Origin of the sequence: Pseudoalteromonas piratica, from assembly GCF_000788395.1 — a bacterium.
Taxonomy (GTDB): Bacteria; Pseudomonadota; Gammaproteobacteria; order Enterobacterales; family Alteromonadaceae; genus Pseudoalteromonas; species Pseudoalteromonas piratica.
The window spans coordinates 950,001-1,007,671 of record NZ_CP009888.1 but is presented as its reverse complement, the minus strand read 5'-3'; the positions used below and the strand labels follow the sequence as shown (position 1 = coordinate 1,007,671).

58 protein-coding genes and 2 rRNA genes (1 of these 60 only partly in view) are annotated in these 57,671 nt (G+C 40.6%); 9 read left to right on the top strand and 51 right to left on the bottom strand.

From position 1 onward, the window contains the following. Positions 1-220 precede the first annotated feature (220 nt). From OM33_RS04635 to OM33_RS04615, 4 genes are all read right to left on the bottom strand, one after another. Complete coding sequence (locus tag OM33_RS04635; RefSeq protein WP_038639313.1) at positions 221-1,012, bottom strand: CLCA_X family protein; 792 nt, start codon at positions 1,010-1,012, stop codon at positions 221-223. Positions 1,013-1,104: 92 nt separating this feature from the next. Beyond that, the gene (locus OM33_RS04630) at positions 1,105-2,340 is read right to left on the bottom strand and encodes a cysteine desulfurase-like protein (protein ID WP_038639311.1); all 1,236 of its coding nucleotides are present in this window, start codon (positions 2,338-2,340) and stop codon (positions 1,105-1,107) included. Positions 2,341-2,349: 9 nt separating this feature from the next. Further along, positions 2,350-2,982, bottom strand: a complete 633-nt coding sequence (locus OM33_RS04625) for a 2OG-Fe dioxygenase family protein (protein WP_010561220.1) — start codon at positions 2,980-2,982, stop codon at positions 2,350-2,352. 508 nt (positions 2,983-3,490) lie between these two features. Then, on the bottom strand, positions 3,491-4,606 hold the full coding sequence (locus tag OM33_RS04615; RefSeq protein WP_081991113.1) for a CNNM domain-containing protein: 1,116 nt from the start codon (positions 4,604-4,606) through the stop codon (positions 3,491-3,493). A gap of 255 nt (positions 4,607-4,861) precedes the next feature. Here OM33_RS04615 and OM33_RS04610 point away from each other — a divergent pair, with 255 nt between their 5' ends. Further along, positions 4,862-7,327 (top strand): alpha/beta hydrolase family protein, encoded by a 2,466-nt coding sequence (locus OM33_RS04610; protein WP_052140895.1) that lies wholly within the window; start codon positions 4,862-4,864, stop codon positions 7,325-7,327. Between the two features lie 144 nt (positions 7,328-7,471). Beyond that, positions 7,472-8,158, top strand: a complete 687-nt coding sequence (locus tag OM33_RS04605; RefSeq protein ID WP_038639303.1) for a response regulator transcription factor — start codon at positions 7,472-7,474, stop codon at positions 8,156-8,158. A 56-nt stretch (positions 8,159-8,214) separates the two neighbouring features. On the opposite strand, the gene OM33_RS04600 is transcribed toward OM33_RS04605, so the two are convergent. From OM33_RS04600 to ccoG, 13 genes are all read right to left on the bottom strand, one after another. Continuing rightward, positions 8,215-9,927, bottom strand: coding sequence for an energy transducer TonB (locus OM33_RS04600; protein ID WP_038639298.1), 1,713 nt, complete (start codon positions 9,925-9,927; stop codon positions 8,215-8,217). Positions 9,928-10,026: 99 nt separating this feature from the next. After that, positions 10,027-11,541 carry a YifB family Mg chelatase-like AAA ATPase gene (locus OM33_RS04595; RefSeq protein ID WP_038639296.1) on the bottom strand — a complete coding sequence of 505 codons (1,515 nt, stop codon included), beginning with the start codon at positions 11,539-11,541 and terminating at the stop codon, positions 10,027-10,029. 55 nt (positions 11,542-11,596) lie between these two features. After that, the gene (locus OM33_RS04590) at positions 11,597-12,220 is read right to left on the bottom strand and encodes a trimeric intracellular cation channel family protein (RefSeq protein WP_038639292.1); all 624 of its coding nucleotides are present in this window, start codon (positions 12,218-12,220) and stop codon (positions 11,597-11,599) included. Positions 12,221-12,222: 2 nt separating this feature from the next. Continuing rightward, a complete protein-coding gene (locus OM33_RS04585) occupies positions 12,223-12,624 on the bottom strand; it encodes an ACT domain-containing protein (RefSeq protein ID WP_038639289.1) in 402 nt (133 codons plus the stop codon). A 69-nt stretch (positions 12,625-12,693) separates the two neighbouring features. Continuing rightward, on the bottom strand, positions 12,694-13,293 hold the full coding sequence (gene leuD / locus OM33_RS04580) for a 3-isopropylmalate dehydratase small subunit (RefSeq protein ID WP_038639286.1): 600 nt from the start codon (positions 13,291-13,293) through the stop codon (positions 12,694-12,696). Then, positions 13,293-14,693, bottom strand: coding sequence for a 3-isopropylmalate dehydratase large subunit (gene leuC / locus OM33_RS04575; RefSeq protein ID WP_038639283.1), 1,401 nt, complete (start codon positions 14,691-14,693; stop codon positions 13,293-13,295). Before leuC ends, leuD begins: the two co-directional genes overlap by 1 nt. A 56-nt stretch (positions 14,694-14,749) precedes the next feature. Further along, complete coding sequence (leuB, locus tag OM33_RS04570; RefSeq protein WP_038639281.1) at positions 14,750-15,829, bottom strand: 3-isopropylmalate dehydrogenase; 1,080 nt, start codon at positions 15,827-15,829, stop codon at positions 14,750-14,752. Further along, on the bottom strand, positions 15,826-17,373 hold the full coding sequence (gene leuA / locus OM33_RS04565; protein ID WP_038639278.1) for a 2-isopropylmalate synthase: 1,548 nt from the start codon (positions 17,371-17,373) through the stop codon (positions 15,826-15,828). Before leuA ends, leuB begins: the two co-directional genes overlap by 4 nt. A gap of 361 nt (positions 17,374-17,734) precedes the next feature. Beyond that, complete coding sequence (locus OM33_RS04560) at positions 17,735-18,844, bottom strand: EAL domain-containing protein (protein ID WP_199922504.1); 1,110 nt, start codon at positions 18,842-18,844, stop codon at positions 17,735-17,737. Between the two features lie 306 nt (positions 18,845-19,150). Beyond that, on the bottom strand, positions 19,151-19,783 hold the full coding sequence (locus OM33_RS04555; protein ID WP_038639274.1) for a thiol:disulfide interchange protein DsbA/DsbL: 633 nt from the start codon (positions 19,781-19,783) through the stop codon (positions 19,151-19,153). Positions 19,784-19,794: 11 nt separating this feature from the next. After that, entirely contained in the window at positions 19,795-20,421 is a 627-nt protein-coding gene (locus OM33_RS04550) for a thiol:disulfide interchange protein DsbA/DsbL (protein ID WP_038639272.1), read from the bottom strand. A gap of 9 nt (positions 20,422-20,430) precedes the next feature. Further along, positions 20,431-21,405 carry a serine/threonine protein kinase gene (locus OM33_RS04545; protein WP_038639267.1) on the bottom strand — a complete coding sequence of 325 codons (975 nt, stop codon included), beginning with the start codon at positions 21,403-21,405 and terminating at the stop codon, positions 20,431-20,433. Further along, on the bottom strand, positions 21,406-22,830 hold the full coding sequence (gene ccoG / locus OM33_RS04540) for a cytochrome c oxidase accessory protein CcoG (RefSeq protein ID WP_038639265.1): 1,425 nt from the start codon (positions 22,828-22,830) through the stop codon (positions 21,406-21,408). Between the two features lie 127 nt (positions 22,831-22,957). Between ccoG and OM33_RS04535 the strand changes: the two genes are divergently transcribed. Together OM33_RS04535 and OM33_RS04530 are read left to right on the top strand one after the other, a co-directional pair. Continuing rightward, positions 22,958-23,305 (top strand): hypothetical protein, encoded by a 348-nt coding sequence (locus OM33_RS04535; protein WP_038639263.1) that lies wholly within the window; start codon positions 22,958-22,960, stop codon positions 23,303-23,305. Then, positions 23,305-23,508, top strand: coding sequence for a hypothetical protein (locus OM33_RS04530; protein ID WP_234402723.1), 204 nt, complete (start codon positions 23,305-23,307; stop codon positions 23,506-23,508). Before OM33_RS04535 ends, OM33_RS04530 begins: the two co-directional genes overlap by 1 nt. A 48-nt stretch (positions 23,509-23,556) precedes the next feature. Here OM33_RS04530 and OM33_RS04525 read toward each other — a convergent pair whose 3' ends face one another. Genes OM33_RS04525 through gspC form a run of 13 tightly spaced genes read right to left on the bottom strand, consistent with a single transcriptional unit; the run spans position 23,557 to position 35,356 of the window. Continuing rightward, complete coding sequence (locus OM33_RS04525) at positions 23,557-24,150, bottom strand: UPF0149 family protein (RefSeq protein WP_038639260.1); 594 nt, start codon at positions 24,148-24,150, stop codon at positions 23,557-23,559. An 8-nt stretch (positions 24,151-24,158) separates the two neighbouring features. Continuing rightward, entirely contained in the window at positions 24,159-24,926 is a 768-nt protein-coding gene (locus OM33_RS04520; RefSeq protein ID WP_038639257.1) for a type II secretion system protein N, read from the bottom strand. A gap of 1 nt (position 24,927) precedes the next feature. Next, a complete protein-coding gene (gspM, locus tag OM33_RS04515) occupies positions 24,928-25,398 on the bottom strand; it encodes a type II secretion system protein GspM (protein WP_038639254.1) in 471 nt (156 codons plus the stop codon). After that, positions 25,395-26,591, bottom strand: coding sequence for a type II secretion system protein GspL (gene gspL, locus OM33_RS04510; RefSeq protein ID WP_038639251.1), 1,197 nt, complete (start codon positions 26,589-26,591; stop codon positions 25,395-25,397). Before gspL ends, gspM begins: the two co-directional genes overlap by 4 nt. Continuing rightward, positions 26,588-27,571 carry a type II secretion system minor pseudopilin GspK gene (gspK, locus tag OM33_RS04505; protein WP_081991006.1) on the bottom strand — a complete coding sequence of 328 codons (984 nt, stop codon included), beginning with the start codon at positions 27,569-27,571 and terminating at the stop codon, positions 26,588-26,590. The genes gspL and gspK overlap by 4 nt, the downstream gene beginning before the upstream one ends. After that, complete coding sequence (gene gspJ / locus OM33_RS04500; RefSeq protein ID WP_052140894.1) at positions 27,568-28,191, bottom strand: type II secretion system minor pseudopilin GspJ; 624 nt, start codon at positions 28,189-28,191, stop codon at positions 27,568-27,570. Before gspJ ends, gspK begins: the two co-directional genes overlap by 4 nt. Then, complete coding sequence (gene gspI, locus OM33_RS04495; protein ID WP_038639248.1) at positions 28,192-28,566, bottom strand: type II secretion system minor pseudopilin GspI; 375 nt, start codon at positions 28,564-28,566, stop codon at positions 28,192-28,194. Then, positions 28,559-29,143, bottom strand: coding sequence for a type II secretion system minor pseudopilin GspH (gene gspH / locus OM33_RS04490; protein ID WP_038639244.1), 585 nt, complete (start codon positions 29,141-29,143; stop codon positions 28,559-28,561). The genes gspI and gspH overlap by 8 nt, the downstream gene beginning before the upstream one ends. Before the next feature lie 22 nt (positions 29,144-29,165). After that, positions 29,166-29,591, bottom strand: coding sequence for a type II secretion system major pseudopilin GspG (gene gspG, locus OM33_RS04485; RefSeq protein WP_038639241.1), 426 nt, complete (start codon positions 29,589-29,591; stop codon positions 29,166-29,168). 25 nt (positions 29,592-29,616) lie between these two features. Continuing rightward, positions 29,617-30,837: a type II secretion system inner membrane protein GspF gene (gspF, locus tag OM33_RS04480; RefSeq protein WP_038639237.1), complete on the bottom strand. Its 1,221-nt coding sequence runs from the start codon at positions 30,835-30,837 to the stop codon at positions 29,617-29,619. Continuing rightward, a complete protein-coding gene (gspE, locus tag OM33_RS04475) occupies positions 30,837-32,345 on the bottom strand; it encodes a type II secretion system ATPase GspE (RefSeq protein ID WP_052140893.1) in 1,509 nt (502 codons plus the stop codon). Before gspE ends, gspF begins: the two co-directional genes overlap by 1 nt. Further along, complete coding sequence (gene gspD, locus OM33_RS04470; RefSeq protein ID WP_038639234.1) at positions 32,338-34,404, bottom strand: type II secretion system secretin GspD; 2,067 nt, start codon at positions 34,402-34,404, stop codon at positions 32,338-32,340. The genes gspE and gspD overlap by 8 nt, the downstream gene beginning before the upstream one ends. Positions 34,405-34,426: 22 nt before the next feature. After that, entirely contained in the window at positions 34,427-35,356 is a 930-nt protein-coding gene (gene gspC / locus OM33_RS04465) for a type II secretion system protein GspC (protein WP_038639230.1), read from the bottom strand. Positions 35,357-35,588: 232 nt separating this feature from the next. Between gspC and hslR the strand changes: the two genes are divergently transcribed. The 3 genes from hslR to pckA all read left to right on the top strand — a co-directional run bounded on the left by hslR (position 35,589) and on the right by pckA (position 38,844). Next, positions 35,589-36,011, top strand: coding sequence for a ribosome-associated heat shock protein Hsp15 (gene hslR, locus OM33_RS04460; protein WP_038639227.1), 423 nt, complete (start codon positions 35,589-35,591; stop codon positions 36,009-36,011). 40 nt (positions 36,012-36,051) lie between these two features. Beyond that, complete coding sequence (gene hslO / locus OM33_RS04455) at positions 36,052-36,888, top strand: Hsp33 family molecular chaperone HslO (RefSeq protein ID WP_038639224.1); 837 nt, start codon at positions 36,052-36,054, stop codon at positions 36,886-36,888. A gap of 345 nt (positions 36,889-37,233) precedes the next feature. Further along, complete coding sequence (pckA, locus tag OM33_RS04450; protein ID WP_038639221.1) at positions 37,234-38,844, top strand: phosphoenolpyruvate carboxykinase (ATP); 1,611 nt, start codon at positions 37,234-37,236, stop codon at positions 38,842-38,844. A gap of 147 nt (positions 38,845-38,991) precedes the next feature. Here pckA and OM33_RS04445 read toward each other — a convergent pair whose 3' ends face one another. The 19 genes from OM33_RS04445 to OM33_RS04355 all read right to left on the bottom strand — a co-directional run bounded on the left by OM33_RS04445 (position 38,992) and on the right by OM33_RS04355 (position 54,382). Continuing rightward, positions 38,992-39,372 (bottom strand): DUF6768 family protein, encoded by a 381-nt coding sequence (locus tag OM33_RS04445; RefSeq protein ID WP_038639216.1) that lies wholly within the window; start codon positions 39,370-39,372, stop codon positions 38,992-38,994. A 1-nt stretch (position 39,373) separates the two neighbouring features. Next, on the bottom strand, positions 39,374-39,895 hold the full coding sequence (locus OM33_RS04440; RefSeq protein WP_038639213.1) for an RNA polymerase sigma factor: 522 nt from the start codon (positions 39,893-39,895) through the stop codon (positions 39,374-39,376). 507 nt (positions 39,896-40,402) lie between these two features. Continuing rightward, a complete protein-coding gene (locus OM33_RS04435) occupies positions 40,403-40,657 on the bottom strand; it encodes a hypothetical protein (RefSeq protein WP_038639209.1) in 255 nt (84 codons plus the stop codon). Positions 40,658-40,668: 11 nt separating this feature from the next. Then, positions 40,669-41,376 (bottom strand): hypothetical protein, encoded by a 708-nt coding sequence (locus OM33_RS04430; protein ID WP_199922503.1) that lies wholly within the window; start codon positions 41,374-41,376, stop codon positions 40,669-40,671. A gap of 426 nt (positions 41,377-41,802) precedes the next feature. Further along, complete coding sequence (gene rpsQ, locus OM33_RS04425; protein WP_038639203.1) at positions 41,803-42,048, bottom strand: 30S ribosomal protein S17; 246 nt, start codon at positions 42,046-42,048, stop codon at positions 41,803-41,805. Next, a complete protein-coding gene (gene rpmC / locus OM33_RS04420) occupies positions 42,048-42,239 on the bottom strand; it encodes a 50S ribosomal protein L29 (RefSeq protein WP_010561265.1) in 192 nt (63 codons plus the stop codon). Before rpmC ends, rpsQ begins: the two co-directional genes overlap by 1 nt. After that, positions 42,239-42,652: a 50S ribosomal protein L16 gene (gene rplP / locus OM33_RS04415; RefSeq protein WP_010561266.1), complete on the bottom strand. Its 414-nt coding sequence runs from the start codon at positions 42,650-42,652 to the stop codon at positions 42,239-42,241. The genes rpmC and rplP overlap by 1 nt, the downstream gene beginning before the upstream one ends. 13 nt (positions 42,653-42,665) lie before the next feature. Next, on the bottom strand, positions 42,666-43,364 hold the full coding sequence (rpsC, locus tag OM33_RS04410) for a 30S ribosomal protein S3 (RefSeq protein ID WP_038639200.1): 699 nt from the start codon (positions 43,362-43,364) through the stop codon (positions 42,666-42,668). Positions 43,365-43,375: 11 nt separating this feature from the next. Continuing rightward, positions 43,376-43,708, bottom strand: a complete 333-nt coding sequence (rplV, locus tag OM33_RS04405) for a 50S ribosomal protein L22 (protein WP_010561268.1) — start codon at positions 43,706-43,708, stop codon at positions 43,376-43,378. 12 nt (positions 43,709-43,720) lie between these two features. After that, positions 43,721-43,999, bottom strand: coding sequence for a 30S ribosomal protein S19 (rpsS, locus tag OM33_RS04400; protein ID WP_010561269.1), 279 nt, complete (start codon positions 43,997-43,999; stop codon positions 43,721-43,723). A 16-nt stretch (positions 44,000-44,015) separates the two neighbouring features. Continuing rightward, a complete protein-coding gene (gene rplB / locus OM33_RS04395) occupies positions 44,016-44,840 on the bottom strand; it encodes a 50S ribosomal protein L2 (protein ID WP_038639195.1) in 825 nt (274 codons plus the stop codon). Between the two features lie 17 nt (positions 44,841-44,857). Next, positions 44,858-45,160, bottom strand: a complete 303-nt coding sequence (gene rplW / locus OM33_RS04390) for a 50S ribosomal protein L23 (RefSeq protein ID WP_010561271.1) — start codon at positions 45,158-45,160, stop codon at positions 44,858-44,860. Further along, positions 45,157-45,762 carry a 50S ribosomal protein L4 gene (rplD, locus tag OM33_RS04385; protein WP_010561272.1) on the bottom strand — a complete coding sequence of 202 codons (606 nt, stop codon included), beginning with the start codon at positions 45,760-45,762 and terminating at the stop codon, positions 45,157-45,159. Before rplD ends, rplW begins: the two co-directional genes overlap by 4 nt. 17 nt (positions 45,763-45,779) lie before the next feature. Further along, positions 45,780-46,415 carry a 50S ribosomal protein L3 gene (rplC, locus tag OM33_RS04380; RefSeq protein ID WP_038639192.1) on the bottom strand — a complete coding sequence of 212 codons (636 nt, stop codon included), beginning with the start codon at positions 46,413-46,415 and terminating at the stop codon, positions 45,780-45,782. 27 nt (positions 46,416-46,442) lie between these two features. After that, complete coding sequence (rpsJ, locus tag OM33_RS04375) at positions 46,443-46,754, bottom strand: 30S ribosomal protein S10 (RefSeq protein WP_010561274.1); 312 nt, start codon at positions 46,752-46,754, stop codon at positions 46,443-46,445. A 703-nt stretch (positions 46,755-47,457) separates the two neighbouring features. After that, on the bottom strand, positions 47,458-47,778 hold the full coding sequence (locus OM33_RS04370; protein WP_038639189.1) for a hypothetical protein: 321 nt from the start codon (positions 47,776-47,778) through the stop codon (positions 47,458-47,460). Between the two features lie 199 nt (positions 47,779-47,977). Beyond that, on the bottom strand, positions 47,978-50,887 hold the full coding sequence (locus OM33_RS04365) for a TonB-dependent receptor plug domain-containing protein (protein ID WP_038639186.1): 2,910 nt from the start codon (positions 50,885-50,887) through the stop codon (positions 47,978-47,980). 235 nt (positions 50,888-51,122) lie between these two features. Next, complete coding sequence (locus tag OM33_RS04360; protein WP_038639183.1) at positions 51,123-51,398, bottom strand: hypothetical protein; 276 nt, start codon at positions 51,396-51,398, stop codon at positions 51,123-51,125. Between the two features lie 53 nt (positions 51,399-51,451). Next, the gene (locus tag OM33_RS04355) at positions 51,452-54,382 is read right to left on the bottom strand and encodes a TonB-dependent receptor plug domain-containing protein (RefSeq protein WP_038639180.1); all 2,931 of its coding nucleotides are present in this window, start codon (positions 54,380-54,382) and stop codon (positions 51,452-51,454) included. Positions 54,383-54,668: 286 nt separating this feature from the next. Here OM33_RS04355 and OM33_RS04350 point away from each other — a divergent pair, with 286 nt between their 5' ends. Beyond that, positions 54,669-55,421, top strand: coding sequence for a LytR/AlgR family response regulator transcription factor (locus OM33_RS04350; protein WP_038639177.1), 753 nt, complete (start codon positions 54,669-54,671; stop codon positions 55,419-55,421). Positions 55,422-55,530: 109 nt separating this feature from the next. Next, complete coding sequence (locus OM33_RS04345; RefSeq protein WP_038643006.1) at positions 55,531-55,926, top strand: hypothetical protein; 396 nt, start codon at positions 55,531-55,533, stop codon at positions 55,924-55,926. Positions 55,927-56,428: 502 nt separating this feature from the next. Here OM33_RS04345 and rrf read toward each other — a convergent pair. After that, a 5S ribosomal RNA gene (gene rrf / locus OM33_RS04340) occupies positions 56,429-56,543 on the bottom strand. A gap of 136 nt (positions 56,544-56,679) precedes the next feature. After that, positions 56,680-57,671 (bottom strand): 23S ribosomal RNA (locus OM33_RS04335); it runs 1,889 nt beyond the window's last position.

The following is a 57,671-nucleotide window of genomic DNA, read 5'->3' as shown; positions in this document are numbered from 1 at the left end:
GAGACAGGGAGCGAAGCGGTCGAGTAAGCTATGTAGCGACATGGATGTTGCTTGATGGCGTTTATGTTCACATTTAAAAATACGTTTGAAGATTAGTTTGATTTCGGGGCGGCTTTTTCTTGGTTCGTTCTTTTTGACCGTTTTAAAAAGAATGAACGAGTGCGCCATGGATGTCGCAAGATAAATGCAGGGAGGCGAAGCTAAAAAAGTAAAAACCAACTCACTTACTCAATGCCATTCCAAGCGGCTTAAAATACGCTAATAACGCTTCATAAATTCTTTGCCTATGCGTTAAGTCAGGAAACACTGGCATTACATCAGGGTTGGTTGTGCCCGCAACTAAATAGCTGTTTTCAATATCAGGGCAAGTCTCTACTGCCGCTTCAAAAGCCCTCGCCATCATTTCGGTGGGTAGTGAAAAGTAGTTTCTCGATAAGGCTAAGTCGGCTTTTACACTGCGGGTAACAAAGTCGTTTTTATCTTGGCCATCGTCACTTAATAGCATGGCGCTAAAAATATTTATTAGGCGATCATTTAACGGGTGAGCAATTTGTGTTTTGTTTTTCAACCAGCAGTCGCTGGCGAATAGAATGCGGTTTGGCAAGAGTTCTGTATCATTAATATCAAAAGCTTTGTCGGCGATGTAATGATCAAAGGCATGCCAAAATTCATGAGCAAGTGCTCCTGCTCCCGCATTTTTAGCCAGTGCCAGTTCGCGATAATGAGGCGCATAATGCGCTTGCACGCCCTTTCGCCCGCCACTCCCAAAGGTAAGGTTTAAGTTGCCACGCAACCCCATTGCTTGTGGCGGTAATGCCAAGATGTAGGCTAAATCTGCCAGCGCATCGAATACTAAATTAGCGGCAAGATCTTTTTCTTCACGCGTTACCCAGCTACCCACACGAATATTCCCCATGCCAAAGGTATGTTTTATATCTAAAAACGACACCTGTTCGCCATGACGATAGTCTGGCCCTTTGCGGGTTTTGTATTTAAAGCTGGTTAACTTCAAGTTGGCTCAGTTAGGTTTAGTTGATGCTGTCATTATCCAATAAAAAAGGGTAACTCAGTTACCCTTTTTCACGTTTATGTATTGTTGCGAGCTTATGCAAGTAGCGGCTCTAATACATCAAAGAAGCGTTCTAGTTCTTCGATTGTGTTGTAGTGCATACAACCAATGCGAATCACACCACCGTTGTCTAACACGTTAAGCTGTTGGCATAAGCCTTTAGCGTAGAAGTTACCATCCCACACACAGATATGCTCTTTACCTAAGTGCTCAGACACTTGGCGTGGTGTTACACCCGCAATAGTAATCGCGAACGTAGGTGTACGCTCGGCTAAACGCGACAGATCAGAAATACCGTATAAGGTTACTGATTTATACTTTGCGATGCGTTCAAGGAAGTACTTAGAAAGTGCATCTTCATGTTGTTTAGCATTGGCAAAAGCCACTTCTAAACGTTTGCGCAGTGGCTCGCTTTCATCAAGTTCGCTTAAGCTTGCAATGTATTCAACGGCTTGAATAAAACCTGCCATAGCTTCAAAGCTTTGCGTACCCGTTTCCCAACGACCAGGAATTAAATCGGTGGCAGGTTCTACTTTGTATGGTGTAAAACCTTCTAGGTGTTCACGTTTACCGTAAACCATGCCTAAGTGTGGGCCAAAGAATTTATATGCAGAGCACGCTAAAAAGTCACAATCAAGTTCTTTTACATCCACCAGCATGTGCGGCGCATAATGCACGGCATCTACATACACTAGCGCACCTACTTGGTGTGCCATATCAACAATCGCTTTAATATCGTTGATAGTACCTGTGGTATTTGATGCGTAAGTGACTGCAACAAGCTTTGTGTTTTCATTGAGTAATGATTTTAACTGTACTAAATCAAGGCTACAGTCTGCGGTATCCACTTCTAATGCGTGAACTTTTACGCCTTTATCGTCTGCCGCTTGCTGCCAACTAGACACGTTTGAGAAATGATCTGCATTGGTTACGATAATTTCGTCACCCGCTTGCCAATCACGGCTAATCGCACGGCTAAAGCTAAAGGTTAGGCTGGTCATATTCGGACCAAACACAATTTGCTCTTTGCTTGGTGCATTTAACAATGTTGCCGCACTTTCACGTGCTTTGTTTACTAGGTCAACCGTTTGGTGGCTTGAGAAAAATGCGCCACCTAAGTTTGAATTATAACGACCTAAATAAGCTGACATGGCAGTTAAAACACTTTGCGGTACTTGTGAGCCACCAGGCCCATCTAAAAATACCGGTGATTTACCTGCTACTTCCTGCATTAACGCTGGAAACTGCTTACGGATTTTAGTTAATTGCATTATCAGTTCCTACGCTGTTAATACAAAGCAGTCTAGGTAGCCTACTTTATCGTTATCGATTTTGTTCATTGGTGTCGCGTTGTGCCATACCTGACGGTCGTTTACCATCGCAAACATACCGTCTTTAATTTCCATTTTGAAACATGGCTCTGCATCGCGTGATTCGTAAACCAGTAGCTCACCACCTTCAATATTGCTGTGTGACACACCCGCAACACAAACATGGTCAAAACCATCTTGGTGCACACCTTCAGGTGCTGGCGGTGTATCTGCATCAATCGCTAACATGCGGAACTGGTGAATTTCGATATCAGTATCGCTGGCAATGCCTGACATTTCGATAAATTGGTTAACTAAATGCTGCATACCGTCAGTCGCTAAGAGCGATTCTTCAAGATTTTCGTAAGTGCGCTCGATGTTGCCTTGGAATTGGTTAATTGAGTCATCTTGAACAAATGCTTTAGTTGGTTGCAGACTTAATTTGCCATCAACAAGTTTAATTACAGAATAACGGCGTAAACGAAATGCACCGTCGGCATATGGGTTTGCCGGTAAGTTATCAAAAGAAGGCTTTAGCTGCTCGATAAATGCTTGCTCAATAAAACGCAATTGCAGCAGATTCTGGTTGTTTACTTTCGTCATAACACGCTCGCAGATGATGAATTATAAATCGCGGAGATCTTAGACGGTTTTTATGGGTTTTTTGTGGTTTAAATGCTAACAATATTGGCAACAAAAGATTAAAAAATGCAATTTAATGTTAAAAATTAAATATTACATCCAATAAAATTTTCAAGCTCCAAATACACTAATTAAACGAAGCGTTAAATAAAGCGTGGTAGCGAGCATAACGATAAAAATTAGAGTAAAAATTCTAATAATTATATTAGCTAATTTATGCTTAATGCGCATAAACCATGATGCATCTACAGGCAGACTTTGATTGAACAAAGCAAAACACGCTATAAAGAAATACCCCAATAAACTCCAACTAAGTAGTAACAATAGCCCTACCTGTAACGAGTTTAGAAATGGGGTATTCAAAATAAGCGATACAATCAATACTGCGAAGGCGACTAATGCAAGTAAAATTAATATACCTCGCCAAGCGTTAAGACGCTTAGCGAGAGCAATAAAATAATGATGCAGCTTAGTTGCACTCATCATTAAGCGACTTTTTTGATGGTTCTGAGGTTTTATTCTCTAACTCATCTTCGTCGTTTTTGATAAGATTTTCATGATTTTCCACACGCTGTTGCCATTTTTCTTTGGCCATTAATTGCATGTTAAAGGTTTGGTCGCGTTCATCCACAATCTCCATACCCATTAGGCTTTCAATCATGTCTTCCAGCGTTACAATACCTTGTACATCGCCATATTCGTCAACAATCAAACAAATATGAATGCGTTTTTCTAACAGCGTTTGAAATAGCGTGTGCACATGAAGAGTCTCAGGCACGGTATAAATCGGCTTTACTAACTTGGCAATTTTGTAATCTTCACCAAGGCGGTGATATGCCAGCATAATGTCGTTTTTATGCACAAAACCAATGATGTCGTCAGAGTCTTGATCAAACACCAACACACGAGAAAAGGCCACACTGCCATGCTGTTTTAAATATTCGTCTACAGTGAGATCTTTATGTACTTTAAACAGCACAGTGCGCGGAGTTAATAAGGTATCAAGTTTGAGATGGCGAAATTTTAAAAGACTGCGAATAAGCTCACTTTCTTCTTGATGCAGCGCGCCCGCCTCACTGCCCATTTCAGCCATTGCTTCAATTTCAGCACGAATAAAGTGGCTTTCACTTTGTTTGCTACCAAGCATACGAGTAATGATATCCGACAGCCAAATAAACGGCTTTAACACGCGAACCATTACTACCAATGAAGCAGATACTATAGGTGTTAGCTGACGCCAATAGTTTGCACCTAAAGTCTTTGGAATAATCTCTGATAATACAAGAACTAACAAGGTCATTACTGCTGATGCAATGCCAATTGCAGCATCACCAAACACAGCTGCAGCTTGGGCACCAACACCTGCAGCTCCCGCTGTATGAGCGACAGTATTAAGCGTTAAAATTGCCGCTAATGGCTGATCTACTTTTTCTTTTAATGAGTTAATGCGCTCAGCCAATTTTGGCTTTTGCTTTTTTAAACTTGCAACATAGCTTGGGGTAATACTCAGTAATACCGCTTCCATTATTGAACATATAAATGAAATGCCTATAGCCAAAAGCATATAGGTAAATAACAAAGCCACAGTAACCTCTCGAATCATGGCATAAATTTTCAAGTGCTAGTGTACCTAATAAACACAGCGCTGCGTATAACAACCGTCGTAAAATTGTATTAATTTTTAAACAGCTGAACTAAAACCAAACTTAAAGCACTTACAGAGTGCATTCACACTTGTTTTCGTTATTCACCATAATTGGGCTGCAACTCAACGAGTTCAAGCATACATAGGCGTTTTTTTTAGTTATGATTCTGTCATCTATTTTCATAAGGACACATAATGAAAAAGTCATTTTTAGCTGCGATACTTGGCGCTTATTTTATTTCCCCTCTCGCCAATGCAGAATCCATTGATACTAGTAAAATTAACTACTTAGGCCCTATCGCACCACAAAATGCGCTCAAGCCATTTGAAACCAATCGTAAAAATGCCATTTTAAACAACCTAAAACAGAGTTTAGCGGCAGAGCAAGCTTCAGTAAGCTTGTTTGGTAATACAGTTAAATGGCAGAGCCTAAATAAATTAAACGCACTCACCGAACCTGGCTTACAAGCATTAAAGTTCACCCTCGGCACAACACGCTTTACACCTGCAACACTAAAATTAGAAGGTGTTAAAGAGGCCAGTTTTTATCTAAATGGTGAATTAGTTTCTAAAAGTGGGGATGCTTATAAGTTACCGCTGACTACAGGTCAACACCAAGTAATTATCATTACAGAAAGCGTTGAAGATTGGGGCAAGGTTGCGCTTGATTTAACTAGCGACCTTGAAGGTGCCAAGATTAGCGTTTCAAAAGAGGCACCAAATACACTAAGCGCCAAACAATTATTTGATAGTAAAACCGTTAGTAACTTAAGCATTTCGCCAAACGCTAAACTCTTAATATGGCAAACACGCAGTTACAACGATAAAAATAGCAATAAAGCGCTTAAAGAAACATATATTAAGTCGGTAAAAGACAACGAGATTGTTTTCTCATTACCGGCTAACGCCAGTAATTTCGCTTGGTCAGACGATAACACTCATCTTGTATACAAAAGTAGTAAGGTGCTTTACAAGCTTAATCTGAAAACGCTAACTACTAGCGCATTAAGTGAAGATTTATCAGGTATCAGCAATGTTGATTTTTACGATAACAACACACTTATTTTTACTTGGGTTAAACGCCCAGAAAAGTCGACATCGCTAACTAAGTATTATCAAGGCCTAGAAGATCGTTGGTCGTATGCACGCAATAAAACCAGTGTTTACTTATACGATTTAAATTCAGGCTTAATGCGCCAAGTAAGCCCTGCTGAATTTAGTGTTAGCTTACAGGACTTTGATAACGAGCGTGGTACGCTGTTATTAAGCCGTTCGATTTCTGATTATGCTGCGCCGCCACATATGTTAACAGAACTACTGGAATATAACTTAAAAGACAATAGCCAAACTACTATTGGCAAGTACCGTACTTTTAATAGTGCGCAGTATTCTAGTGATGGTTTATACATTACCGCGGGCCCTGAGTTCGGTGAAAAAGCAGGTAAAACAGTTGCTGACTCTCAGCTTAGTAACAATTACGACACGCAACTGTATTCAGTAAGCTACGATGGTAAAATCATCACCCCACTGTCAAAAACATTTAACCCAAGTATTGGCCAATTTAGCGTATTAAAAAATGACGATGTGATTTTAAATGTCGGTGAAGAAGACAGACGCCAACTATATGTATTTGATGAAAGTAAAAAACGCTTTAATAAAGTAAAAACGAATCTTGACGTAATTGAACGCTTTAGTGTGTCAAACGAGAAGTCACCTACCCTAGTTTTCGCTGGGACTGGCGCACAATTGCCACAACAAGTGCAGTTAAAAACTAAACTCTCTAATGCTAAGTCAAAAACCTTATTTAATAGCAAAAAAGCATTCTACGCTAATACCCAATTGCCAAGTTTGGAAGAATTTAATTTCACTAACGATCAAGGCACTGAAATTAAGGGCCGAGTTTACTTGCCTAGCAACCTTGATAAAGAAAAGAAATACCCTGCGTTAGTTTACTACTATGGCGGTACTTCACCTGTAAATCGCGCATTTACTGGCCGCTACCCATTTAATTTATGGGCAGAAAATGGCTATGTGGTTTATGTATTACAACCTACAGGTGCAACCGGCTTTGGCCAAGATTTCTCAGCTAAACACGTAAATGCATGGGGTGAATACACAGCAAATGACATTATTAAAGGTACGAATGCGTTCTTAAATAAATACAGCTTTGTTGATAAAACTAAAGTAGGTAATTTAGGTGCCTCTTACGGTGGCTTTATGACTATGTTGTTGGCAACCAAAACAGATATGTTTAGCGCGTCGATTTCCCATGCAGGTATTTCAAATATTACCTCTTACTGGGGCCAAGGTTGGTGGGGTTATTTATATTCGGGCGAGGCCTCTAAAAACAGCTTCCCTTGGAATAACGCTAAGCTTTATTCAGAGCACAGCCCTGTATTTAACGCTGATAAGGTAAAAACACCGTTATTACTTATTCATGGTGATGCTGATACCAATGTGCCTGTAGGCGAGAGCCACACTATGTACACTGCTTTAAAGCTACTAGGTCAAGATGTAGAATTAGTTGAATATAAAGGCGCAGACCACCAAATTTTTGCGCGCGATAAACGCTTCCATTGGTGGAATACCATGCTTGCTTACTTCGACAAACACCTAAAAGATCAACCACAATGGTGGCATGATTTATATCCAAATAAGTAGCAACTCACATCGAAAAAATAACGGCTTTTATGAGCCGTTATTTTTTTTGTACACCTTTATATATCCACTAATTTGTTCTAATTTTCATAAAGTGCAAAATTGGTGATAATATTGCATCGGGCAGATAACATATTAACGAGCATTATGACAATACAAGTACTTCTGGTTGAAGACGATTCCTTGCTAGTAAGGCGTATTCAATCACATTTTAACAATAGTGAGTTTAGTTTTATTGTTGACGAAACTGGCGCTAATGCCCTTGATATTGTTCGCACAAATCATGAGATAAAGCTCGCTGTCGTTGATATTGTTCTACCAAGTGTCGATGGTTTAGTGCTCGCCAAAGAGATTAATTTAATCTCAGATATTGGTGTGGTGGTATTGTCGAGCCGTGATTCTCAAGCAGACAGAATATTAGGCTTAGCACAAGGTGCTGATGACTACATATGTAAGCCTGTTGATTTACTGGAGCTTGAACTTAGGCTTAAAGCGCTGGCTAAACGACTAAACTTATACCAAAACAGTGATGAATATATTGAATATTCTGATATTAAAGTTCACCCAGAACACCGCACTTTAATCGTTTCAAATGGTGAAGAAATCCGTTTAACAGAAGCCGAGCACAAGGTACTTATTTCACTTATTGGTAATGCCGGTAAACCCACTAGCCGCGAAAAGCTCTCTGAAGAAATTGGCCAATCTGACTGGAGCCCATCAGATAGAACCGTTGATGTATTAGTCGGACGCTTGCGCAAAAAACTGGGTGATGAGAAAGAGCAAAAACGCATTGTCACCGTGCGTGGTAAAGGTTACATGATTGCACTAGGCTAAACTAAGTAGCAATATTTAAAAAGGCCGCTAATGCGGCCTTTTTAGTTTATTCTTATTTACCATGTGCCCAATTTAGAATTTTCGTAAGCTGCAAGACGGGCTTTTGCAGCATCAACAAAATAGTCTTTGTCCCAAGCTTCTTCGACTGCTTTTTCTTGCATATCAACAGCCTCTTCAAACTGACCTAACTTAGCATAGGCGGCAGCCATATATTCATATGCCCAAGGGTCATCTTTTTCGTCTACCACAAGCTTTGTTAGTTCTATCGCGTAATTTAACTCACCCTGGTTGTGCGACTCTCGCGCATACACTCCTGCTAACTCTCGCATTGCTATGTAATCCCCCTGCTCAGCAGCATCAGCCAACCATCCTCTTGCTTGGTTCAATAACTCTTTGCTCGCATTAGACTTTTGTAAAATACATTTAGCTGCCAGAGTTTGTGCAGGTGTATGACCAAGATCTGCAGCCGTTCCTAAAATATGTAAATTACAGCCTGCACCAAGTAGCATTAATGAAGCAAAATCTCCGCCTTGTGCCGCTTTTAAACGCCAATAGTTCGGCAACTCCTCACGAGGTTTAGCTTTAATCTGTTTCAACCTAACATTTTGTCGATTGATATAGTTTGAATACGTATTATTGCGTGCTTCATTGTTGTAGAAGAACTCCGCTAAAAATGGACCATATTCTTGTTGTTCACCGCCGCTGACCAACACTTGCCATTTTTGCATCGTACTAATTGCACGTTGCTCTAAAATATCAGGCGCTTTGTAATCACCGGTTGCTTCATAGCGAATCGTATTACCTTGCTTGTCTAACCACACGAGGTAATTAAAATTGTAAAAGTCTTCATTTAAAGAACTTGAAGGAGAAAAAGGCTCCGCATTACTGGCTAGTAGATTAGCTTCTCCAACCGAGTTAGCGACATCACCTTTTGCGAGATAAGCGACTTTAAGCATATCATCATCGCTCATCAGCTCTAACATATCAGCAAGCTCAGCTTGCGCTTTGGTGTTTCCACGTTTTGCTTGTGCTAATAGTTTCTTATGCTTGGTCTCAAGCTGCTTAAGCGTTTCTTCGGGAATATCGGTACGTTTGAATACCCCACCAAATTGAGCTTGACTAAACTTACGTAAGCTCCCGCCCACTTTTAGAATTTGATAGCGAGAATTTTCTAATTTTTCCAGTACACTTTCAGCAAACTCATCACTTGGATAGCTTTGTAATAGTTGCACATCACGTACAATACCATTGCGGTCAATATCAAATAAGTAGCGTGCCATTCCTGGAATACCCTTGTTAAATAAGCTACTTGGGTATTTAGCTTCAGGATTTTCAGTGCGCTTAGGGGTTGGGTTGTAATCTCTTCCAAATGGTAAGGCATAACGAATATTCTCACTGCCCGCTTTACCATATAAACCTATCAGCTCATTGGCTTTCGCCTCTGCTGTTTTCATTTGCTCGGGTGTTAAACGGCGTTCAACTGTTTTGAGTGCTTGTTTAGCCGTTAAAAAGCCATTTTCAATTGCGACAGCTAAATAGGCATAAGCAAGAATAGGATCTTGCGCAACGCCTTGACCTCGCAAGTATTGCACACCTAAATTAAATTGACTTTTGCCATGACCTAAGTGAGCTGTTTTTTGAAAAAGTTTAAAAGCTTGCGCATAATTCTGATTCAAATAGAGATCCATTGCACGGTCGGCATTTGCCGAAGCGCAAACACTCTGACTTGCTAACAATACCCCTGCTATTACACTCGCTAACTTTTTCATTTCAACTCCTGTCAATTGCACCAAACTTCATGTTAACAGTTGGTTAAAAGTGGCGCAACACAGGAAACGTCTATGCTAGCGCATTTTTTCACTCTGTGTTTAAACTCGGGTTAAGGTGTTAATCAATCGTTCAAATGCACGGTAACTTATTGCTTCCTTAATGTGTATTAATTCAACAGCTTGTTTGTCCGCTAAGTCAGCAATAGTGCGCGCAACTTTTAAAACTCGATGATATGAACGCGGTGATAAATCCAGTTTTTCTGTCACCAACGCCATAAATGCCTTGCTTTCATTATCAAGTATTACAACTTGCTCCAATTCTCGGTTTGACAAAATAGCGTTCAGTTTTCCTTGACGTTGATATTGACGCTGTTGGGCACAAACAACTCGCTCGCGGATTATTTGAGAACTTTCTCCAGGTTGGTTTGATTGCAATTCCTGTGTTTTTAATTTGGGTAGCTCAACTTGTAAGTCGATACGATCTAAAAAAGGGCCAGAAACCCGACTGAGATATTTTAAGATTTGCTCTGGCGATGCGCGATTATCTCGGTGACAACCAGTGGGACTTGGGTTAAGTGCGCAAATTAACTGAAAGTTTGCAGGAAACTCTGATTGCCGCGCAGCTCTTGAAATAATAACCTTACGGGTTTCTAACGGCTCACGAAGGCTATCTAACACCTTGCGTTCATACTCAGTAAGCTCGTCAAGAAACAACACCCCATTATGAGCAAGGCTAATCTCGCCAGGCTTTGGATTTGAAGAACCACCCACTAAGGCGACTGCAGAACAGGTATGATGTGGCGCGCGAAACGGCCTAACTCGCCACTGTTGTGTATCCACAGACTTGCCGATGATTGAGTAAAGTGTTGCAGTTTCAAGTGCTTCAGATTCTGTTAATGGCGGCATAATGGTGGCCATTCTCGCCGCTAGCATAGACTTTCCGGTGCCCGGAGGCCCTAGAAACATCACGTTATGCTTTCCTGCGGCAGCAATTTCCAGTGCTCGTTTAGCCTGCGCTTGCCCTTTCACTTCAGCCATATCAATTTGATATTGTATTGGATCTTGCACTTCATTCGATAAAGTTAAACCCAAGTTGAGTGCCTGCTGACCGGTTAAGTCTTGGCAAACTTCATTTAAGCTTGAAGCTAGTTTAATCTGACAATTAGAAATTAACGCTGCCTCATTGGCATTATGGGCTGAAATATATATCACTTTTGAACTGTTTATATTTGCAATTAAGGATGCCAGCAAGCCATGGTTCGGTCGGATCCCGCCACTTAAGGAAAGCTCACCGTAAAACTCCTGTTGCGTTAAATTCAGATTTCCCAGCTGATTTGACGCAACTAAAATGCCGACTGCAATTGCTAAATCAAAACGCCCTCCCTCTTTAGGTAAATCTGCTGGCGCTAAATTGACGGTAATGCGTTCTTGAGGAAATTTAAAGTGACTGTTGATAATCGCGCTACGAACACGATCTTTCGCTTCTTTAACAGAGGTTTCGGGCAGTCCTACGATGGTAAACTTAGGTAGCCCTGATGTAATATGGATTTCAATCGTTACCAAAGGTGCATCCATGGCTACCTGCGCACGCGAATAAACACAGGCAAAAGACATTCCATTGTCCTCAAATTATTGCTTTCTTTAAGTGTAGCTTATTTTACTATGAGAGCTATTTATCTATTTTATTGTATTTAAAGACAGGCAAACTCCAACCCCATTTTATTGCTCCTGCACGTAAACCAAGCGTACCGATCATGCCAAGCAACATTGCAATGTTTGTTGACGCTCCTAAATTAATACTTTGCGTATATAAAATTCCACCGAAAATACACGTCGTCGCATACAATTCGCTCTTCAATACCATTGGGGTTGTGCGCGCCAAAACATCACGTATCATGCCACCAAAGCAGCCTGTAATGGTACCCATAACAACTGCGGTTAGGTCAGGCATTCCAAGACTTAGGGCTTTTTGCACACCCATCACAACAAAAAATGCGAGACCAAGCGCATCCGCAATTTCTAATAGAATTTGAGGAAAACCACGCTGTTTATTTAACCAAATGATGGTGATGACACTCGCAAAAAAAATCGAAATTAAATAAGTGGGGTCTTTTAACCAAAATACAGGAACATCTAAAATCACATCTCGCGTTGTCCCGCCACCTATGGCAGTGACAGAGGCTAGTACAATGACACCAAAACCATCTAACTTCTTTTTGTAAGCAACCAACGCGCCCGATATCGCAAAGACTGCAACACCTACTAAATCGATCCAGTGGAACAATGAGTCCATTTTTACCCTTGTTGTTTGGTTAAAAATTCTAGCGTTTCAATTGCTTTCTCAGCATCTTGTTTCGCAACCAAAATATGATCATGATAAAACCCTGCAACCACATTAGCGCTAATATTATTTTTTGCCAAGGCTGTTGAAAACGCTGCGGTTAAACCAACTGCATCAAGACTTGAATGAATTTGTAAAGTGATCAAAGAAAACTCTGAACTGTAGGGTAACTGCCATTCATCTGCCTGCGCTTTGGTTAAAATAAGTGTGATACCTTCTGGTTCATTAATGCGAGCAAACACCTTATCCATATCTAAGGAATCGACCGTTTTTGTGCTTACAAACACATAGTTGTCTGGTTGTAACATGGGCTGCATATGCTTTATGAGTTGTTGTAGGTTCGTTTCACCGCTCATTTTCGTTCCTTATAAAATTAAAAAAGGCTGTAAACACAGCCTTTTTAGAATTCTAATTTCAAACAGTCATTATTGCCAAGCCCTTTGGCTTGCAAGTTGTTGTTCAAACGCATCTATTTTATCGTTTAACGTTTCAGTTACACCGATAAAATCAAGCCCTGATAACAAACGCTGTTTAATATCAGGACGAATACTAAAACCAATATCATCAAATTGCTCACTCTTAATAACTTGGTTTTCTAAATCGATCTCCACATTCACTTGCTCAATTTGCTCGGTTACCGCGAATAACTTATCGAGCGTCTCGCTTGGAAGTGCAATTGCTAACATTTGGTTATTCATGCAGTTATTGAAGAATATATCGGCAAAGCTTTCAGCTAAAATCACCGTGAAACCGTATTGCTTTAACGCCCAAGGCGCATGTTCACGGGATGAACCACAACCAAAGTTATCACGTGTAAGCAGCACACTTGCTCCTTGATAGCGCGCTTCATTTAAAATGAATTCAGGGTTGGCATCACCATTTTCCAAATAGCGCCAATCATAAAAAAGCGCTTTATCAAAACCGTCACGACTGGTTGAGGTTAGAAACTGCTTAGGAATAATTTGGTCTGTGTCGACATTATTTTTATCAAGTGGCGCCATTAATCCGCTATGAAAAACACTCATTAGATTCCTCCTCGAATATCAACAAAACGACCATGAATTGCCGCTGCGGCTGCCATTGCAGGACTAACTAAGTGGGTACGCCCACCACGACCTTGGCGACCTTCAAAATTACGGTTAGACGTTGAAGCACAACGCTTGCCCGCACCTAAACGGTCGTCATTCATTGCTAAGCACATTGAACAACCCGGCTCACGCCATTCAAAACCAGCTTGTTTGAAAATATCCGCTAACCCTTCTTCTTCCGCTTGTTGTTTAACAAGGCCAGATCCAGGTACAACTAAGGCTTCAACACCTTCAGCCACTTTTTTCCCTTTCACTAAAGAAGCTGCAGCTCGCAAATCTTCTATACGGCTATTAGTACAGCTGCCAATAAATACAGTATCAACGTCGACATCTGCAATTTTTTGACCTGGTTGTAAATCCATATAAGCCAGTGCACGTCGAATCGCATCGGCTTTAATCAAATCACTTTGCGCGTCAGGATCAGGAATTGTTTGATCAATACCAATCACCTGCTCTGGGCTCGTGCCCCATGTCACTTGCGGTTGTATCTCTTGTGCATTTAAAATAACAGTCTGGTCAAATACAGCATCATCATCGCTCTTTAAGGTTTGCCAATATGCAACCGCTTGATGCCAATCATCACCTTTAGGCGCAAATGGACGCCCTTCAAGATAGTCGTATGTAGCTTGATCCGGTGCAATTAAGCCTGCTTTAGCACCCATTTCAATGCTCATATTGCACAATGTCATGCGTGCTTCCATAGAAAGCGCACTAATTGCTTCACCACAAAATTCTGCAACATACCCTGTACCACCAGCAGTACCTAATTTACCTATCACCGCTAAAATAATGTCTTTTGCGGTTACACCTAGATTGATTTGGCCATCTATTTGGATTTTTAAGCTCTTAGCTTTTTTCTGCTGAAGGGTTTGCGTTGCTAATACATGTTCAACTTCAGAAGTACCAATACCATGAGCTAACGCACCAAAAGCACCGTGGGTAGAGGTATGGCTATCACCACACACAATGGTTGTACCGGGTAAGGTAATCCCCTGTTCCGGCCCCATTACATGCACAATACCTTGGTTAATTGAATTCAAATCGTACAGTACAATGCCAAATTCTTCGCAGTTTTCCTTTAATGCAACCAACTGATTTTTAGATACTTCACTAGCAGCATCCAAAGAGCGGCTCTTAGTTGAAACATTGTGGTCCATAGTCGCAAATGTTTTTTCTGGACAACGCACTTTACGATTTGCTTCACGTAAACCAGCAAATGCTTGTGGTGATGTTACTTCATGGACTAAGTGTCTATCGATGTATAGCAAATCGCTCTCATCGTTAATTGCAATCACTTTATGCGACTGCCAAATTTTGTCATATAAGGTCTGAGCCACGTCATTCCCCTTGCTAGTTTTGGTGACGGTGGCCTGAGTTTCAGGCCAAATAAAAATTAAATACGTGCAATGATTTCTTTTGCAACATCGCGTGTGGTGTAGCCAGCAGATGGATAAATATCTGGTGTACCTACCCCAGCAGCTACAGCTTCAGCAACGGCTTTCTCAATGGTACGCGCAGCTTCATCTTGTTTAAGCGAATAACGTAACATTAATGCTGCACTTAGAATTTGCGCAATCGGGTTGGCAATGCCTTTGCCGGCAATGTCAGGCGCAGAGCCGCCTGCAGGTTCATATAAACCAAAACCCGTTTGATTTAAGCTTGCAGAAGGCAATAAGCCCATAGATCCGGTGATCATTGCACATTCATCAGAAAGAATGTCGCCAAACAAGTTATCGCATAACAGCACATCAAATTGACTTGGCTCTTTTACCAGCTGCATTGTTGCGTTATCAATGTAGATATAATCAAGTGCTACATCGGGGTAATCTTTACTTACTTCCGTAACCACTTCTCGCCATAACACGCTTGATGCCAGCACGTTCGCTTTATCAACAGACGTTACTTTATTAGCGCGTAATTTTGCCGCTTCAAATGCAAAGCGCGCGATGCGTTCTATTTCTTTGCGCGAGTATGTTTGTGTATCGAATGCATATTCTTCAGCACCTTCTCCACTACGGCCTTTATCACCAAAATAAATACCCCCCGTTAATTCACGTACACATAAAATATCAAAGCCTTTCGAACTAATATCTGCACGTAATGGTGAAGCGGCACTTAATGCTGGTAATAACTGTGCCGGACGTAAGTTACAAAACAAGCCAAAGTGTTTGCGTAACGGTAATAACGATGCACGCTCTGGTTGCTCTGCTGGCGGTAACCCTTCCCATTTTGGTCCACCCACTGAGCCAAATAAAATTGCATCTGCTTGCTCACACGCAGCCAACGTTGTGTCAGGCAGTGCTTTGCCAAATTGATCAATGGCTGCACCACCAATTGCATGATGATTTAAGCTTAACGAGAAGTTAAATTTTTCACTTACGGCACTTAGTACATCAATAGCCGCGGTCATTACTTCCGGTCCAATACCGTCACCTGCTAATACTGCAATATCGTAACTTGCTTGACTGCTCATACTGCTTTCCTTTGTAGTTTTAAATCGGACACTTGTTGTGCACGATGAATTAAGTTGTGAACTCGAATTAAAGCCCGTACTGACGCTTCAACAATGTCTGCAGCTAAACCTGCACCATGGTATTGGCGACCATCAAATTTAGCGATAATGTCTACTTGCCCAAGAGACGCTTCCCCTTGGCCTGTTGCATCTAAATTATATTCAATAATTTCAATATCCATATTAGTCATACGTTTAATAGCTTTAAACGATGCCTCTACCGGCCCATTTCCTGTAGCTGCTTCTGTCATTTCTTTTCCACCAATTGTCATACCAACACTACTACTAGCAACTGACTGTGAATTTGATGTGGAATGGACAAAAGATAATTGATAAAAATCGCTTTCATTTGATTGATTATTGAAATAAATCATTGCTTCTAAGTCATAGTCATAGACTGTGCCTTTCTGATCTGCCAAGGCTAGAAAGCTTTCGTATAATGAATCCATATCATAATCTTCAGGCTGGTAGCCTAATTCACTTAAGCGATGCTGGATAACGTGACGACCTGAACGCGAGGTCATATTTAACTGATTGTTGGGCACACCAACGGTTTCCGGCGACATAATTTCATAGGTATTTTGTGCTTTAAGCACACCGTCTTGGTGAATACCTGAACTATGTGCAAACGCATTCTCACCAACAATCGCTTTATTCGGCTGCACAGGCATATTACAGATTTGACTAATTTGGCGTGACGCGCGGTAAATTTCTTCACTAACAATATCGGTATGTAATTTAAGGTGATCTTCACGCATTTTTAAGATCATCGATACTTCTTCAAGTGAACAGTTGCCTGCGCGCTCACCAATACCGTTCACTGTACATTCAATTTGTCGTGCACCGGCTTGTACTGCAGCAATAGAGTTTGCAACCGCTAAACCTAAATCATTATGGCAATGCACGCTTAATCGCGCTTTATCAATATTGGGCACATTATTCATTAAATGTGTAATCATCGCCGCATATTCGTCAGGCGTAACATAACCAACAGTATCTGGTAAGTTGATTGTTGATGCGCCCGCGTTTATTGCAGCTTCTACAATACGACATAAATCAGCATGTGGAGTGCGCCCTGCATCTTCACATGAAAACTCTACGTCATCAGTATAGTGTCGTGCTTGTTTAATTGAACGAACAGCCATCGCAGTTGCATCATCTAAACTCATACGTAGTTTATGTTCTAAGTGCAAAGGGCTGGTTGCAATAAAGGTATGAATACGGCTCTTTTCTGCAGGTCGCAAGGCAAGACCACAGGCTTCAATGTCCTTTTCGACGGCACGGGCTAAACCGCAAATAGCTGGCCCTTTAACTTCTCGAGCTATGCGCTCAACGGCTCTAAAATCAGCTGGGCTAGAAACTGGGAAACCCACTTCCATTACATCTACGTTGAGGCGACTAATTGCATGCGCTAACTGAATCTTGTCATCCTCTGTAAGACTCGCTTTTAAGGCTTGCTCGCCATCTCGTAACGTTGTATCAAATATCCAAATTTTATCGCTCATACCAGTACCTTTGCCCTAACATAAAAAAACCCCGCATTTAGCGGGGTTTTTGCAAACTTTTCAGTCAAACACACTAAGCCCCGCTTCTGCACTTAAGCAGTAAGAGGTTATTTAGAAGTAGGCTAATCGTGTTGTAAGACATATTTATTTGGTTTCCATCATTAACTGAGTCAATTTAACCATTAGAACCCACGCATGACAAGCATAAAAAAACCACAAAAAGCGAATTAAACGCCATTACTTGAAATTATTAAAACAACTAAACACCCAATAAAGAATAAATTAACCAAAAACAGTCAAACCAAAAATTTATTAGTTAATTACACTAAGCACCCTGCATAAAAAAAATAATTAAACTTTTTTAATTTACACAGTTATTTTTCAACATTTCAAATACCTGATTTACAGGAATAGGTGGCGCAAGGTAATACCCTTGCATAAAACTACGCGTAAAATTATTTTGTACCAATTTTTGTTGTTGATAACTTTCTATTTTTACAAATACAAAATCCACACTGTTATGATGATAAAACTTGGCCACCTTATCAGTGTCTTCTTTGTCTAGTTTTTGTAATTGCGCAACAGGCACTTTTACTTCATCGATTACCAAAGGAAGCTTTTCAAGTTTGTGCAATACATCATCATCACCATCAATTGCTAAACCAAAACCCTGTTCTTTTAAGCCTGCAAGTAAGCCGATCACTTTGCTGTTTGAGCTGTAAAATGCATCAAGTGGAAACTCAAAAATGATTTTGCTTGGATTAATACCTGCAATATTGAGGTATTGAGACATTACCTGGTACAAATCATATTGACCTAAGTCGATAAGCGATAAATTAATCGATAACCTTACACTACTGAATGCCGGCAGCACTTCTGCAATCCGTTTAAAGAAAACATCACTAAAAAGATGAATTAGCTGATGCTTTTCAATGGCATCCATGACTTCTTTTGTGCTTAGCTTAATACCATTTTCTTGAAATCTTACCAGGCACTCAAATCCAGAAAGCTTTTCATTTTGACTGCGAAACTCAGGTTGAAAATCAAGGTTGATACTGTCTCTACGCGCCAAAAGAGTTTCGAGTTTTTCCTTATCGATTATTTTTTCGGTCACGGCGCGTTGACTAAACACTTGGTTAAAATCACTCAATTTGACGGGTTTATTAATTTGTGCGATGAGCTGACAAGGTAAGAAAATTGGAACAGCATCCCCTTCAGCTAACAACAACACTAAACGCCCTTTAAAACCCGTACCCAGTAACCAGCTAGGCATATCAATATCACTAAACGAATTAATTGATATCACTAAAGTATCATCACTGGTCCCTTGAACAATTTCACCTTGTAGCCGCACAAGATCACCGGTTGTAAAAATACGACCCGCCCAGAGATACTCAATACATTTTTGTGTGGTGCTTCGTTGCTCTTCGTTATGATCAAATATAAAGACAGTTTGCTCTCTCGAATCCATTTTAACGTCCTGCTTTGTTGCATTCTTTAAGTCAAGCATAGAACGTTATAATTACCAGTGAATTAGCCCCCTTTTTATAGCAAAAATGTTGAGTATGAGATCATAACAAGCGCAGTATAAGTTAAACGTTAGCAAGGTGGAGTGTCTTATCTCATTTCTCTAAAAAGATATACTAAACGCTGTTTACATCATATCTATCCCAATAGCATATTCAGCTCTTTGAGTGAATGGGTGCAACTTTTTAAGCCTTGATTTCAGACATAAAAAAAGGCGCTTAAATCGCGCCTTTTTAAATAATGTTAAAAACTACTTCTGAGCAAGGTAGTTAATTAACTTAGCCATATCTTCTGCACTTGCGATGTCTGACTTACGACCAAAGTTAACTTTATACTTACCATTTACAATAAATGTAGGAACTGAACCTAGAGCACCTTTGCTTTTGTAAAACTCCTGCTCTTTACTCATCTTCTTTGTTTTCGTGCGAACACCAAAGCTTTTGTAGTATTTTTCAAAGGTTGCAGCATCAACGCCTTTTGCAGCAAATACATCTTTGATATCTGCCACTTCATTAAAGCTTTTACGCTCACCATGAATATGATTAAAAATACCTGCAATTAGCTGATCTTTCTCAGGAAGAACTTCTGCTGTAGCTAACGCTTGCGATAGCATTTCTTGATTTTCTTTTGATTTACCACCCATAAAATTCACGTGTGCCTTTTTGAAGGTCACGTCTTTATTTAACATTGGTTTTAAATCGTAAATTACGTTTTCCATATTATTACATGCAGGGCAATAGAATGAGAAAAACTCTGTCACTTCTGGTTTCTTAGTAGCGCGATCAGAGATCACATCATAATGCACACCTTCTTGGTACTGGTTTGCAATTGCCACAACCGGCAATGCTAAAGCTAAAAGTGCAGCTTTAAAAAATGCTTTCATTTCTTACTCCGTTATTTTTTTAATAAGTATTCAACCAGAGCCTTCAATTCATCATATGATTTGATGCTGGTAAGCTCAATGCGGTAAATGTCGTTAACGATAAAAGTTGGAACGCCAGTTAGTGCATTTAATTCTGCAAAGCGGTTTTGTTGTTCAACCATGTACTGCTCTTGTGCAGTAATTGCCATACTACCTGCTAACTGTTTAAATTTTTCTTCAGTCATCACATCGTTTAAAACAAATAAACGACGCACATCATCGATTGTTGAGAAGCTGCCGCGGTTACGGTGAATAAACGAAAAAATCGCATCGCTTGCTTCGTTCGCCTTGCCAGCTTGTTTCGCAATTAAATAAGCGGTTGAAAGCAACGATTGTGTTTCAGGTGTAATTCCTCTTAAGAAATTAACATGACTTTTTACAAACGTTCCTTCTGGTAGCTCTTTGTTTAAACGCTGAGCAATCATTTCAAAGTTATAGCAGTGTGGACAGTAGTATGAAAAGAATTCAGTTACCTGAGGCTTTTCTGATTTTTCTGTTTTAATGAGGGAAAAGTGCTCACCCTCTTCAAATTTAAACTCCGATGCAAACAGTGCAAGCGGAAAAATTAGTGCAACAATAAAAAATAACTTCTTAGTCATAGGGTTCTCTTATGGCAAAAGCTTTAACGGTGCTTCATGCAACGCAGCCAATTGCTCCTTTAAACTTAATATTTGTTGTTCCCAGTATTTGTCTGATGCAAACCATGAAAAGTTCCGTTGAAATGCTAAATCTTTCCAACGCTTAGCGAGCCATCCCATGTAATTTATCATACGAAGAGCACGTAAAGGTTCAATTAGGTGCAGTTCTTTTAAGTCGAACGAAGAGAATTCATCATACGCACACAAAAGGGTATCCATTTGTATCCGTTGTTCTTGTTCGTCACCACTTAACATCATCCATAAATCTTGCACCGCAGGTCCTTGACGTGCGTCATCTAAATCGACAAATGTCAGTTCATTACCAGTCCACAGAATATTGCCAATATGACAATCTCCATGCAAGCGGATCACGTTATTTGGCTGATATTTCTCACCAGCTAATGCTATCACCTGATCTAACACTGTAATAAAAGGCGTTTCTAAGCTCGGAGTAATTAAATTACTGTCTATTAGCGAAGTTCTTGCATCATGTAAAAATTCTTGGCTGCTAATGGTTGGTCGAACTGTGAAAGGTTTAGTGCTAGAAACATTATGCAAACGGCCTATAAAGCGTCCTAAAACCTCTAAATGATCGTAGTTATCCGCTTCAAATGTTCTGCCACCGACACTCGGGAACAAAGCAAAACGATAGCCTTGATATTCGAATAGGCTTGTGTTGTCGCGTTTAATTGGTGCAACAACGGGCACCTCACCTTCTAGTAACTCAAAGCTAAAATCATGCTCTTCTAGAATTTGCTCTGTACGCCAACGCTCTGGGCGGTAAAACTTCACAACATAGCGTTTAGAATCTTCCGCAACAAACTGATAGACACGATTTTCATAGCTGTTGAGTGCTAATAATCCTGATGTTGGATACACACCAATACTTTCAATCGCATCTAAAATACGATCAGGTGTTAAATCACTAAAATCAAATGCTGACATTTAACGCCCTTTAAAGAACTTACTCGGCTGAGCAAGTTGTGTGTCAGGTAGATCAACACGTTGCAACACAAAATTAAATTCGCTAATAGGTGTTGTTAAATCATAAGGGTCAATCGCAATTGATAACGGTAAACTGTACGACTCGCCTGAACGAATGTTTACTTCAGTTTTACCTATAATCGTGAAATTATTTAGCCCCTCAACCGAGATTTGGTAGCTATGATCTTGTTGTGATTTGTTGAGGATTTTTAGAGTGTACGTATTTTCCACTAACCCATCATTATTAATTCTGTAAAGCTGATTTCGGTCGCGAATTATATCTAAGTCCATCGGGATTCGGGTCATTACATCGGCGACAAAAATTCCGCAAATTACCAACATGACCACCAAATAGCCAATGATTTTAGGGCGTAAGGCATGGGTTTTCTTGTCTGAGGTTAAATTGCGTTCTGTCGTGTAAGAGATAAGACCTTTGTCATAATTCATCTTCTCCATCACTTCATCACAAGCGTCGATACACGCACCGCAGTTTATACATTCATATTGCAAACCGTTACGAATATCGATGCCAGTTGGGCAGACATGCACACACATTTTACAATCGATGCAGTCTCCAAGTCCCATTTCTTTTGGATTTTGCTTTCTACCACGAGGACCTCGGTTCTCACCACGCTTTTCATCATAACTTACGGTGAAGGTGTCTTGATCAAACATCGCTGACTGAAAGCGCGAATAAGGACACATATGTAAACACATAATCTCACGCATCCAGCCTGCATTACCGTAGGTACAAAACGTAAAAAATAGCACGCCACCAACAGCATAAGCTGTCGCTTCAAAGGTAAAGAAATCGACCATCAATTCACGGATCGGTGTGAAGTAACCAACAAACGTTAGTGAAGTAAATAGCGAAAAGGCCACCCAACTAAAATGCTTCGCCGATTTACGCCAAAATTTATCAAAATCCATTTTGCGTTGGTCGAGTTTTTTACGCTGGTTTGCCGTGCCTTCAATCTTTTCTTCAAACCAAATAAAGATAAATGTCCACACTGTTTGCGGACACATATATCCGCACCAAACTCGACCATAAAAGGTAGTCACTAAAAACAGGGCAAACGCACCAATCATAAAAATCCACGCCAAAATGGTAAGATCTTGAGGCCACAGCGTCATACCAAAAATATTAAACTTTTGGTTAAAGATATCGAAAAGCACTGCTTGATGACCATTGAAGCTTATCCATGGCAAAAGCATAAAACTCAACATAGCAACAAAGCCTAGGTATTTACGTAATTTTTGATGCAGCCCCTTCACCGCACGAACATAAATGCGATTGCGTGGATTAAAGCGATCAAACTTTTCAGCATCTGGCTTATGAATCTTTACTTCGGTTGGTATATTTTTGACTTTAATTTGCTTGTCCATGGCGCCCCTAGGTGTGCAAACTTCTTTTAAGTTGTTTAATTATAACAATTGTCTTTGCTAGTGCGATGCATTTTATTAAACTAAATAACCAGCAAATAGGTGCTAAATCAAAAAAAAGAAAAATATTATGAAAAATTACTTTTTATTTGTCTTAATTCTACTCATTCTAGTGAGTGTTGATCACCCGAGCATCGCCAAGCCTCGCCAAGAACTTTTTGACAAGATAATGGGCGTATTAAGTGATTCGAGCAAAGTAAAAACAGATCAAGAAGCAAGGCGCTCACTCGAACGCATTAAAGAAAAACTTCGCCTTTCACAAACAGCTGAAGATTATTTAGATAAACAATTTGCTACAAACCCAAAAATGGATTCATTCAACACACGTTATTGTCGAAATAAAGAGCTTAACTCTTATTTTTATGGTGATGATTTAAGACAGATTTGCAAAATTATCAGAGAAGAAACTGAAAAATAATGATGGATTTTTCTCAGCTCAATAAAAAGTTTGCTCAAAACTTTAATGATCAAAAAGCGATACTAAAGAAACTGTTACAAGGCAAAGCAGTTAACTGTACTAGTTGTAACAAACCACTTAGTGTGAAGCTAAATGAAAAAGAAGCTGAGTTTTTGGTAAGCTGCAAAACAGGTTGCACACAGCTTACCTTAGAAATTGATTAATAGTACTTGGTGATCTTAGCTAGAAAATCGCTTTTTAATGAAAAGCATTTAAGCGAAATCACCATCGTCCTCATCAACCACTAAACCGGCATCAAGCACACAGGCTTCAATAAGTTCAGCGTAGCCCTCTGCAAATGATGTAATCAATTCAAGTACATCGCCACACAAATTAGCATCATTGGACAAATCTGCAAAAAAGCATAAGTAACCCAATGCCATGCCTAATGCTTCACTTAACTCTGAGTTCAATTGGGTGCTAGACACAATCGGCTCAATATAATGCGCTATTCCCAATGCAAAGCCATGTGCCCATAAATGAAGCTCTGAATTACTCGCTAGGTTTGCACTATTTGGTGACACTATCTCAATACGAGAAGGCAGGTTATACCCATGCTCAAAAACTTGCTCACTGACGTCATTATGAAATGCCATTAACGCAAACAACTTATCATCTGCAAGTTCAGCACTTTTTTCACCAAGAGCCTGGCTCACCCACACATCTTCTATGATCGGTGATGGCGCCGCAACGAGAGCAAATAAAAAGCCCTCTAACTGTGCCAACGGCATTGCAACTTTATTCATTTCATCACTGGCCAACCAATTGGCTAGGGCTAATTTATCTGCTTGATTAAATTCAATCATGGTTTTTCTTAAAACTTAAACGAGTAACGGCCATTATTATCAGGTCTACCCAAAAACTTTACGGCATCATGTACTTGCTTTGGCATGGTTGCATCAGGCTTCACAAAGCCACTAATACTCATAACTCGAAGACCATACTGCGCCTCAAGCTGCAGTCCCAGCTGGTTTTGCTCACTAATATTTAAACCAAGCGCACCATTATTACAACTGAGTTTACCTTGAATCGTGTCAAACTCTATCCACCCTTGTAACCCTTGGACAGATAAATTATGAGTTTCAGCATTACCCGATAATTCATCACATAATTTAGTTTTATCCATTAAAGGAAATATAGCCTTATCCAGTTTAACTTTTAGGTTACCCTTAGTAGGTAATGGCATCGGCAGTTTCACATTCTGCATCAGCATGCTTGTTGGCAAACGCACATTAGCACGACTCAGTTCAATCGAATTAGCTGAAATGGGTAATTGCACACTTGCCTTGCCATAAGGTGTCTCAAAACCTCGTAAGCTACCGAAATTAAGGTCTGCATCTAAATTACCGGTGAACAAACTCAGAGGTTTAAGTTGCCATGCTAACTTTTCAATCAACTGCTGATTAAATTGCGCTTGGGCAATTCGTCCTTGCCAAATAGTGCCAGTTACACCTGCTAGCTTAACATTTTGAGGTAAATAACTTTGCGCTAGGCCAAGCACAACTGATGCTGGAGCCAAATAAATCACAAAAGCAATAAACGAAAAAATAAATAAAAAAATGAGTGAAATCGTTTTCTTCATATTACTTTTCAACCACCAAACGACTTATGCTAACCATACCGGGTTCTGCACCACGGTTTATATCGATAGCTGAAATTGTTAAACCACTTTGCTCAACCAAAGACTCCAGCCAAGGCAGTAGTTTATTAAACTCTACGGCTTCGATTGTTAATCGCAAGGTATCATCTTTTGGTTGCATCTTGCTGATATTGATTTGTGCACGGCGGCTAGACACATTAATAATTTGGCTTAAGCTGCCACTTGCAGCCACTTTACCTTGACCACTGCCCTTAATTTTTGCTGCACTTTGTTTCACGTATTGCACTAACTCTTGCTGCTGAAGTAATGCTTTTTCAGCTTTCTCAATTTTGTTGTTAAGTGGGCGAATAATCAGCATCACAATAACAAACAGCGCAAATATGGCTCCAGCACACTTTAATAACAATTGTTCGTTTGGCTTAAGGTTTTGCCAATAGGTTTCTAATTGATTCATAAACCTGCCTTAATTTTAATTTCGCCAACCACTAAATTACCTGAATTACTTAATGATCCTTGCTCAACGGTTAATGATGCTTGCTCTAATCGCTGCTTTACAAGGTTAAAGCTTTGAAAATCTTTTGCACTGGCGCGTAAACGTAACTCGCCACGCTTACTGTCAAAACGAAGCGTTTCAGGTGTAAAGCCTTCAACATCTTTAAAGACGGGTGTTAAATGATGTAATAAAAACAAAAAGCCCGTTTCTCCGCCGGAAGACAGCTGTGCTAACTTTCCTTGGATTTGGCGACGTATCAAATTTGGTCTCACTTTGCCACCCGGGAACGCTTGCTGATATGCCTCAATTGCTTGCGCTTTAGCAATTGCAACTTGTTGTTCTAGTTGATACGCAGTAACCGCCTTCAAAACTAAACCAAACAATAGCGCGACTCCTGCCGCTATTGCTGGAACTTGCCAAAGCGACCAAGCACCAGTACTTTGCTTTTTAACCTGAAACGCACCTTGCAACATATTAAAGCTTTGCGAAGGTAACTGTTTTGCAAAAATAGCTAGCGGTAAATCATAGTCTTCAAGCTTTTTGATACTATTTGAATAGACAAAATCCAAATCGCTTAAATGCGCCATTGGTTTGTCTTCCAATGTCACAAGAAAGTCATTTACCCAACTGGTATCAACTTCAGCAATTCGCCAATCATTAAGTTTAAATAACCACGTATCACTGAGCGATGTAGCTGTGATCTCTGCGTCTTCATAGTGTGGTAGCAACAATGCATCAGGCAAGACACGTGTAGGCGCTAATTCTGATGTTTTTAATACCTGAAGCCAGCTTTCAAACCATGAGCGCTGACACACAGAGACTTGAATTGCATGTTTGTCGTCAATCATGCAAGGCTCGCCAATACTAATCAGCACATCATCTAATTCACAAGCAAGCTCTTCTTCCATCATAAAAGGCAAGGCAGCTTCAAGCTTGCGATTAAATTTGGTTGGCAAACTAACCGTTTTTAATTGCACTTTAGTTGCAGGCAACAAGGCCACAATATCGCGTGTTTTAGCTTTTTCACTGAGCTCTTCCAACGCTAAGCTATTACTTATTTGGCCACTTGCAATCGCCTCATCTGCATTGCTAATTAACCAATGGATTGGATCGTTAGGGGTATGGCCTAAACGAATCATTAAGGTTTCTTTCACTGTACGCCTCCAAATCTACGCGCCAGTACACTAACTTTTTGATTATCTGTTATATGTATTATGGATTTCATCGCAAAATTCGTTTCAAAGAAGCTAGCCTTGATATGTGCTTCAAAATAATTACTGTTTGTGACAAAGCGCTCATCTTTATCATTTAATGATTGTGCGCCATTTTGTGTTGCATCACTGATAAATTTACTCAGTTGGTCCCAGCCATCATCGGGACGCTGGCTTATGATCGTTTCAGCTTGGCTCTCTGAAATATTCAGCATTGCAGCCAATAAAAGACTCTGCTCTGCCTGCAAAGTATTTACATTGATTTTAAAAGTATCACTTTGCGGGATTACGCAAACATATGGTTTTAGTTTTTCCACCACAATCGGATTAAACCCTCGCACCAAACGCAATTCTGAGACGCTGGCAAAATAATTGTTCGCTGTCATGTAAGGAATACTGTATGACATGTATTCTCCTTCTTCGACACCTTGACGCTTGGGCATACTATCTACATCGAGCCAATCATAGACACTATCAGCCAGTGTTTCTTTTGATTCTTCCAGCGGTAAATCAGGAATAAGATCAAGTAACGCCTCTAATGTCTTGTGCGCTTCATTAAAGGTTTGAGTTCCGCCATTGTTTTGCGGTTCAAAGCGCACTGCATTGAGGTTTAAGCACGCTTGTAGGTCAATAATTTTGCCTGCAATAGTACCATCTTCCACTGGATATGGCGGCGTTTCCACAGCCCATTTTTGCGATAAGTCGATATGATCGTTTTTTTCTTTTTTAACTTCAATCAGCACGCGTTTTGCTAATGCTTCACCTGCCATAGCATACCAACGTGCTTGTTGCTGCAATACCAAATTACTTGAACGCTGCACTTCAACCATTAAACGCGCATTCATCTTAACCGCCAAAGAGGCAGCCATTGCCACGACAAATAATACGATGATCAATGCCGCACCCGACTGTCTAAACATCATGATTTAGACTCCTGCTCAGGCAGTAAAAAAATTCGGCTAACGGTAATATCATCCGCTAGCGCAACTTCAACTTTAATGGCTTTGGGTAAGGTCGGAACCGTCCAGTTTTCTTCCCATGTTTCATTATTTCCACGAAAGCGAATGGTAAAGTCTTTAATATTTTCGAGCAGTATTTGGCTTTTCGGCTCGGTACCATCGAGTGAATCAACATAAATACGGTATTTTCTAACTAAATGGTCTTCTTCTACCACGTAGCTGAATAATTGTAATTCGCTGCGCGGCAATAAATTCACCGGATTACTCCAGCCATCTCGCACACCAGCAATACCATGATATTGGCTATCAAACAAAAAACGGTCTGCCACTAAGAACTGTTCTAAGCTGTCACCAGATTCATTGCGCGTATTGCGCAGTGCTAACTGAGTAAAATCTTGCTGCAACATTCTAAATGCGGTGTTCAAAGCGCCAATTTCTGCCACTTTTTCTTTAGAGTTTTGATTAGCATTAATTGCAGTAGATAAAATCTGATGGCTTGCTAAGGTGATCATCGCTAAAACAGCAAGTGCCACCAGCACTTCAATTAAGGTAAAACCAAACGCTTTTTGATTTCGCATCAGCATTTAGTTAGCCCCATTCTTGGTAATATACGTGATGAGTTCATACACATCATGTTTGCGTGCTTCATCTGAATAGACAACTACACGCGCTTCAAGCAGATCGTTACTTTCTGTTTTAGTGATTTTGTGACGCCAGTAGAACTTCACACCTGCTTGCTCTTCATCACCTGTTTTGCCATCACTAGGAGGCCAACTTGTAGTTAAAGTTAATTCCGCCAACTGATTTTCAGCAACCCAGCTCGCTAACTGTTGCTCTTCAATATTTGAAAGATGATTAATGTGATCACCAACGGCTTTCATCGCTGCAATACCCGCAAGCGCACAAATTGCCATTGCGACCATTACCTCTAATAGCGTAAAGCCGCGACTACTAGACATTGTCACTCGGCTCCTGAGATAGCTCAACAGGTGCCATAAGCTCACCTTTGATAAAGTAAGGCTTTGCTCTGTCGTTTTCTTTTAACTCGAGTTCAATTTGGAAAGGGCTGACTTCACCCGATGATAGTAACAACACCTGCGGAATTTTCATTTTTTCGAGCTCCAACAAGCTCTCTTCATCTTCGCTGTTAAGAAGCTGTCGCCAGTCTACTTGTTGTAGCAAATTTTCTTCGCCCCAAGGAAGATCTTCCAGCACCAATTCAACATTAATAAATTCGCTGAATTGATGAGGCTTCAGAACATCTTGTTCTGAAATCACAACCCACTTTTCACCGTTAAACGCCAGCAATTCGAAAGTATTGGTATTTTCATCAATATGAAAGCCAAGCTCAAACTGGTTCATTACCGCGTATTCAGATGCAAGGTTTATCATGGTGTGAAGCTTAAGCGCTTCTTGCTCAAGTTGTTCTTCATCTTGATCGTTGAGCGTCAGCACAACGAGGTTCATGGCAAAGCCGATAATTACTAATACCGCTAAAATTTCGAGTAAGCTGAATCCGCTTTGCCACTTTTTCATAGATATAAACTCACGCGATTAATTAGCGCTCGTCTTCTTCATCCCAGTTGCCGATATCATCTTCTGTACCTGCAACACCATCAGGGCCCATTGAGAAAATATCTACTTTGCTAAATTCACCTGGGCTAACAAGTTGATATGGGCTCTCCCATGGATCAACCGGTAACTTCTCGATAAAACCGCCTTCTGGAAAGCGCTTTGGTAAAGGTTCAATCGTCGTTTCTTCAACTAACGCTTCTAAACCTTGTTCAGTAGTTGGGTAACGGTTATTACGTAGCTTGTACATATTCATTGCATCTTCTAATGCACTAATATCAATACGCGCTTTATCAATTTTTGCTTCTTCTTGTTGACCCATAATGTTCGGCGCAACTATGGCCATGATCATGCCAATAATTACCAGAACTACCATGATTTCAAGTAATGAAAATCCACTTTGCTTTTTCATTTAACACCTCTATAAAACTTAACGCTTATCCAATCGCGTTATTCATCGCCATAATTGGCTGTAAAATTGCCATTACAATAAACATGACAATGACTGCCATTAGCGCAATCATTAATGGCTCTAGAAGCTTTAGTGATACATTCACTAACGCTTCAAATTCTTTATCTTGGTTGTCCGCTGAGCGTTCTAACATTTGCTCAAGTTCACCTGACTTTTCACCACTGGCTATCATATGCAGCATCATAGGTGGAAATAACTTGGTTTGGTCAAGCGATGCTTTTAGACTTGCACCTTCACTCACTTTTACCGCAGCTTCAGCAACAGCAGCTTTCATTTTCTCATTGGCAAGTACTTCTCCTGATATACGCATTCCCTCTAATAAGGGAACAGAGCTAGAAGAAAGTATGCTTAAAGTTCTAGCAAAGCGAGCAGTATTGAGACCACGCGCCACTTTTCCGATAAATGGCAATTGCAGAACGCGCGAGTCAAACCAAAAGCGTGCTTTTGGCTTTTTCAGCGTGTGCTTGATAGCAAAGATACTTGCCACTATCGCAATAATTGACGCAAGCCAATAATTTTGAATAAAGTTACTCGCTGCTATAACTGTTTCAGTTGTCCAAGGTAATGCGAGTTTAGAGCTTTGGAACGATTTCACAATGGTAGGTACGACTGTTCCTAACAAAATCGAAACAATGGCTACAGCAAACACCACTAAAATAATTGGGTACACCATAGCTTGTGTAATCTGACTGCGCATATGCTGTCTTTGTTCCGTGTAGTCAGCTAATCGCATTAATACTTGATCGAGATGACCTGATTTTTCACCTGCGGCAACCATAGCGCGGTACAAGTGATCGAAGATATGAGGAAATTCCGCTAGGCCTTCAGCCAAGCTATAACCTTCAACGACTTTTGAACGTACCGACATTAACATGCTTTTTAAACGAGGCTTTTCGCATTGTTCTGCAACAGCAAGAACAGCAGCTTCAACAGGCAATGCAGACTGCACAAGTGTTGCTAATTGGCGCGTGATTAAGGATAACTCATGGGCTGAAATTTTCGCCTTAAAGAGCCCGCCACCACTTTTAGCTTGCTGTTTTTCTTTATCTGCAGCTTGGGTTACCTCAAGTGGAGTAAGTCCTTGCTCACGCAGCATACTCCTTATTTGCTTAGCAGTATCGGCTTCAAGCAGACCTTTTTTGTTTTTTCCTCGGCTATCAAGTGCCTTGTATTCAAACGCAGCCACTAACCTTCCTCACGCGTTACTCGAAGTACTTCTTCCAGTGACGTTTGCCCTGCAAGTACTCGATTGCACCCGTCTTGGCGAATACTCGGCGTCGTTTTGCGAACGTATTTTTCAACTGCTTGCTCACCCTTACCATCATGTATAAGTTCGCGAACCGCTTCATCGACTACCAGTAATTCATGAATACCTGTTCGACCTTTATAGCCATTGTTATTACATTCGCTACAACCAACAGGACGACAAATTTCTACGCCTTTACCATACTCAATGCCAAGCAATTCACACTCGCGCTCATCAGCAACATGTGACGACTTACAGTCACACAAAGTACGAACTAGGCGCTGCGATAGCACCCCTAGTAGTGACGAGGAAAGTAAGAAAGGCTCAACACCCATATCTTCCATACGCGTAATGGCGCCAGCAGCGGTATTGGTATGCAGCGTTGATAATACTAAGTGACCCGTTAAGGAAGCTTGTACACCAATTTGCGCTGTTTCTAAATCACGAATCTCCCCCACCATCACCACATCGGGGTCTTGACGTAAGATAGCACGCAAACCGCGAGCAAAGGTCATATCTACTTTAGGGTTAACCTGTGTTTGACCAATACCGGGAATTTCGTATTCAATAGGATCTTCAACCGTTAAGATATTACGGTCTCGGGTGTTAATTTCGGTCATACCTGCGTACAAGGTAGTACTTTTACCTGAACCCGTTGGGCCAGTTACCAAAATAATGCCATGCGGTTTGCGAATTAATTCAGCAAATGTCTTACGGTTATGTTCTGACATACCTAGATCTTCAAGATCTAGACGGGCATTATTTTTATCTAGAAGACGTAATACAACACGCTCACCAAAGCTTGATGGCATGGTTGAAACACGCACATCCACCGCGCGACCAGCAATACGAAGACTAATACGGCCATCTTGAGGTACGCGTTTTTCAGCAATATCGAGCTTTGCCATTACCTTGATACGTGAAACAAGTAATGAAGCAAGCTTTCTATTTGGCTCGAGCACTTCCTTTAAAACACCATCAACACGGAAACGTATTACTAAGTTTTGCTCAAACGTTTCAATGTGAATATCTGAAGCACCTTCTTTGATTGCTTCACCTAACATGGCATTAATCAGTTTAATGATCGGTGCGTCATCTTCAGAAGCAAGCAAGTCTTCAGTTTGCGGTAACTCTTCGGCTAATGAAAATAAGTCCACTTCATTGCCGATGTCTTCCATAATTTGCTGGGTTTCTGAGCTATCGCGCTGGTATGCTGCTTCTAACAGTAATTCAAACTCATTGCTATCAACTTGTTTTAGCCTAAAGTTTGAAGCCGCAACTCGCCTAACCTCAAGTAAAGCTTGCTGATTTAACGTGCCTGCATAGCTAACGACCAATTCATTATTGATAGTTTGCATTAAGATGTTAAAACGCTTAGCAAAGTTGAACGGCAAACGCTTAACAGTTACCGCAGGCGCTGTATTAACCTCAGAAACTAGTTCAGTCATCGTTCTGGTTCTTTTTATTTTCGTCGTGTAAGAACTCTTGATAAGTTGGTGGTAATACCAACGCATCATTCCACTCAGGCAGTACAGGTGGTACTTCATTTGGCATTAAATCAATACCATCATCTTTGCGTTTAACTTGCTCACCACGAATAAAGTTATATTTGCCATGGCTTAGTTTGTTCATACTATCGCTGTCACGCAAAATAGTTGGACGAATAAATACCAGCAAGTTACGTTTTTGCTTAGTTGAAGAGGTTGATTTAAATAAGTGACCCAGTACTGGGATGTCACCTAGTAAAGGTACTTTTTGCACACTTTCTTGCACGTTTTCGTCAATTAAGCCACCGAGAATTACCATGCTACCGTCATCGGCCAGTACAGTGTTGCTAATCGAACGCTTGTTAATTGAAATATCAACCGCTGTTGCACCAGATACACTGGAAACTTCTTGTTCGATTTTTAATTGAACCGCCGAACCTTCATTGATTTGTGGTGTTACTTTCAGCTTTACACCCACTTCTTTACGTTCTACCGTTTGGAATGGGTTGGTATTGTTGCTGCTTGACGTTGAGCCAGTAAGAATCGGTACTTCTTGACCTACCAACATTGAAGCTTCTTCATTATCCATCGTGGTTACTGAAGGTGTTGCAAGAATATTTGAATTAGTATCAGATGCCACTGCTTGTACAATTGCAGCCCAATCATTTTTCGCGATTCCTACTGCTAAACCACTAATACTGCTAAGCAAACCAGCCAAAGGTTCCAAGTTACCCTCTACGGTTTTCTCGATTGGGGTTACATTACCTGTTTCGCCACCGATTACATTGTCAGTAATGGTTTTATCACGCGCCACTTCTGCAGCTGCTGCAATTGAACCAATTGGTGCGCTGCTGCCGTTATTAAACTGCACCATGCCGCCTTGTTCTGAAATCCATTGTAAGCCAAAGTTAATGCCATCTCCTTCAAGTACTTCAACGATAATGGCTTCGACTAAAACTTGCGCTCGACGTACATCCAGATCTTTTATTACTTTTTCGAGTGAGCGCATCACATCAGGGTTAGCGGTGATAACAACAGAGTTTGTATCTTCGTGCGCCTCAATACTAATTTCATTTTTTCGTGATGAACGCGCTTTCGCTTTACCTTGATTTTGCTCGTCGTTGATTGACTTACTGACACCTTGCAGCACTTTTACTAAATCTTCTGCCTTGGCATAGCTTAAATAAAATACTTTTGTATTGCCCTGCGTTTCTAACTCGTTATCTAAGCGTTTAATCAGTTCAATAGCACGCTCACGCGCTTCACCTTCACCACTTACAATTACGCTGTTAGTGCGTTCATCAGCAACGACTTTAGGAATAAGAAAAGCTGGGATATCATTTTTGCCGCTGGCAGGCTTGTAGATAGTTTCAACTACAGAAACAACATCTGACGCAGTCGCATAGCTCAGTTTCACAATATCAACTGATTGGTCACCTGCACGGTCAACTTGTTTAATAACTTGAACTAAACGATTCACTGTTGCTGCATGACCAGTCAACATCATTACGTTTGAAGCTGTATACTGTGCTACGTGGCTACCACCTTTTTGGTCACTAAACTGACGAACAACTGGCCCTAACTCTTGTACGCTAACATTTTTTACACGTACAACACGGGTGATCATCATATCCCCAGTAACTTCTTCGCCATCATCAAGTACAGGCACATTCTTTTTGCGGCCATCAGCACTTTTATCAATTTTGATAAAGCCGGTTTCCATCTCAATTGCAGTGTAACCATATACTTCAAGCACATTTAAGAAAAACTCGTAATAAAGTTCTTCATTCATTGACTCGTAGCTGCGTACATTAATTTTGCCACGAACATTTGGATTAATAATGATGGTCTTTTTTAAATCTTTACCAACAACATTAATAAACTCTGTGATCTCTGTGTTTTTAAAACTTGGGGAATACTCCACAGCAAGCGCCGAATAGGAAACACCTGCAGCTACTAATACAGCTGCATATTTGCTTAGTCCTTTGCAAACCTTAGTGAGGTTTAACAAGCTTTTCATTTAGTTACTCCAAGTCGTATTCTTATTCTAGGCTAAATAGTACATCGAGTATTTGCCCTTGGCGCTCGATTACTATGGTGGCAGATGTCGCTTCCCTAAGCTCCCCTATTGCTGCCATAGCCTGTTTCATATCTGTCAGCTGATAACCATTTATCGCGGTTGCAAGGTCACCACTTTGTAAACCCATTTCTTTGAATAATTTAGGATCTTTTCCTGGGCTTAAGTTATAACCAACAATTTCTCCACCTACTCGTTTAGGTGAGATACGGATGTAATCGAAAAGTTTCCCTGGCTCTTCAAGTAATTCTCTTCGCTTAGCTTTTAGTTCTTGCTTGATATTAGCGTTTTGAGTTGCATTAATTGCTTTGGCAGGGGATTCATTTACAGCACGCAATTGGTTAAATGTTTTTGTTTGCTTTTTAACAGGTTGTTTGACCGTTTTTGAATAGTCAATACCATCAAGCATTAGGGTTTCAAAGCGACCACTTATTTTAATAATGACGCGATCAGCAAAAATTGTCTCTATCCTCGCGCGCGTACCTTTTACCAAATCGGCAACAGCATAAGTTTCTTGCGAGCCCTGGCTTTCAATGATCGCATGGCCAGCTTTTTCATTGCCAGGTATTGCAACGACACCCGTCAGTTTTATATTTAATGTTGTTTCAGGCGCATCGCTAATAATCTCGTTGCGCTGTTCTTGTTCTTTTTGCGTTGCACTGCCAAAGATATTTTGCGCAACTAAATCACCACTATCGTAATTAAATGCATTAGTACCGCCACTACCTGATGTAACCGAGATAGCTTGTGGTTGCGGTTTTGGCCAGAGCATCCACGTTAATTGAGCTGCCAAATAAGCAACATAAATAACCACAAGCACAAGTGCAATATTGCTTGCTTTTTTATGCGGGAATTTTGCTATTACTTGTTCAATTTGCGCTTGGTTTAACTGCATTATTATTATGTATTTGATTATTTTTGAACGACCATCTTAACCTGTCAGCTTTACTACAACAAGCAGGTAAACTGGAAAGTGGCTGGAATTTACACTGTAAAGATGACAATTCTGTGTCACTGACTGCATTTCACAGTGTCTCTAAATTTGGTAAATAAATGTATCAATTTTGTCTCCATTCGCATTTGTGGTATATTTCACACACTTTTCAATGCAGTTATTCACTCACTCCATGAGTAAAAAACAAAATTCTACAGACACTTTAAATCAAAGCGCAACACTCGCCGTTAGGTTAGATAAATGGCTTTGGGCTGCTCGCTTTTACAAGACACGCGCTATCGCTCGAGAAATGATCTTGGGGGGCAAAGTGCACTATAATGGTCAACGATGTAAACCAAGTAAAATTGTTGAGTTAGGTGCAAGTATTAAGCTCTCCCAAGGCTTTGATGAAAAAGTTGTCACCATTGAAAAAATAAGTGATCAAAGACGTGGTGCTCCCGTTGCCCAGACCTTATATAAAGAAACACAAGAAAGTGTTAGCAAGCGTGAAGAAAACGCATGGGCACGTAAAAACAACGCCTTTTTCTCTCCGAGCCCTGAAAATCGCCCGGATAAAAAACAGCGTCGCGAACTTATTAAGTTTAAACACAGTTAATATTTCTCAAGCATTTAGCTTGAAACAAGGTATTTAACCAATGCAAGATTTATTACACAGATATATTTTTGAAAATCATGATGTACGTGGTGAATTAGTTCAACTCGATCAAACCTTCTCTGAAATTGTCGAAAACCACAACTATCCAAACGAAGTGAAACAGCTAATCGGTGAATTACTAGTAGCAACCAGTTTGCTCACAGCAACGCTGAAGTTTGAAGGTGACATTGCCGTTCAACTACAAGGTGATGGTCCGGTAAAGTATGCCGTTATCAATGGTGACCACCAGCAGAATATGCGTGGCATTGCTCGTATTCAAGGCGAAATAACAGATCCAGGTGTGCTTAACCTAATTGGTAAAGGACATATGGTTATTACAATTACACCGCTAAAAGGTGAGCGCTACCAAGGTATCGTTCCGTTAGTATCAAATAGCCTAGCTGAATGTTTAGAACAATATTTCCAGCAATCTGAGCAACTTCGCACCCGTATGTGGATTAGCACAGACACTGAGCAAGAAAAGTGCTCAGGAATGCTGCTACAAGTATTGCCAGTAAATAAAGAAAAAGCCGAAGAAGACTTCACGCATTTAGAAGCCTTAACAAATACCATCAAAGACGAAGAGTTATTGAACCTTGATGGCCATACAGTATTAACACGACTTTATCACGAAGATAACCCGCGCTTATTTGATCCTCAGCCGGTTAGCTTCCGCTGCGGTTGTAGTCGAGATAAAATTGCCAACGCGATCGTGAACGTGGGTAAAGATGTATTACTTGAAGATGCCAAAGAACAAGGCGCAATTAAAATTAACTGCCAATATTGTTTAAAAGAGTATCAATTCAATAAGCGTGATATTGAAAATATCTTTAACTAAGCTAAATACTCAAAAAGCAGGTGCAATACCTGCTTTTTTATTCTCTAACACGCCTTTTTCAAATACTTTTCTCAAAACGCATCAAAATAGTCAAATTTCTCTTACCCAAAACCCTATTTAAAGAGATGTAAAATCCAACAGAAAAAATGACAGCGGTGTCATTTATATAACGCATAATCAGTATTTATAAATGACACCGGTATCATGAAAAAAAGTACATAAATCCCAGAAAAATCGGGGGTTTCAGCTTTGGTTTTACACTATTATTACGATAGAATTGACGCTCGAATTTTATTCGATTTTATTTTTTACTACCCGTTCAAAACCCCTAGGAGTGTTTAAACTATGTCAGCTTTAGAAAACTCGATTGATTTGTCGCAATATGGCATTCACGATGTTTCAGAAATTGTTCACAATCCATCTTACGAGTTACTTTTTGCGGAAGAAACTAAAGCGGGCCTTGAAGGTTATGACAAAGGTGTCGAAACTGAATTAGGCGCAGTTAACGTGAAAACTGGTATCTTTACCGGTCGTTCACCAAAAGATAAGTACATCGTACGTGATGAAACCTCAGCTGACACTGTGTGGTGGTCTGATCAAGGTAAAAACGACAACAAACCAATGACTCCTGAAACTTGGTCACACCTGAAAGGGTTAGTGACTAAGCAGCTTTCTGGCAAGCGTCTTTTCGTAGTTGACACTTTCTGCGGTGCAAATGAAGACACACGCCTTAAAGTACGTTTTGTTACGGAAGTAGCGTGGCAAGCACATTTCGTTAAAAACATGTTCATCCGCCCTTCTGAAGAAGAGCTAAAAGATTACGAGCCTGACTTCATCGTAATGAATGGCGCGAAAACTACCAATGACAAGTGGCAAGAACAGGGTCTTAACTCTGAAAACTTCGTTGCATTTAACCTTACTGAGAAAATCCAACTTATCGGTGGTACTTGGTACGGCGGTGAAATGAAAAAAGGTATGTTCTCAATGATGAACTACTACCTACCACTTAAAGGTATCGCATCAATGCACTGTAGCGCTAACGTTGGTAAAGATGGCGACGTTGCAATTTTCTTCGGTCTTTCTGGTACTGGTAAAACAACACTTTCAACCGATCCTAAGCGCGAGCTTATTGGTGATGACGAGCACGGTTGGGATGACAACGGCGTATTTAACTTTGAAGGTGGTTGTTACGCGAAAACAATTAACCTAAGCAAAGAAAATGAACCTGACATCTACAATGCAATCCGTCGTGATGCATTATTAGAAAACGTATCTGTTGATGAAAACGGCAAAATTGATTTTGACGATAACTCAACAACTGAAAACACACGTGTTTCTTACCCAATTCACCACATTGACAACATTGTTAAGCCAGTTTCTAAAGCTGGTCATGCGAAGAAAGTTATCTTCCTAACTGCTGACGCGTTTGGTGTACTGCCACCAGTAGCTAAGTTAACGCCTGAGCAAACACAATACTACTTCCTATCGGGTTTCACTGCGAAGCTAGCGGGTACTGAGCGTGGTATTACTGAACCAACTCCTACGTTTTCAAGCTGTTTCGGTGCTGCGTTCTTATCACTTCACCCAACACAATATGCAGAAGTACTACAGAAGCGTATGGAAGCTGCTGGCGCTGAAGCATACCTAGTAAACACTGGTTGGAACGGCACAGGTAAACGTATTTCAATTAAAGCAACGCGCGCAATCATTGATGCAATCTTAGATGGCTCTATCGATAATGCTGAAACTGAAATCGTACCACTATTTAACCTTGAAGTACCTAAGTCACTTGAAGGTGTAGAAGGCGACATTCTTGATCCGCGTAACACTTACGAAGATGCAAGCGTATGGACAGACAAAGCAACAGACCTTGCTCAACGTTTTGTTGATAACTTTGATAAGTTCACTGATACAGAAAACGGCAAGGCGCTTGTAGCGGCTGGTCCAAAACTTTAATTAAGTCATTCTCCTTAATTAAAAAAAGCCAGCTATTAGCTGGCTTTTTCTTGTTATAAAGCATTATTTTTATGAAAGAATAAGCTCTAAAATCAACCTAATCATTAACAATAGAATTAAAATCAATTCATTAAGTTTTTGCATTGCTTAATCCACCGTTACTGATGACTTTCTTAATTCTGTAATCGCCACTTCAAGTCGCTTTATTTCTCTTGTTAAGCTACTACGATTCATTTCATTATATAGCCAGCTCTTCGCCGCTATATGAAATTGAAAACTAAAAAGAGCTAACACTCCCCAGAAAATTTGTGCATCTACAGGTTGCGTAAAAAATTGATAAGCCAAATATATAAGCGCCACAAAGTTCACAAGCACTAATACATTAACCAATATAAACCATGGCCTCATTGCACCTTTAAGCCCTGCCTTTAACAGTGATCCTAAGCCATTATTCTCAGTCGCTAAAATACGGTCAATTTCTGCTGAGTCCGATTCTAAGCGTTTTAAAATTTTCTCATCAATATTCATCTTACTTTTCCTCTACACTCTTTTGTAACGCTTTTCTGGCACGGAATAACCTTGATTTAACTGTACCCAATGGCACTTCTAATACCTCAGCTATCTGTGTCAATTGCATTTCTTCCAAATAGAATAAATGTATAACCTGCTTATCTATCTCTGGAAGCTGTTCTATCAACGATGCGATATCTAGGCTTTCAGATTTAGTTGATGCGACGATATCAACCACATCTATATCGTTTTCGATGATCTCTTTATCTCGCTTTGCGGCTCGCATTAGATCATAAACACTCCAGCGAACTGTTTTAAACAACCAACTTTTAAATGCTCTTGGATCTTTTAGTTTGTGAAGGTTTTTTGCTAACTTTAACCAGGCATTCTGAACCGCGTCTTGAACAATTTGAGGGTCGCTACACAACTTATACGCAAAACGAGTAACGCCTTGTTGATAATTTTTGCACAGAAACGTGAACGCTTCTGAATTACCCGATTGTGCGGCAAGAACCAACAAATCTTCCTGTGCTTGATTCATTCAAACTTCCAAAAATAAATTGTTCAATTAACAAGACGTAAGCGTTATCGTAAAGGTTCACGCAAATAGAATTAATTTACCTTGAGGTACATAGCTGACAATACGCCAATTTTATTGAGCACATATTTTAATAAAACACTAGGTAACCTGAACTAGGATAATAAATTACTTTCTAGCAGACACTTTTACTTATTACTGCGTTAAATTGGTTTTCAATAGGCTCGCTATTGACGCGCACATTTGCCTTGTACTAAGAAAAAATATCAAGCTAGAAGGCAGTAAACAACAAAACTAATATCTTTCATATGTACAGTTAACTTCTTAACCCTAGTTCAGGTTAAGTAAATATCCTGCAATCAGACATACCCATTCTATCCGGATAAACTTAAGGGCCGAGAAATATATTTAGTCGTCGGAGAAGGTAAGTGATTAATGAGTAAAGGCTAAAATTTATTGTTCTAGATAATTAAAGCGGTCTTAAAAATTAAAATGCGTTTTCGGCAAAAACTAATCAGACTCTTTTACACCAAAGATATCTAGCATGATCTCAAATACATTTTCCATTAGCGTCATTTGCCGCTCTGCTGCCTGTATTTCTTTTTTCTCGCTTAGACAATCATTATATTGCGCCTCTATCACAGCCATAGGCAAAGTTTGGTTTTGAAACGCATTTTCTCGACACTCTCTGATGTCACGCTGATGCAAGCCAGATGAACACCCGACACTTATTAGTAATGCGAAAAAAATCACACAGTATTTCACTAGAGTCCCTTCTATCTTTTCTTTAAATACTTATCCAACGAATTTTTCAGCAAAATTTCATTATCTGACTTTTCTCCAGGGCAGGGAAAACCCGATGATGACGGCATATCCATACTGCCCATTTCAGAACTGCTATCAACAAGATAACACTTACCTTTATATTTTATCGTCTTACGTGGTGAGGTTACTCTGCCAGCAACAACTTCAGCTTGGCCATTTACTAGCTCTTGATATTTTTGCGACGGCTTAATTTTGACTTTCCGTTGGCTTATCTGATTATTGAATTGTTGCGATTTAAAATAAGCTTGCTGTTCTTTTTTAATTATACTCTCAAAACTCTTATAACGATTGAACTTAATCGCTTTAGATGTGATTTCAGGAGCTTTTTTCTGAGTTTTAGGAACGCTTTCCAAGACTTTTTCAGTTCGTCTTAATATTGGTGTTTCTTTAACTTCAGCAACTTTTTTCACCTTTTCTACGACTGTATTTTTGATGATGTTTTCAGATGCTTTATCTTGTTTATGATCAGACTCTTCCTTAGTTTTTGATTTCCTCATTTCAGCCAGAATTTTTCGCTGCTGCGCGACAGGTATGATGTAGGTTTTAAGAGAAGCTTCCTGCTTTGAACTTGGTTGTTTGAATGTTTGAGTTACCAGCAAGTAGCCAAGAACAAAGTGCACGGTAATAGACGCTAGCAATGCCATTTGCTTTGAACGCACAGCAATACCTTAAAAATTTATTTATTATTAATATGTTAGGAGTCTAGCGAAAGTATAAAGTTCAGCGAACAAAGTCTAAACAATGTAAGAAATCGTAAGTAAGCAGTAAGCAGTAAGCAGTAAGCAGTAAGCAGTAAGCAGTAAGCAGTAAGCAGTAAGCAGTAAGCAGTAAGCAGTAAGCAGTAAGCAGTAAGCAGTAATTGTTGTCACAAACTTACCCACAATACTAGTTAATATTTAACACTCTCAGGTGCAACTTCTAGAAGTAGCCTTCTCATTATATGTATGTAGCTTTCTAGTATGCTAAATAAATTAAACGCTCGGTTTTAAGAGTGGTGCTTCACCTGTTATCAAATTAATTTTACTTTAAACGTAAAAAACCCCAGCCGAGGCCGGGGTTTTTAGCGTTCGCTTAATTAATAAAAATTAAGCAGAAACAACGTCAACTAAAGTCCAAGATTTGTTCTTAGAAATAGGAGCACACTCACGAATAGTAACTGTGTTGCCTACTTTAGCAGTGTTGTTCTCATCATGTGCGTGTAGCTTAGTAGTACGCTTGATGAATTTACCATAGATTGGGTGCTTCACCTGACGTTCAATAGCAACAACGATAGACTTGTCCATCTTGTCACTAACTACGCGACCTTGTAGAGTACGGATTTTATCGCTCATTATGCACCTGCCTTCTGGTTGATAACCGTTTTAACACGCGCGATATCGCGACGTACTTTACGTAGTAAATGAGACTGAGCTAGCTGACCAGTGCTCGCTTGCATGCGCAGGTTAAACTGCTCACGAAGAAGCTCTAGAAGTTCAGTGTTTAGCTCTTCTACGCTCTTGTCTTTTAATTCGCTAGCTTTCATTACATTACCGTCCGAGTTACGAATGTTGTCTTGAATGGTAGTTTACGAGCTGCAAGGTCAAATGCTTCACGAGCAAGCTCTTCAGAAACACCTTCCATTTCGTAAAGTACTTTACCAGGCTGAATTTCAGCAACCCAGTATTCTACGCTACCTTTACCTTTACCCATACGAACTTCAAGCGGCTTGTTTGTAATTGGCTTATCTGGGAACACACGGATCCAGATTTTACCTTGACGCTTGATGTGACGAGTCATAGCACGACGAGCTGCTTCGATTTGACGAGCAGTCATACGGCCACGGCCAGTCGCTTTAAGGCCGAATGAGCCGAAGCTAACTTTGTTACCGTTTTGCGCTAAACCGCGGTTGCGGCCTTTGTGCATTTTACGGAATTTTGTACGTTTTGGCTGTAACATTGATCGCTACCCCTTACTTAGCTTTACGAGCTTTTTTCGGTGCACGCTTAGCTGGCTTCTCAGCTTCTTGTTTCAGTGGAAGACCACCGATAACTTCGCCTTTGAAGATCCAAACTTTAACACCGATGATGCCGTAAGTAGTTAAAGCTTCTGAAGTTGCGTAATCGATATCAGCACGTAGAGTGTGTAGAGGTACACGACCTTCACGGTACCACTCAGAACGTGCGATTTCAGCGCCGCCTAAACGACCGCTAACTTCAACCTTAATACCTTTAGCGCCTAGACGCATTGCATTTTGTACCGCGCGCTTCATAGCACGACGGAACATAACACGGCGCTCAAGCTGTGAAGAGATGCTGTCAGCTACAAGTTGTGCATCTAACTCAGGCTTACGAACTTCAGAAATATTGATCTGAGCCGGAACACCTGCAAGTTTAGTCACTTCTTGACGTAGCTTTTCAACGTCTTCGCCTTTTTTACCGATAACAACACCAGGACGAGCTGTGTGGATTGTTACACGGATTGATTTCGCTGGACGTTCAATAACGATTTTAGACACAGAAGCTGCTTTTAATTCCTTTGTAAGGAAAGCGCGAACTTTGTGATCGCCAAATAGCGTCTCAGAGTAGTCTTTTGTATTCGCGTACCAAGTAGATACCCAAGGTTTTGAGATACCTAGGCGAATACCAGTAGGGTGTACTTTTTGTCCCATTAGTTAATCTCCTAGTTATCTGAAACCACAACAGTGATGTGGCTAGTACGCTTAAGGATGCGATCTGCACGACCTTTAGCACGTGGACGAATACGTTTCATTGTAGGACCTTCGTCTACAAAAACTTTCGCCACTTTAAGCTCATCAATGTCAGCACCTTCGTTATGCTCTGCATTCGCAATAGCAGACTCTAGTACTTTCTTAACTAAAACAGCCGCTGATTTAGGGCTGTACGCCAGTATTTCTAGCGCGCGATCAACAGGTAGTCCACGGACTTGATCTGCAACTAAACGTGCTTTTTGCGCTGAACCAGAGGCGAATTTGTGTTTAGCTAATGCTTCCATCATATTCCCCTATTAACGCTTTTTAGCTTTCTTATCAGCAGCATGGCCGCGATAAGTACGTGTAGGTGCAAATTCACCTAGTTTGTGACCGATCATTTCGTCCGAAACAAATACAGGGACGTGCTGACGACCATTATGGACAGCGATGGTCAATCCGATCATATTAGGGATGATCATTGAACGACGGCTCCAAGTCTTGATAGGCTTCTTGTCACCGCTTTCCAACGCCTTCTCTACCTTCTTCAGCAAGTGTAGGTCAATGAATGGACCCTTCTTGAGAGAACGTGGCATGGCAATTCCTCAACTATTACTTAGTACGACGACGTACGATAAATTTATCAGTACGCTTGTTCTTACGTGTCTTAGCACCTTTGGTAGGCTTACCCCATGGAGACACAGGATGACGACCACCAGAAGTACGACCTTCACCACCACCGTGTGGGTGGTCTACTGGGTTCATGGCAACACCACGAACTGTAGGACGAACACCACGCCAACGGTTAGCACCAGCTTTACCTAGTGAACGAAGCATGTGTTCTGCGTTACCTACTTCACCTAAAGTTGCGCGACAATCCGCTTCAACTTTACGCATCTCGCCTGAACGTAGACGAAGTGTTACGTACTGACCTTCACGAGCAAGGATCTGAACGTATGCACCCGCTGAACGAGCGATTTGAGCACCTTTACCAGGCTTAAGCTCAACGTTGTGAACAGTAGAACCTACAGGCATGTTACGCATTGGTAATGTGTTACCAGTCTTGATTGGTGCATCAACACCAGACTGAATAGAATCACCAGCTTTAAGGCCTTTAGGTGCGATGATGTAACGACGCTCACCGTCTGCATATAATACAAGAGCGATGTTTGCGCTACGGTTTGGATCGTATTCTAAACGCTCAACTTTAGCCGGAATACCGTCTTTAGTGCGTTTGAAATCGATTACACGGTAATGATGCTTATGACCACCACCAATGTGACGAACCGTGATACGACCGTTGTTGTTACGACCACCTGATTTAGAGTTTTTCTCTAGTAGCGGAGCGTATGGCTTACCCTTGTGTAGATCAGGGTTAACCACTTTAACGACGTGACGACGACCCGCAGAAGTTGGTTTACACTTTTGAAGTGCCATAATGCTAACTCCTTAAATTACTCGGCGCCGCCGACAAAGTCTAATTCGCTGCCTTCTTTAAGAGTAACGTAAGCTTTCTTCCAATCAGAACGCTGACCAAAACGCATACCAGTGCGCTTTTTCTTACCCTTAACAACAAGCGAACGAACACCCGTTACTTCAACTTCGAAAAGTTTTTCTACAGCTGCTTTAATTTCAGCTTTAGTTGCGTCTTTAGCTACTTTGAACACGATAGTGTTGTTAGCTTCAGCATTGATAGTACTTTTCTCAGAAATGTGCGGAGCACGTAGAACTTTTAATAAACGTTCTTCAGAGATCATGCTAATGCCTCCTCAAGTTGCTTAACAGCAGCAGCTGTAATAAGAACCTTATCGAAAGCAATTAAGCTTACTGGGTCAATGCCCGCAACGTCACGTACGTCTACTTTGTATAGGTTACGTGCAGATAAGAATAGGTTCTCATCAACTTCTTCAGTTACGATTAGAACATCTTTAAGCTCTAGCTCTTTAAGCTTGCTTACTAGTTCTTTAGTCTTTGGTGCTTCAAGACCAAAGTTTTCAACAACTACTAAACGCTCTTGACGAACTAGTTCAGATAGGATGCTTTGAATCGCACCGCGATACATCTTACGGTTAACTTTTTGGCTGTGATCTTGCGGCTTAGCTGCAAAGCTCACACCACCGCTGCGCCAGATTGGGCTGCGGATTGTACCAGCACGTGCACGGCCAGTACCTTTTTGACGAAATGGTTTCTTACCGCCGCCACTTACTTCAGAACGTGTCTTCTGAGCTTTAGTACCTTGACGAGCACCTGCTGCGTAAGCAACAACTACTTGGTGTACTAATGCTTCGTTAAACTCACGACCAAAAGTAGCTTCGGAAACCTCAAGAGCGCCTGATGCGTCTTTTAACGTTAATTCCATCACTAAATCTCCAGGACTTAAGCTTTAACAGCTGGTTTAACGATTACGTCGCCATTTACTGCGCCAGGTACTGCACCTTTAACAAGTAATAGACCACGTTCAGCGTCAACACGAACAACTTCTAGGTTTTGAGTCGTTACACGCTCAGCACCCATGTGACCGGCCATTTTCTTACCTTTAAATACTTTACCAGGTGATTGGTTTTGACCAATTGAACCCGGAGCACGGTGAGATAATGAGTTACCGTGAGTAGCGTCTTGCATGCTGAAGTTCCAGCGCTTAACACCACCTTGGAAGCCTTTACCTTTAGAAGTACCAGTTACGTCAACTTTCTTAACGTCGTTGAATACTTCAACAGTAATTTCGTTACCAACTTCGAAGTCACCTTCGTCGCCAGATAGACGGAATTCCCACAGACCACGACCAGCCTCAACACCAGCTTTAGCGAAGTGACCCGCTTCTGGTTTGTTTACACGGCTAGCTTTTTTCTCGCCTGCAGTCACTTGAAGCGCGTTATAACCGTCAGTAGCTTCAGATTTAACCTGAGTTACACGGTTTGGCGTCGCTTCGATAACGGTTACTGGGATTGAAACGCCATCTTCAGTGAAGATACGAGTCATGCCCACTTTACGACCGACTAGACCTAATGCCATTTTCCTAAAACCTCTCTAATCTTCCGATTAACCCAGGCTGATTTGAACATCAACACCAGCAGCAAGGTCTAAACGCATAAGTGCGTCTACAGTCTTGTCAGTTGGTTCTACGATGTCGATCAGACGTTTGTGGGTGCGGATTTCGTACTGATCACGCGCGTCTTTGTTAACGTGCGGAGAAACAAGTACAGTGAAACGCTCTTTGCGTGTAGGTAGTGGGATAGGACCACGAACCTGAGCACCAGTGCGCTTAGCAGTTTCCACGATTTCCAACGTTGATTGGTCAATCAAACGGTGGTCAAAAGCTTTTAGGCGAATACGAATGCGTTGATTTGACATTCTAATTAAACCTCAATAAAAAGAGCATTTTAAAAAGAGCATAAAAAAACCGTCAACTTAACCAAAAAATTGGAAAGCGACAATCTTCTTATATCTTACCTTTGAACTCCAAATCGGAGTTCCTGTTCATGGGCTTGAAATCCAAGCCTCTATAGTCTTTCAAAACATGTAAGTGAACTTACAATTTCGAAAGTTTGCGTATTATAGTGATACTGGTGATAAATGCAACACTTTTTTATACGGACAGGGTTCAGGGTTTAGGGTTTAGGGTTTAGGGTTTAGGGGGTTTAGGGTTTAGGGTTTAGGGTTTAGGGTTTAGGGTTTAGGGTTTAGGGTTTAGGGTTTAGGGTTTAGGGTTTAGGGTTTAGGGTTTAGGGTTTAGGGTTTAGGGTTTAGGGTTTAGGGTTTAGGGTTTAGGGTTTAGGGTTTAGGGTTTAGGGTTTAGGGTTTAGGGTTTAGGGTTTAGCAGACATTCTGAAGTCTGAAATCTTAATACTCAAGAGTATTAATGAAGGGAATAAAATGGGGGGTGGATAAGTCCCCCATTTGGTCCAAAGAAAATCGCAATGCTAAATACCATTGGCGATGAGTAGATGTTACTTATTAGACGCCTATGTCTCTAGCTTAAAGTGATAATACGAATAGTTTCGGGGATAAGTGGCGAAACTATTTCAAACTGTGAATTAGTCACAATAACTATTCATTAATTTCCTGCACCACGCTTTAATGAGGAGTTTATATCTCCTCCAACCTGCCTACGCATATCTCTTTGAGCAAGTTCAGCTTCTTTCTTTTCTTCTTCTATTTGAGCTTTAGTTCTACAAACAGTACGTCTAACATTTGAACCTATTGTTTTTTCCTGTCTGCATATAGCACCACCTTTACTAACTTCAGAATTAACTTGAGTGACCTGCGCGTTGCTCTCACCTACATCTGACTTTTCTTTTGTTGCTTGATAGTTTGTTGTTGAATTGCATCCTGCTAATACAAAGAAAAGAAATGATACTGAAATTATCTTTTTCATAATATGTTTCCATCAATTAGAGTTATTAATTTGCACCTAAATTGTAAATAAGTACTACTAAACGCTTTATTTATACCAGCTCTTTTTATTGGTAGTAGCTAGTTTGTGATAAGTCGCAAGGTATTCGTGTCGCAAGATAAAAATGAAAAAGGCTAACTCTGAGAGTTAGCCTTTTAGGATAAATCAGATTTCAAACTGATTAGAACTTAGCACGGAAACCTAAGTAGAATGTACGACCAATTGGGTCATAAGTACCGGCATCAGTTTCAGTACCAGTATCACTTCCATCAACACCAGTAAGGATTGCTGGAGGCTCATTATCAAACGCATTATTGATACCGCCAAACACTTCTACACTTTCAGTAATATAGTAAGAAGCTTGTAGGTCATGATAAACCTCAGCACCAATACCCACTGACTCTTTTTCAAAACCAAAACCAGCTAACCATTGGTCATCTAAGCTAGCAGAGCCGATGTAAGTCATACGCCAAGTGAAATCAAAGTCATTCACATTGTAGCCAAGATTTAGTGATGCTTTATGTTCTGATGCACCAACTTCTCCAGCCCACTCATCTTTATCAGCACCAGGTAGAGGAATATCCCAACCATCTAACAAATATGTATATGCTAAACGTGAACGGAATTGACCCGGACCAAGTTCTTCAGAATAGATTAAAGTTAAATCTACACCTTCCGTACCACGACCACCTGAGTTAGAAACAGCAGTATCAATAAACTCTAGAGAACCTGCACTGTTATTACCAGCAGCAGTTGGACGACGAGTAATAAATTCACAGAACTCTTGATTACCTGATGCATAGCATTGGTCAAGCATAAACTGACGAGGTGTAGATACGATAGCATCTTCAATTTCAATATCGAAGTAATCTAATGTGATATCTAACCCTTCAACAAACTCAGGTGTAAACACCATACCTACAGTTGTTGAAGTACCTACTTCTTCTTTCAGTTCAGGGTTACCACGGTTAAAGCCGCTCACACCTTGAATATCCGACTGGTTAAGTGTAAATGAACCATTTGCTGCAACGTTTGCTGCAACGCCAGGATTTGCTAAACAATTTTGACCTAGCGCATCACTTTGACCTGCTGTTACGCCAACACAAGGATCAATCAGTCCAGATGGGAAGTCTTGCGATGGTGGTGAGAATAACTCATTAATGTTAGGTGCACGCGTTGATTGTGCTTGAATTACACGGAAACGTAAGCTATCAATTGGCTGCCAGTTGAAACCAGCATTCCAGCTCATTGTTCCACCTACAGTAGAATAATCAGAACTACGTACAGCACCTTTGAAATTTAATGATTCAAGAATTGGCACTTCAAATTCAGCGTAGAATTCCAATACATCAAATTCACCAAAAGTTGCAGGAATAGCATTACCCGCGTTTAGGCCTGCCTGTTGCAATGCATCAAACTGTGCTGAAGACTCTTCTTCACGGTATTCAAAACCGGCTGCCATCGCAACATAACCAGCTGGTAATTCAAATAATTCACCAGAAACGTTACCGCCAACAATTTTTTGGGTAATTGATGCTGAACGCATGCTTGGAGCACTTACATATGCGCCAGCCGCTGCATCGATTGAGTTAAAGCCATAAATATTGATTGGTGCACAGTTAAATGAGCGAGCTGTTGCATCTAAACAAATTGCTTCATCTGTAATACCATCACCATCAATGTCTTGAGAGTCCATTACAGATTCAAGTGCATAGCGGAAGTTTTGTACATTAACTAAACCACCTGAAACTTGGTTATCTTTTGTTTTACCGTAGGTGTAATGGAAATCGTAGAACCAATCATTAAAGATTTCGCCTTCCATACCAAGCGTAAAACGGAATGTATCACGCTCAGCAACATAACCACGGTTACCAATATCAAGTAGACGTTTAGCGAAGAAAATATCTTTCATGCCATCGCCATCGGTATCAGTAGCAGAATTATAGATTTCATCAGGAATATAAGCTGAACGTAATAACTGGTCATTCACCATAAATTCAACTGGTACACGACCGTTTGCATAAATATCATCAGATGCAAATGGGAATGGCTCAAGCTCAGTGTCTGACTCAGTCGCTGCATAGGTACCTTCAAAGAAGAACTTATGTTGGTCACTTAACTCATAATGACCTTTAGATGCGAAAAGGAAACGCTCTGTAGGAATTGCAATCGTACGGTAGTTTGAACGGTTAAAACCATCCGGACCAATGGTACCATTACCATTTGTAGAGAAACCAGCCTGTAGTTGGTTGTTAGCATTATAAGTATAACGCGTATCACCTGCATCAAATCGACCTTGCGGCGGGAATGATGAGAAGAAAGGACGGTTAGGCTCAAAGATTGCTGAAGGATTCTCTGGGTCAAAATAAATATTTGCTAATTGGTCAACAGCAGAACGATCGCGGTCACGTGAGAAAACACCACCCTGATCTGAATAACCTAGGTGGAACATCACATTACCTTTGCCATCTGATGATGAAGTACCTGCTGTTACAGAGAACTGGCTACTTGTGTCATCACCTTCAGCTGATTCGCCATATTGACCATCGAATTCAATACCTTCGTACTCTTTTTTAAGTACAAAGTTAACAACACCTGCTACCGCATCAGAACCATATACAGATGATGCGCCACCTGTAAGCACTTCAACTCGTTCGATAAACTGTGTTGGAATAACGTTTAAGTCTACATCAGTAGAACCTGCACGACCTGCAACATGACGGCGGCCATTTACTAGTACAAGTGTACGGTTAGTGCCAAGGTTGCGTAAATCTACAGTCGCTAAACCACCGCCAGAAGTACTGAAGTTTGAGTTTGTACGGCTGATTGCTGGACTACCAAAAGCTGGGTTTTCTAAAAGTAAATCTTGCAGGTTGATAACACCTGACTTTTGAATATCTTCACCTGAAAGTACTTGAATTGGTGATGATGAAAGTGCTTCTGCTGAACGAATGCGTGAACCTGTCACTTCTACACGTTCAATCTCTTGAACTGATGGATTTTCTTCAGCAGCTGATGCTGTGAATGAAACTCCTGAAAACAGCGCGGATGTCATTGCTATTTTTAGCGCTGATTTTTTAAATGTATTCATTAAAATAATCTCCCTGGATTTTGATTACGCAGACAAAGTCATACGCGAATCCCAACCTAATTACATTAGGAGATTATTTCCAACGGAATTATTTAAAAGGACCGAAGATAGTGTTGAGCGGCAAATTTAAGCTTTTAAATAACCATTTTGAAAAAATAAGATACAGGTGTTAAAACTATGTGAACATATTTGTATATTTAAACGGGGTTTAAAAACTACTATAAACCCCGAAAGTTTAATTATCACGGGTAATTTCAGGTTTTCTCAATCGTTTTAACGTATTCTGTGCTACTTCTTCATCTTTTTTAATCTGTTCGATTGTTCTACACACTTTTGTTTTACGATTACTGCCAGTTCGAGACATCATTTCACATCGCACACCATGTTCTTCATAAAGCATTTCATTTTGTTCAACACTGGCCGCCTTTTGGCGTTTAAACATATCTTGCGATGATTCGCAGCCCATAAGAAATAACATTGGAATTGCTAGACATATAATACTTTTACGCATTTTACCTTCCTTATTTAAAGGGGTGATTCCTCACCCCAATTCCTTAGATATTTTTAGAAACTCACGACCGCGCGTAAATACATATAACGACCAATAATGTCATAAGTCGATACATCTGTATTTGCACCAAATGCTGAATAAACGAATGGCGGCTGTTCGTCGAATAGGTTATCGACACCCGCAGTGACTGTAAGATGATCTGTTACAAGATAACTACCTTGAATATCAACTACAACATTCGACTCTACACTGCGCTCAAATGGATCCGTCCACCATCCATTCTCTGTTTCAGTTACACCATCGATATAACGTGTTGTAAGGGTCGCATCCCACTCATCCATTGACCAACCAACCGTGAAGTTAGTTTTAAGTTCAGCGAAATGACCATCATGGTTAACTTCAAACCGACCAACATGATCAATTGTCTGTGACGCTAGGTGTTTGTCATATTCAAGAAGATAAGTACCGTCTAATGAGAAACGCCACTCACCAAAATCAGAATCCATTGTGTAACGTATGTCAAAATCAACACCCGACGTATCAATACCACCAACGTTAACGGCGTAATCATCTACTGTGATGATGCCACCATAAGCAGGGCTGTCAGGCGCAAATCGTCTGATACGCTCGCAGTACTCACCATTTTCAAAGCAACCAGTTAGTGCACTTTGTGTACCGACTGTAGATAGCGCGTTATCTAACTGAATTTCCCAGTAATCAATACTAAAGGATAAATTCTCAATAAAATCTGGTGTATAAACCATACCGACTGTCAGTACATCAGCTTCTTCTGGCTCAAGCTCTATCGCACCACCCCAGTTTACTGCGCCACCGGTATTTGTTGGTATTTGTTCTACACCATCAGAGTCATAGCCTATTTCAGGTACCCCTGTGTTAACACAGTTGGCCCAGTTTGCTGAGTTTTTCACTGCTTGGTAAGCCTCTGCAGAACCATAAGTATTTGCATCACAAGGGTCAGCAGCCTCAGGGAAGCCAATAGCTGCACCACCAACTAAATCATCAATAGTTGGCGCTCTAAATGCAGTTGATACGGTAGTACGAAGTAATAACGAATCAACTGGCATCCATTTCACACCAATCTTGCCTGAGGTATTATCGCCAAATGAACTGTAGTCTGAATAACGAACTGCGGCACTTAGCTCTAACATATGTGCAAAAGCGGCGTCGTCTAAAATAGGCACAACGACTTCACCAAAAACTTCTTGTACGTCATATCCGCCCTGTGTACTTACAGCATCACCTGCCGTTGTTGTACCCTGCAAAATAAGCGTGTCAGGTTTGTAGTAACCAGACTCTTTACGATACTCATAGCCAGCAGCAAAACCAACAGGCCCTGCTGGTAGGTCAAATAAGTCACCAGACACAACAGCTGAAATCACTTCTTGGCGGTTTTGACCAAGCTCAACAGTATTGTAATCCCCTGAGATATACTGCAACATTTCAGGAGTAATACCTGTTTCAGTTCCAGGCTGTCCAAAAATATTAAGAGGCAAGCAGCCATCAATCACTGTGTTTTCTGAATTCAGACACACTAATTGAGCGCCATTAGCAGCATCAACAACCGGATTACCATTTGCATCCGTAATTAATGAGCCATTTTCATCTAACCAACCTGTTGGACCGACAGCTTCACCTACTCGTTGAAGATTGAAATAACCCTCGGTACGTTCTACCGAATCACTTTGACCAAAGTTATACGATATTTCCCAATCCCAACCATTTTGGAAAACGCCATTAAAGCCTACTACGGTTCTAAACGTCTTATAGTCTCGAATATTGAGTCGACCACCGGTATCTTCCATACGACGGCGCCAATCATTGATCTGGTAAGAGTTTCCATTTTCATCTTTTGGGCCATATTTGACGTTATAATAGTTATTTGGTGAATAAGGCGCCTCTGTATTAAAGAAAACTAATGGAGCGAGAGGCTCAGGTGCAATTAAACGCTTACCTACAGTTTGTACATAACTTACTTCAGCAAATGAATTAACCTCACCAAGTACTCCAAACTCACCAAGCAGGTAATTAGCAAATACATTGGCATATTTACGCTTGCTTGGAGTTTGAAGGTAATTTACAGGGTTATAGTTGTATGAATCAGTCGCACCATCAAATGGTCGCCAATCGCCATAATCAGGCCCTCTGGTTACATTTTGATCTGCATTTGGGTTTTCAGGATTATTTGCAGAACCTGGAGCACCATCGACATTAGACCATGGTGGAGCTGATGAGCCACCTCGCTGTGTTGATCCATCAGGGAACGCGCGAAGCTCATATTCGGAAAAGCTTCTGTCCCCTTGAAACGCATCACCTTGGTCGTTGTAACCAAGCGCTACAACAACATTACCGCGGTCACTTGCAGAACCAAAGGTTAAATCTATCCCTTTTGCTTCCGCATCACTTTCGCCACTTTGACCAGCATTCAGTTTTAACTCGAAACCTTCATAATCATTTCGAGTAATAATGTTTACAACACCAGCAATTGCATCAGAACCATAAGTCGCAGATGCACCATCTTTTAATACTTCAACACGTTTAACAACGGAAGTAGGAATAGTATTTAAATCCACTGATGCATTAGCACCATTACCGCCTGCAACGACTCGGCGTCCATTAATTAAAACTAATGTTCTTTCATCACCGATACCACGAAGTGAAAAGCGCGTACTTGAGTCACCACCATTATTTGTTTGCGTATTAACTGCTGCACCTGCGGATGATGTTAGGTTTTGTAATAAATCACCAACATTATTAACACTCATCTTGCTAATTGCGACAGCGTCAATCGTTGTGACCGGGTTAGCCCCTTCCATATCAGTGCGTTTAATTCGCGAACCGGTCACTTCGATTCTTTCGACTTGATTCTCAGCTGTTTCTTCAGCTGCAGTAGCTGCAAAGCTGTAGCTCGACAGTAACGCTGTTGAAATGGCTATTTTTAAAACTGACTTTCTAAATTGAACCATTGAGTTTCTCCCTGGGATATTACGTATTATTATTTTTTATACAATCGAATCTAACGTAATCAGTCCTATATTTCGTTACCATCTGAAATACGTAAGCGGCAAAAAAACCAACTCAAACGGCCATCATTAAAGTTTCACTAACATAAAATAAATAAAATTAACAATCACTTATTTATCAGACTCTTTATTGGTAATAGTCACTAACATTTTGTTACTCAATATGGCTTATCTGATGAGAAATAAAATGACAGAATAAGGAAATATTTGTTCAGAGGGAGCTTGTACAATGAAAAAGTTCAGTCTCGTTATCGCCGATCAAAAAGAAAGCAACAAATCTATTTTAAAAGCACTACTTAAAGACTATCCAAATTTTGAAGCAATCGCTTTAGCATTTGATTGGCAAGAAGCAATAAGCATTTCACAAACAATGCAAGCCGACGTTCTATTTATTAATAATAATTTATTGCCAAACAGTAACGCACTTGAAACATTAAAAGCTGAATGCCCTGAGTTTACTCAAATTGTTTACTTAGGCGACTCAGAGGCCCAAGCAATCTTTGCTTTTGAATACGACTTTGCTGACTTTATTTTATTTCCATGTGATGCGACGCGTTTTGAAAAGTGTATTCAAAAATTAACAAATCGTTTAAGTCATCAACCTCAATTGCCATTAAACAACATACAGTCATTAATTGAACAGTTGCAAGAACAAGAAAAGACCTTAATCGTTAAAGATGCTGGGAAAATTAAAATAATAGATTGTAACGACATTATTTGGATTGGCGGTGCTGGCAACTATGTTGAGCTATATTTGAAAAATGAAAACAGGCCCGTACTGCATCGGGAAACACTCTCTGCTATGGAAAACAAGCTAACTAATCTGGGCTTCATCAGAATACATCGCAGTATATTAGTTAGAAAAAAGTATATATCAGAACTAAAACCAACTGACAGTGGCGATTATCAAGTAACGTTAAGAAATGGCCACCAACTGAACTTGTCACGCCGTTATAAATCAGCAATGACAGGCATTATCTAACAGCTTTACTATTTATTAGTAATACTATTATATTAAGTGAATCATTAATATTTACTGGCATATTGTGCTAACATTGCTGAACAATCTCAGTAACATGAATTACTTAAGTATGCAGCTTGTCAGATTTTCATCACTTTTTGTAGCCTGCTATTTCTTAGCTGGTTGCCAGTTAAACCAATCGAACTCACCAGCAAATCCGATTAATACAATCAGCGATGCAGAATCAACACTTGAAAATGTAATCAGTGACAAATCTTGCGATGCAACTTACCAATGTAGAGTAATTGGCTTTGGGGAACGCGCATGTGGCGGACCAAGCCGGTTTGCTATTTACTCGATTAAAAATAGTAAACAAGAAGATGTTGAATTTTTAGCGAATGAAATAACGCAGTTTGAAAAAACATATAATGAAAGCACTAATGCTTTTTCTACGTGTGAACATAATCCATCTCCGCAAACTTTATGTATCGCAAATACTTGCAAATTAATTGAGCGTAAACAGTAAATGGTTTAACGCAATTGCTACCACTGTTTGTAAGCGAGTAACAAATAATTTAAGCACCCGATAATTGTAAGCATTTATATCATACCTACTTTATAAAACTCGCTTACTGTTACTATAAATTGATAATTTGCTATATAAGCCCCTTACCAAGATAAGCCCCCTTACTTTAATAAAAACGCTCACAACAGTGGCCGTCGTTGAAGCGATAAAATGCTATTAATATTTTTAACGAAGGCACGTAGAACCACACTCTTCTCATTATCGAAATTAATCTACCTAATTTTCCTAATCTGTCTACGATAAAAAGTAACGAAATCAGTTTTTCCCTACTGAGATTGAGAACTACGCGGATTAAGGGAAGCAAAAATGTTGGGGTAATTATCGAGATTAAAGGAACTCGTAGGCTGAGAAGCATTTACCTCTTACTTCAGGGAACTTCTAATCCAATAAGCCCAGAACGCAAAAAGCCCGCTCATTGAGCGGGCTTTTTACTTAATTAGGAGCTTGGCGATGTTCTACTTTCACATGGGCGAACCCACACTATCATCGACGCTGTTTCGTTTCACTTCTGAGTTCGGCATGGGGTCAGGTGGTTCCAAAACGCTATAGTCACCAAGCAAATCTGGTTGACTTAAGAGCTTGTCTTAAATCTAAATCTGGAAAGCTTTTTTTAAGTAAATGTCTACTTTAGTATTTGTCTCTTTTTTCAGAGACTATTCAACTTCTAACGAGTCTAAACCACTTTGGCGTTGTATGGTTAAGCCTCACGGGTAATTAGTACGAGTTAGCTTAATGCCTCACAGCACTTCCACATCTCGCCTATCAACGTTGTAGTCTTCAACGGCCCTTCAGTTAACTCAAGTTAAAGTGAGAACTCATCTCGAGGCTCGCTTCCCGCTTAGATGCTTTCAGCGGTTATCGATTCCGAACGTAGCTACCGGGCAATGCAATTGGCATCACAACCCGAACACCAGCGGTTCGTCCACTCCGGTCCTCTCGTACTAGGAGCAGCCCCTCTCAATTCTCAAACGCCCACGGCAGATAGGGACCGAACTGTCTCACGACGTTCTAAACCCAGCTCGCGTACCACTTTAAATGGCGAACAGCCATACCCTTGGGACCGACTTCAGCCCCAGGATGTGATGAGCCGACATCGAGGTGCCAAACACCGCCGTCGATATGAACTCTTGGGCGGTATCAGCCTGTTATCCCCGGAGTACCTTTTATCCGTTGAGCGATGGCCCTTCCATTCAGAACCACCGGATCACTATGACCTACTTTCGTACCTGCTCGACGTGTCTGTCTCGCAGTTAAGCTTGCTTCTACCATTACACTAACCGTACGATGTCCGACCGTACTTAGCAAACCTTCGTGCTCCTCCGTTACTCTTTGGGAGGAGACCGCCCCAGTCAAACTACCCACCAGGCACTGTCCACAACCCCGATTCAGGGGCCTATGTTAGAACATCAACACTACAAGGGTGGTATTTCAAGGACGGCTCCACACAATCTAGCGACTGTGCTTCAAAGCCTCCCACCTATCCTACACATGTAGGGTCAATGTTCAGTGCCAAGCTGTAGTAAAGGTTCACGGGGTCTTTCCGTCTAGCCGCGGGTACACAGCATCTTCACTGCGATTTCAATTTCACTGAGTCTCGGGTGGAGACAGCGTGGCCATGGTTACACCATTCGTGCAGGTCGGAACTTACCCGACAAGGAATTTCGCTACCTTAGGACCGTTATAGT

Coding starts and splice junctions, on each gene's coding strand:
- rplV (WP_010561268.1), bottom strand. CDS start 43,708: ATGGAAGCATTAGCTAAACACAAATTCGCCTCTGGTTCAGCGCAAAAA.
- gspD (WP_038639234.1), bottom strand. CDS start 34,404: ATGAAAAGCTTGTTAAACCTCACTAAGGTTTGCAAAGGACTAAGCAAA.
- OM33_RS04365 (WP_038639186.1), bottom strand. CDS start 50,887: ATGAATACATTTAAAAAATCAGCGCTAAAAATAGCAATGACATCCGCG.
- rplP (WP_010561266.1), bottom strand. CDS start 42,652: ATGTTACAGCCAAAACGTACAAAATTCCGTAAAATGCACAAAGGCCGC.
- gspC (WP_038639230.1), bottom strand. CDS start 35,356: ATGCAGTTAAACCAAGCGCAAATTGAACAAGTAATAGCAAAATTCCCG.
- gspK (WP_081991006.1), bottom strand. CDS start 27,571: ATGATGTTTAGACAGTCGGGTGCGGCATTGATCATCGTATTATTTGTC.
- OM33_RS04520 (WP_038639257.1), bottom strand. CDS start 24,926: ATGAAGAAAACGATTTCACTCATTTTTTTATTTATTTTTTCGTTTATT.
- rplB (WP_038639195.1), bottom strand. CDS start 44,840: ATGGCACTTCAAAAGTGTAAACCAACTTCTGCGGGTCGTCGTCACGTC.
- OM33_RS04370 (WP_038639189.1), bottom strand. CDS start 47,778: ATGAAAAAGATAATTTCAGTATCATTTCTTTTCTTTGTATTAGCAGGA.
- gspM (WP_038639254.1), bottom strand. CDS start 25,398: ATGAATCAATTAGAAACCTATTGGCAAAACCTTAAGCCAAACGAACAA.
- rplW (WP_010561271.1), bottom strand. CDS start 45,160: ATGATCTCTGAAGAACGTTTATTAAAAGTTCTACGTGCTCCGCACATT.
- rplD (WP_010561272.1), bottom strand. CDS start 45,762: ATGGAATTAACGTTAAAAGACGCATCAGGCGCTCTTGAGGTTTCCGAA.
- OM33_RS04605 (WP_038639303.1), top strand. CDS start 7,472: ATGACAATACAAGTACTTCTGGTTGAAGACGATTCCTTGCTAGTAAGG.
- OM33_RS04445 (WP_038639216.1), bottom strand. CDS start 39,372: ATGAATATTGATGAGAAAATTTTAAAACGCTTAGAATCGGACTCAGCA.
- OM33_RS04595 (WP_038639296.1), bottom strand. CDS start 11,541: ATGTCTTTTGCCTGTGTTTATTCGCGTGCGCAGGTAGCCATGGATGCA.
- ccoG (WP_038639265.1), bottom strand. CDS start 22,830: ATGGACAAGCAAATTAAAGTCAAAAATATACCAACCGAAGTAAAGATT.
- OM33_RS04350 (WP_038639177.1), top strand. CDS start 54,669: ATGAAAAAGTTCAGTCTCGTTATCGCCGATCAAAAAGAAAGCAACAAA.
- OM33_RS04625 (WP_010561220.1), bottom strand. CDS start 2,982: ATGACGAAAGTAAACAACCAGAATCTGCTGCAATTGCGTTTTATTGAG.
- OM33_RS04530 (WP_234402723.1), top strand. CDS start 23,305: ATGATGGATTTTTCTCAGCTCAATAAAAAGTTTGCTCAAAACTTTAAT.
- OM33_RS04345 (WP_038643006.1), top strand. CDS start 55,531: ATGCAGCTTGTCAGATTTTCATCACTTTTTGTAGCCTGCTATTTCTTA.
- rpsJ (WP_010561274.1), bottom strand. CDS start 46,754: ATGTCAAATCAACGCATTCGTATTCGCCTAAAAGCTTTTGACCACCGT.
- OM33_RS04550 (WP_038639272.1), bottom strand. CDS start 20,421: ATGACTAAGAAGTTATTTTTTATTGTTGCACTAATTTTTCCGCTTGCA.
- OM33_RS04535 (WP_038639263.1), top strand. CDS start 22,958: ATGAAAAATTACTTTTTATTTGTCTTAATTCTACTCATTCTAGTGAGT.
- OM33_RS04630 (WP_038639311.1), bottom strand. CDS start 2,340: ATGCAATTAACTAAAATCCGTAAGCAGTTTCCAGCGTTAATGCAGGAA.
- OM33_RS04545 (WP_038639267.1), bottom strand. CDS start 21,405: ATGTCAGCATTTGATTTTAGTGATTTAACACCTGATCGTATTTTAGAT.
- hslO (WP_038639224.1), top strand. CDS start 36,052: ATGCAAGATTTATTACACAGATATATTTTTGAAAATCATGATGTACGT.
- gspI (WP_038639248.1), bottom strand. CDS start 28,566: ATGTCTAGTAGTCGCGGCTTTACGCTATTAGAGGTAATGGTCGCAATG.
- OM33_RS04600 (WP_038639298.1), bottom strand. CDS start 9,927: ATGAAAAAGTTAGCGAGTGTAATAGCAGGGGTATTGTTAGCAAGTCAG.
- leuD (WP_038639286.1), bottom strand. CDS start 13,293: ATGAGTGTTTTTCATAGCGGATTAATGGCGCCACTTGATAAAAATAAT.
- rpsC (WP_038639200.1), bottom strand. CDS start 43,364: ATGGGACAAAAAGTACACCCTACTGGTATTCGCCTAGGTATCTCAAAA.
- gspH (WP_038639244.1), bottom strand. CDS start 29,143: ATGAAAAAGTGGCAAAGCGGATTCAGCTTACTCGAAATTTTAGCGGTA.
- OM33_RS04585 (WP_038639289.1), bottom strand. CDS start 12,624: ATGAGCGGTGAAACGAACCTACAACAACTCATAAAGCATATGCAGCCC.
- rpsQ (WP_038639203.1), bottom strand. CDS start 42,048: ATGAGCGATAAAATCCGTACTCTACAAGGTCGCGTAGTTAGTGACAAG.
- OM33_RS04555 (WP_038639274.1), bottom strand. CDS start 19,783: ATGAAAGCATTTTTTAAAGCTGCACTTTTAGCTTTAGCATTGCCGGTT.
- rpmC (WP_010561265.1), bottom strand. CDS start 42,239: ATGAAAGCTAGCGAATTAAAAGACAAGAGCGTAGAAGAGCTAAACACT.
- pckA (WP_038639221.1), top strand. CDS start 37,234: ATGTCAGCTTTAGAAAACTCGATTGATTTGTCGCAATATGGCATTCAC.
- OM33_RS04610 (WP_052140895.1), top strand. CDS start 4,862: ATGAAAAAGTCATTTTTAGCTGCGATACTTGGCGCTTATTTTATTTCC.
- hslR (WP_038639227.1), top strand. CDS start 35,589: ATGAGTAAAAAACAAAATTCTACAGACACTTTAAATCAAAGCGCAACA.
- gspJ (WP_052140894.1), bottom strand. CDS start 28,191: ATGCTGATGCGAAATCAAAAAGCGTTTGGTTTTACCTTAATTGAAGTG.
- rplC (WP_038639192.1), bottom strand. CDS start 46,415: ATGGCATTAGGTCTAGTCGGTCGTAAAGTGGGCATGACTCGTATCTTC.
- OM33_RS04590 (WP_038639292.1), bottom strand. CDS start 12,220: ATGGACTCATTGTTCCACTGGATCGATTTAGTAGGTGTTGCAGTCTTT.
- OM33_RS04560 (WP_199922504.1), bottom strand. CDS start 18,844: ATGGATTCGAGAGAGCAAACTGTCTTTATATTTGATCATAACGAAGAG.
- OM33_RS04360 (WP_038639183.1), bottom strand. CDS start 51,398: ATGCGTAAAAGTATTATATGTCTAGCAATTCCAATGTTATTTCTTATG.
- OM33_RS04440 (WP_038639213.1), bottom strand. CDS start 39,895: ATGAATCAAGCACAGGAAGATTTGTTGGTTCTTGCCGCACAATCGGGT.
- rpsS (WP_010561269.1), bottom strand. CDS start 43,999: ATGCCACGTTCTCTCAAGAAGGGTCCATTCATTGACCTACACTTGCTG.
- gspG (WP_038639241.1), bottom strand. CDS start 29,591: ATGAAAAAGCAAAGTGGATTTTCATTACTTGAAATCATGGTAGTTCTG.
- gspE (WP_052140893.1), bottom strand. CDS start 32,345: ATGACTGAACTAGTTTCTGAGGTTAATACAGCGCCTGCGGTAACTGTT.
- leuA (WP_038639278.1), bottom strand. CDS start 17,373: ATGAGCGATAAAATTTGGATATTTGATACAACGTTACGAGATGGCGAG.
- OM33_RS04525 (WP_038639260.1), bottom strand. CDS start 24,150: ATGATTGAATTTAATCAAGCAGATAAATTAGCCCTAGCCAATTGGTTG.
- OM33_RS04355 (WP_038639180.1), bottom strand. CDS start 54,382: ATGGTTCAATTTAGAAAGTCAGTTTTAAAAATAGCCATTTCAACAGCG.
- leuB (WP_038639281.1), bottom strand. CDS start 15,829: ATGAGCAGTCAAGCAAGTTACGATATTGCAGTATTAGCAGGTGACGGT.